Annotated in this window: 55 protein-coding genes and 3 tRNA genes (1 of these 58 only partly in view); 25 read left to right on the top strand and 33 right to left on the bottom strand. The window is 62.5% G+C overall.

The genetic code is table 11. The features are described from left to right. Positions 1-965, top strand: partial view of a sensor domain-containing diguanylate cyclase gene (locus ACF8SD_RS06625; protein ID WP_173888498.1) — the 3' portion only. The gene continues 607 nt to the left of window position 1, outside the view; only the last 965 of its 1,572 coding nucleotides appear in the window; its start codon lies beyond the left edge, outside the window; the stop codon is at positions 963-965. A gap of 185 nt (positions 966-1,150) precedes the next feature. Further along, positions 1,151-2,488: an MFS transporter gene (locus ACF8SD_RS06620; protein WP_173888496.1), complete on the top strand. Its 1,338-nt coding sequence runs from the start codon at positions 1,151-1,153 to the stop codon at positions 2,486-2,488. A 474-nt stretch (positions 2,489-2,962) separates the two neighbouring features. Here the strand turns inward: ACF8SD_RS06620 and ACF8SD_RS06615 are convergent, their stop codons facing one another. Genes ACF8SD_RS06615 through ACF8SD_RS06605 form a run of 3 tightly spaced genes read right to left on the bottom strand, consistent with a single transcriptional unit; the run spans position 2,963 to position 8,571 of the window. Then, entirely contained in the window at positions 2,963-6,109 is a 3,147-nt protein-coding gene (locus ACF8SD_RS06615) for an efflux RND transporter permease subunit (RefSeq protein ID WP_392484120.1), read from the bottom strand. A gap of 16 nt (positions 6,110-6,125) precedes the next feature. Further along, positions 6,126-7,325: an efflux RND transporter periplasmic adaptor subunit gene (locus ACF8SD_RS06610; protein WP_173888492.1), complete on the bottom strand. Its 1,200-nt coding sequence runs from the start codon at positions 7,323-7,325 to the stop codon at positions 6,126-6,128. Next, positions 7,318-8,571 carry a TolC family protein gene (locus ACF8SD_RS06605; RefSeq protein WP_392484119.1) on the bottom strand — a complete coding sequence of 418 codons (1,254 nt, stop codon included), beginning with the start codon at positions 8,569-8,571 and terminating at the stop codon, positions 7,318-7,320. The genes ACF8SD_RS06610 and ACF8SD_RS06605 overlap by 8 nt, the downstream gene beginning before the upstream one ends. A 237-nt stretch (positions 8,572-8,808) precedes the next feature. On the opposite strand from ACF8SD_RS06605, the gene aroQ reads away from it, so the two are divergent. After that, positions 8,809-9,258, top strand: coding sequence for a type II 3-dehydroquinate dehydratase (gene aroQ, locus ACF8SD_RS06600; RefSeq protein WP_173888488.1), 450 nt, complete (start codon positions 8,809-8,811; stop codon positions 9,256-9,258). Beyond that, on the top strand, positions 9,255-10,103 hold the full coding sequence (locus ACF8SD_RS06595; protein WP_392484118.1) for a shikimate dehydrogenase: 849 nt from the start codon (positions 9,255-9,257) through the stop codon (positions 10,101-10,103). Before aroQ ends, ACF8SD_RS06595 begins: the two co-directional genes overlap by 4 nt. Positions 10,104-10,157: 54 nt before the next feature. Here the strand turns inward: ACF8SD_RS06595 and ACF8SD_RS06590 are convergent, their stop codons facing one another. The 4 genes from ACF8SD_RS06590 to ACF8SD_RS06575 form a co-directional block, all read right to left on the bottom strand. Then, on the bottom strand, positions 10,158-10,709 hold the full coding sequence (locus ACF8SD_RS06590; protein WP_173888485.1) for a DUF4174 domain-containing protein: 552 nt from the start codon (positions 10,707-10,709) through the stop codon (positions 10,158-10,160). Between the two features lie 206 nt (positions 10,710-10,915). Then, the gene (locus ACF8SD_RS06585) at positions 10,916-15,340 is read right to left on the bottom strand and encodes an NEL-type E3 ubiquitin ligase domain-containing protein (RefSeq protein WP_392484117.1); all 4,425 of its coding nucleotides are present in this window, start codon (positions 15,338-15,340) and stop codon (positions 10,916-10,918) included. 78 nt (positions 15,341-15,418) lie between these two features. Continuing rightward, complete coding sequence (locus tag ACF8SD_RS06580) at positions 15,419-17,779, bottom strand: DNA polymerase II (protein ID WP_392484116.1); 2,361 nt, start codon at positions 17,777-17,779, stop codon at positions 15,419-15,421. A 106-nt stretch (positions 17,780-17,885) separates the two neighbouring features. Further along, on the bottom strand, positions 17,886-19,994 hold the full coding sequence (locus tag ACF8SD_RS06575; protein ID WP_392484115.1) for a TonB-dependent receptor family protein: 2,109 nt from the start codon (positions 19,992-19,994) through the stop codon (positions 17,886-17,888). A 152-nt stretch (positions 19,995-20,146) separates the two neighbouring features. Here ACF8SD_RS06575 and ACF8SD_RS06570 point away from each other — a divergent pair, with 152 nt between their 5' ends. Both ACF8SD_RS06570 and ACF8SD_RS06565 read left to right on the top strand, forming a co-directional pair. Continuing rightward, the gene (locus ACF8SD_RS06570) at positions 20,147-20,389 is read left to right on the top strand and encodes a DUF1654 domain-containing protein (RefSeq protein ID WP_054905228.1); all 243 of its coding nucleotides are present in this window, start codon (positions 20,147-20,149) and stop codon (positions 20,387-20,389) included. Positions 20,390-20,633: 244 nt separating this feature from the next. Then, positions 20,634-21,305 (top strand): OBAP family protein, encoded by a 672-nt coding sequence (locus ACF8SD_RS06565; protein ID WP_392484127.1) that lies wholly within the window; start codon positions 20,634-20,636, stop codon positions 21,303-21,305. A 71-nt stretch (positions 21,306-21,376) separates the two neighbouring features. On the opposite strand, the gene ACF8SD_RS06560 is transcribed toward ACF8SD_RS06565, so the two are convergent. The 7 genes from ACF8SD_RS06560 to ACF8SD_RS06530 all read right to left on the bottom strand — a co-directional run bounded on the left by ACF8SD_RS06560 (position 21,377) and on the right by ACF8SD_RS06530 (position 24,670). Further along, complete coding sequence (locus ACF8SD_RS06560) at positions 21,377-21,667, bottom strand: hypothetical protein (protein ID WP_173888476.1); 291 nt, start codon at positions 21,665-21,667, stop codon at positions 21,377-21,379. Between the two features lie 175 nt (positions 21,668-21,842). Further along, entirely contained in the window at positions 21,843-22,073 is a 231-nt protein-coding gene (locus tag ACF8SD_RS06555) for a hypothetical protein (RefSeq protein ID WP_173888474.1), read from the bottom strand. A 12-nt stretch (positions 22,074-22,085) separates the two neighbouring features. Further along, entirely contained in the window at positions 22,086-22,967 is an 882-nt protein-coding gene (locus ACF8SD_RS06550) for a manganese catalase family protein (protein ID WP_392484114.1), read from the bottom strand. Positions 22,968-23,135: 168 nt separating this feature from the next. Beyond that, positions 23,136-23,561 (bottom strand): GTP pyrophosphokinase, encoded by a 426-nt coding sequence (locus ACF8SD_RS06545; protein ID WP_392484113.1) that lies wholly within the window; start codon positions 23,559-23,561, stop codon positions 23,136-23,138. 98 nt (positions 23,562-23,659) lie between these two features. Beyond that, the gene (locus tag ACF8SD_RS06540) at positions 23,660-24,229 is read right to left on the bottom strand and encodes an SPOR domain-containing protein (RefSeq protein WP_173888468.1); all 570 of its coding nucleotides are present in this window, start codon (positions 24,227-24,229) and stop codon (positions 23,660-23,662) included. A 132-nt stretch (positions 24,230-24,361) separates the two neighbouring features. Then, positions 24,362-24,438 (bottom strand) — tRNA-Val (locus ACF8SD_RS06535). Positions 24,439-24,593: 155 nt separating this feature from the next. After that, positions 24,594-24,670: transfer RNA gene (locus ACF8SD_RS06530), tRNA-Val, on the bottom strand. A 201-nt stretch (positions 24,671-24,871) separates the two neighbouring features. Between ACF8SD_RS06530 and ACF8SD_RS06525 the strand changes: the two genes are divergently transcribed. After that, positions 24,872-26,155 carry an FAD-binding oxidoreductase gene (locus ACF8SD_RS06525; RefSeq protein ID WP_009682777.1) on the top strand — a complete coding sequence of 428 codons (1,284 nt, stop codon included), beginning with the start codon at positions 24,872-24,874 and terminating at the stop codon, positions 26,153-26,155. A 113-nt stretch (positions 26,156-26,268) separates the two neighbouring features. Here ACF8SD_RS06525 and ACF8SD_RS06520 read toward each other — a convergent pair whose 3' ends face one another. After that, positions 26,269-27,003 carry a peptidase C39 family protein gene (locus ACF8SD_RS06520; RefSeq protein ID WP_392484112.1) on the bottom strand — a complete coding sequence of 245 codons (735 nt, stop codon included), beginning with the start codon at positions 27,001-27,003 and terminating at the stop codon, positions 26,269-26,271. A 166-nt stretch (positions 27,004-27,169) separates the two neighbouring features. Here ACF8SD_RS06520 and ACF8SD_RS06515 point away from each other — a divergent pair, with 166 nt between their 5' ends. After that, positions 27,170-27,349 carry a hypothetical protein gene (locus ACF8SD_RS06515; protein ID WP_392484111.1) on the top strand — a complete coding sequence of 60 codons (180 nt, stop codon included), beginning with the start codon at positions 27,170-27,172 and terminating at the stop codon, positions 27,347-27,349. A 51-nt stretch (positions 27,350-27,400) separates the two neighbouring features. Here the strand turns inward: ACF8SD_RS06515 and ACF8SD_RS06510 are convergent, their stop codons facing one another. Both ACF8SD_RS06510 and ACF8SD_RS06505 read right to left on the bottom strand, forming a co-directional pair. Then, a complete protein-coding gene (locus ACF8SD_RS06510) occupies positions 27,401-28,153 on the bottom strand; it encodes a TerC family protein (protein WP_054905234.1) in 753 nt (250 codons plus the stop codon). A gap of 28 nt (positions 28,154-28,181) precedes the next feature. Beyond that, on the bottom strand, positions 28,182-28,421 hold the full coding sequence (locus ACF8SD_RS06505) for a hypothetical protein (RefSeq protein WP_054905235.1): 240 nt from the start codon (positions 28,419-28,421) through the stop codon (positions 28,182-28,184). Positions 28,422-28,554: 133 nt separating this feature from the next. Here ACF8SD_RS06505 and nhaR point away from each other — a divergent pair, with 133 nt between their 5' ends. The 3 genes from nhaR to ACF8SD_RS06490 all read left to right on the top strand — a co-directional run bounded on the left by nhaR (position 28,555) and on the right by ACF8SD_RS06490 (position 31,550). After that, the gene (nhaR, locus tag ACF8SD_RS06500; protein WP_173888463.1) at positions 28,555-29,448 is read left to right on the top strand and encodes a transcriptional activator NhaR; all 894 of its coding nucleotides are present in this window, start codon (positions 28,555-28,557) and stop codon (positions 29,446-29,448) included. Positions 29,449-29,575: 127 nt separating this feature from the next. Continuing rightward, entirely contained in the window at positions 29,576-30,787 is a 1,212-nt protein-coding gene (gene sstT / locus ACF8SD_RS06495) for a serine/threonine transporter SstT (RefSeq protein ID WP_173888461.1), read from the top strand. Positions 30,788-30,902: 115 nt separating this feature from the next. Beyond that, positions 30,903-31,550, top strand: a complete 648-nt coding sequence (locus ACF8SD_RS06490; protein WP_173888459.1) for a YceH family protein — start codon at positions 30,903-30,905, stop codon at positions 31,548-31,550. A gap of 4 nt (positions 31,551-31,554) precedes the next feature. Here ACF8SD_RS06490 and ACF8SD_RS06485 read toward each other — a convergent pair whose 3' ends face one another. The 8 genes from ACF8SD_RS06485 to ACF8SD_RS06450 form a co-directional block, all read right to left on the bottom strand. After that, entirely contained in the window at positions 31,555-31,743 is a 189-nt protein-coding gene (locus tag ACF8SD_RS06485; protein WP_041166543.1) for a hypothetical protein, read from the bottom strand. Between the two features lie 480 nt (positions 31,744-32,223). Next, positions 32,224-33,801 carry an alkyl hydroperoxide reductase subunit F gene (gene ahpF / locus ACF8SD_RS06480; protein WP_173888457.1) on the bottom strand — a complete coding sequence of 526 codons (1,578 nt, stop codon included), beginning with the start codon at positions 33,799-33,801 and terminating at the stop codon, positions 32,224-32,226. A gap of 127 nt (positions 33,802-33,928) precedes the next feature. Then, entirely contained in the window at positions 33,929-34,492 is a 564-nt protein-coding gene (ahpC, locus tag ACF8SD_RS06475; protein ID WP_004375926.1) for an alkyl hydroperoxide reductase subunit C, read from the bottom strand. Positions 34,493-34,672: 180 nt separating this feature from the next. Further along, positions 34,673-36,028 carry a glutathione-disulfide reductase gene (gorA, locus tag ACF8SD_RS06470; protein WP_392484110.1) on the bottom strand — a complete coding sequence of 452 codons (1,356 nt, stop codon included), beginning with the start codon at positions 36,026-36,028 and terminating at the stop codon, positions 34,673-34,675. 188 nt (positions 36,029-36,216) lie between these two features. Then, positions 36,217-37,056, bottom strand: a complete 840-nt coding sequence (galU, locus tag ACF8SD_RS06465) for a UTP--glucose-1-phosphate uridylyltransferase GalU (protein WP_009683182.1) — start codon at positions 37,054-37,056, stop codon at positions 36,217-36,219. A 273-nt stretch (positions 37,057-37,329) separates the two neighbouring features. Continuing rightward, entirely contained in the window at positions 37,330-38,244 is a 915-nt protein-coding gene (locus tag ACF8SD_RS06460; protein WP_173888452.1) for a c-type cytochrome, read from the bottom strand. Then, a complete protein-coding gene (locus ACF8SD_RS06455; protein WP_392484109.1) occupies positions 38,241-38,891 on the bottom strand; it encodes a c-type cytochrome in 651 nt (216 codons plus the stop codon). Before ACF8SD_RS06455 ends, ACF8SD_RS06460 begins: the two co-directional genes overlap by 4 nt. A gap of 145 nt (positions 38,892-39,036) precedes the next feature. Next, positions 39,037-39,396: a hypothetical protein gene (locus ACF8SD_RS06450; protein WP_173888448.1), complete on the bottom strand. Its 360-nt coding sequence runs from the start codon at positions 39,394-39,396 to the stop codon at positions 39,037-39,039. 159 nt (positions 39,397-39,555) lie between these two features. Between ACF8SD_RS06450 and ACF8SD_RS06445 the strand changes: the two genes are divergently transcribed. The 8 genes from ACF8SD_RS06445 to csrA all read left to right on the top strand — a co-directional run bounded on the left by ACF8SD_RS06445 (position 39,556) and on the right by csrA (position 45,354). Continuing rightward, positions 39,556-39,858, top strand: coding sequence for a DUF1883 domain-containing protein (locus ACF8SD_RS06445; RefSeq protein WP_003250918.1), 303 nt, complete (start codon positions 39,556-39,558; stop codon positions 39,856-39,858). Positions 39,859-39,865: 7 nt separating this feature from the next. Continuing rightward, the gene (locus ACF8SD_RS06440) at positions 39,866-40,036 is read left to right on the top strand and encodes a hypothetical protein (RefSeq protein WP_392484108.1); all 171 of its coding nucleotides are present in this window, start codon (positions 39,866-39,868) and stop codon (positions 40,034-40,036) included. A gap of 39 nt (positions 40,037-40,075) precedes the next feature. Next, a complete protein-coding gene (locus ACF8SD_RS06435) occupies positions 40,076-41,152 on the top strand; it encodes a nitronate monooxygenase family protein (protein ID WP_173888444.1) in 1,077 nt (358 codons plus the stop codon). Between the two features lie 176 nt (positions 41,153-41,328). Continuing rightward, on the top strand, positions 41,329-42,051 hold the full coding sequence (gene modA / locus ACF8SD_RS06430; RefSeq protein WP_249414355.1) for a molybdate ABC transporter substrate-binding protein: 723 nt from the start codon (positions 41,329-41,331) through the stop codon (positions 42,049-42,051). Continuing rightward, a complete protein-coding gene (gene modB / locus ACF8SD_RS06425) occupies positions 42,051-42,731 on the top strand; it encodes a molybdate ABC transporter permease subunit (RefSeq protein WP_173888441.1) in 681 nt (226 codons plus the stop codon). The genes modA and modB overlap by 1 nt, the downstream gene beginning before the upstream one ends. A gap of 1 nt (position 42,732) precedes the next feature. After that, positions 42,733-43,824, top strand: coding sequence for a molybdenum ABC transporter ATP-binding protein (modC, locus tag ACF8SD_RS06420; RefSeq protein WP_392484107.1), 1,092 nt, complete (start codon positions 42,733-42,735; stop codon positions 43,822-43,824). A 56-nt stretch (positions 43,825-43,880) separates the two neighbouring features. Continuing rightward, positions 43,881-44,903, top strand: a complete 1,023-nt coding sequence (locus ACF8SD_RS06415; RefSeq protein ID WP_054913452.1) for a DNA topoisomerase IB — start codon at positions 43,881-43,883, stop codon at positions 44,901-44,903. A gap of 253 nt (positions 44,904-45,156) precedes the next feature. Continuing rightward, positions 45,157-45,354, top strand: coding sequence for a carbon storage regulator CsrA (gene csrA, locus ACF8SD_RS06410; protein WP_009683195.1), 198 nt, complete (start codon positions 45,157-45,159; stop codon positions 45,352-45,354). A gap of 42 nt (positions 45,355-45,396) precedes the next feature. Here the strand turns inward: csrA and ACF8SD_RS06405 are convergent, their stop codons facing one another. From ACF8SD_RS06405 to ACF8SD_RS06395, 3 genes are read right to left on the bottom strand one after another with little or no spacing between them, the layout of a single operon-like run. After that, on the bottom strand, positions 45,397-45,750 hold the full coding sequence (locus ACF8SD_RS06405) for a response regulator (protein ID WP_173888437.1): 354 nt from the start codon (positions 45,748-45,750) through the stop codon (positions 45,397-45,399). 11 nt (positions 45,751-45,761) lie between these two features. After that, positions 45,762-47,207 carry an ATPase domain-containing protein gene (locus tag ACF8SD_RS06400; RefSeq protein WP_392484106.1) on the bottom strand — a complete coding sequence of 482 codons (1,446 nt, stop codon included), beginning with the start codon at positions 47,205-47,207 and terminating at the stop codon, positions 45,762-45,764. Positions 47,208-47,212: 5 nt separating this feature from the next. Then, positions 47,213-48,373, bottom strand: a complete 1,161-nt coding sequence (locus ACF8SD_RS06395) for a nitrogen regulation protein NR(II) (RefSeq protein WP_173888433.1) — start codon at positions 48,371-48,373, stop codon at positions 47,213-47,215. Between the two features lie 268 nt (positions 48,374-48,641). Here ACF8SD_RS06395 and ACF8SD_RS06390 point away from each other — a divergent pair. Both ACF8SD_RS06390 and ACF8SD_RS06385 read left to right on the top strand, forming a co-directional pair. Continuing rightward, positions 48,642-48,726: transfer RNA gene (locus tag ACF8SD_RS06390), tRNA-Leu, on the top strand. A gap of 104 nt (positions 48,727-48,830) precedes the next feature. After that, entirely contained in the window at positions 48,831-49,244 is a 414-nt protein-coding gene (locus ACF8SD_RS06385) for a DoxX family protein (protein ID WP_173888431.1), read from the top strand. A 1-nt stretch (position 49,245) separates the two neighbouring features. On the opposite strand, the gene ACF8SD_RS06380 is transcribed toward ACF8SD_RS06385, so the two are convergent. After that, the gene (locus ACF8SD_RS06380; RefSeq protein ID WP_173888429.1) at positions 49,246-49,449 is read right to left on the bottom strand and encodes a hypothetical protein; all 204 of its coding nucleotides are present in this window, start codon (positions 49,447-49,449) and stop codon (positions 49,246-49,248) included. A 398-nt stretch (positions 49,450-49,847) separates the two neighbouring features. On the opposite strand from ACF8SD_RS06380, the gene adhP reads away from it, so the two are divergent. Continuing rightward, entirely contained in the window at positions 49,848-50,858 is a 1,011-nt protein-coding gene (gene adhP, locus ACF8SD_RS06375; RefSeq protein ID WP_173888428.1) for an alcohol dehydrogenase AdhP, read from the top strand. Between the two features lie 73 nt (positions 50,859-50,931). On the opposite strand, the gene ACF8SD_RS06370 is transcribed toward adhP, so the two are convergent. Then, positions 50,932-51,162, bottom strand: coding sequence for a hypothetical protein (locus ACF8SD_RS06370; protein WP_173888426.1), 231 nt, complete (start codon positions 51,160-51,162; stop codon positions 50,932-50,934). Between the two features lie 207 nt (positions 51,163-51,369). Between ACF8SD_RS06370 and ACF8SD_RS06365 the strand changes: the two genes are divergently transcribed. Then, entirely contained in the window at positions 51,370-51,606 is a 237-nt protein-coding gene (locus tag ACF8SD_RS06365) for a hypothetical protein (protein ID WP_173888424.1), read from the top strand. Between the two features lie 108 nt (positions 51,607-51,714). Further along, on the top strand, positions 51,715-52,041 hold the full coding sequence (locus ACF8SD_RS06360) for a hypothetical protein (RefSeq protein WP_392484105.1): 327 nt from the start codon (positions 51,715-51,717) through the stop codon (positions 52,039-52,041). Positions 52,042-52,109: 68 nt separating this feature from the next. Here the strand turns inward: ACF8SD_RS06360 and ACF8SD_RS06355 are convergent, their stop codons facing one another. Together ACF8SD_RS06355 and ACF8SD_RS06350 are read right to left on the bottom strand one after the other, a co-directional pair. Then, positions 52,110-53,384 carry a Y-family DNA polymerase gene (locus ACF8SD_RS06355; RefSeq protein ID WP_392484104.1) on the bottom strand — a complete coding sequence of 425 codons (1,275 nt, stop codon included), beginning with the start codon at positions 53,382-53,384 and terminating at the stop codon, positions 52,110-52,112. Continuing rightward, positions 53,374-53,802 (bottom strand): LexA family transcriptional regulator, encoded by a 429-nt coding sequence (locus ACF8SD_RS06350; RefSeq protein WP_173888418.1) that lies wholly within the window; start codon positions 53,800-53,802, stop codon positions 53,374-53,376. The genes ACF8SD_RS06355 and ACF8SD_RS06350 overlap by 11 nt, the downstream gene beginning before the upstream one ends. Positions 53,803-53,904: 102 nt before the next feature. Between ACF8SD_RS06350 and ACF8SD_RS06345 the strand changes: the two genes are divergently transcribed. Then, positions 53,905-54,624, top strand: a complete 720-nt coding sequence (locus tag ACF8SD_RS06345; RefSeq protein ID WP_392484103.1) for an SOS response-associated peptidase family protein — start codon at positions 53,905-53,907, stop codon at positions 54,622-54,624. A 36-nt stretch (positions 54,625-54,660) separates the two neighbouring features. On the opposite strand, the gene ACF8SD_RS06340 is transcribed toward ACF8SD_RS06345, so the two are convergent. After that, entirely contained in the window at positions 54,661-55,161 is a 501-nt protein-coding gene (locus ACF8SD_RS06340) for a GNAT family N-acetyltransferase (protein ID WP_392484102.1), read from the bottom strand. Between the last annotated feature and the right edge of the window lie 171 nt (positions 55,162-55,332).

The following is a 55,332-nucleotide window of genomic DNA, read 5'->3' as shown; positions in this document are numbered from 1 at the left end:
CGTACCTGTATGTGGTCGACCGCAATCGCCGGCTGCTCTACCACCCCGACAGCCAGCGGGTGGGGACCGTCGTGCAGGGCAATGACCTGATCGACCAACTGACCAACCTGGGCAACGGCACCCGCCAGCTGACCAACAGCCAGGGTGTAGAGATGGTCGCCGGCTTCGCCACCGTGCCCAGCGCCGGCTGGGGCGTGGTGGCACAGCAGCCTCTGGCGCAAACCATGATGCCGCTCAGCCACCTGGTGTTGAACGTGATCGGTACTTCAGCGCCGCTGGCACTGATAGGCTGCGTGCTGCTGTGGTGGCTGGCCCTGACCATCGCCCGCCCACTGTGGCAACTGGCTGCAGGCGCCCGCTCGATGGACCGCCCCGGCACCGCTGAGCGCTTGCATCGCGTGCGGGCCTGGTACTTCGAGGCCGCCGAGCTCAAGCGCGCCTTGCTGTTCGGCTTGAACTTGCTGCAGGCGCGCATCGGCAGGCTCAACCGCGATGCCCAGACCGACCCCCTGACAGGCCTGGGCAACCGCCGCAGCCTGGAGCTCAACCTGTCGCTGCTGGAAGCCGAAGGCCGGGCATTTGCAGCCATCGTGCTGGATATCGACCACTTCAAGCAGGTCAACGACAAGCATGGGCATGTGGTCGGTGACCAGGTGCTGCAGCGGCTGGCCGAGCTGATGCGCCGCTGTTGCCGCGAGGGTGACCTGCTTTGCCGCACCGGCGGTGAAGAGTTCCTCATGCTGCTGCCTGGGGCCAGCCTGGAGGTGGCCGCCGCGGTCGCTGAGCGCCTGCGGGTGACGGTGCAGGAAACGCCGATCCAGCCGGTGGGCGCGGTGACCCTGTCACTGGGGGTGGCCCACTGGAACGGCGAGCCGGGGCGCGAGCCGGAAACCGTGCTGAGCGAGGCTGACCTGGCGCTGTACCGGGCCAAGCAGGAAGGGCGCAATCGCGTCGCTGTCGCCTGATTGCCTGGCGCCCGCGGCGCTGCTGGGTACACGCCGTGTCGATGGCGGTTGATTCAGGTATCCCGAGGTCGTCCTCGACAAAGCGCCTTGCGCTGCCCGGCTATCTACTGGCAGGCATAACAATGATGGGGCGGCCAGACCGCACCACGTTCATCATGCCTGCCAATGGAATCGGAGACCCCCGCATGTCCGCACCTCATGAGGTATCCCCCGCCACCCTGCGCAGGGTGATCGCCGCCTCGGCCATCGGCAACTTCGTCGAATGGTTCGACTTTGCCGTATACGGCTTTCTCGCCACGCTGATCGCCAGCCAGTTCTTTGCCAGCGAAGACCCCAGCGTCGCCTTGCTCAAGACCTTTGCCGTGTTCGCGGTGGCCTTCGCCTTGCGCCCCCTGGGCGGTATCGTGTTCGGCGCCCTCGGCGATCGACTGGGGCGCAAGCGCATCCTCTCGCTGACCATTTTGCTGATGGCCGGCTCCACCACCCTGATCGGCCTGCTGCCGACTTACGCCAGCATCGGCCTGGCCGCGCCGGTATTGCTGACCTTGGCGCGCTGCCTGCAGGGGTTTTCTGCCGGTGGCGAATACGCCGGGGCCTGCGCCTACCTGATGGAGCACGCGCCCAACGACAAGCGAGCCTTCTACGGCAGTTTCGTACCGGTTTCGACCTTTTCCGCATTCGCCTGTGCGGCGGTGATCGCCTATAGCCTGGAAGCCAGCCTGTCCAGCGAAGCCATGGCTGCCTGGGGCTGGCGCATTCCGTTCCTGATCGCCGCGCCACTGGGCCTGGTCGGCTTGTACCTGCGCTGGCGCATGGAGGAAACCCCGGCGTTCCGGGAAGCCGTGGCCCAGGGCAAGGAGCACGAGCATTCGCCACTCAAGGAAACCCTGCGCCACCACGGCCGGGCCATTCGCAACCTGGGGGCGTTCATTTCGCTGACGGCGTTGTCGTTCTACATGTTCACCACCTACTTCGCCACCTACCTGCAACTGGTCGGCAACCTGACCCGGGCGCAGTCGCTGCTGGTCACCACCGTAGCCCTGCTGTTCGCCGCCATCGGCTGCCCGCTGGCGGGGGCGCTGTCGGACCGGTTCGGGCGGCGCAAGACCATCGGCTTCACCTGCCTGTGGGTGATGCTGTGCGTGTTCCCGGCCTACTGGCTGGCCAGCTCCGGCTCGATGCCGGGCGCCCTGCTGGGGGTGATTCTGCTGGCGGTCGGGGCGCTGTGCAGCGGGGTGGTGACAGCGGCATTGCTGTCGGAGAGCTTCCCGACCCGGACCCGCTACACCGCTTCAGCCATTACCTACAACGTGGCGTATACGCTGTTCGGTGGCACCGCGCCGCTGGTCGCGACCTGGCTGATCGGGCAGACCGGCAGCAGCCTGGCGCCGGCGTTCTACCTGGTGGTGATTGCGTTGGTGGCTTTGGTCGGCGGGCTGGCGTTGCCGGAAACTTCCCGGATATCGCTGCATGATGAAGCCAACGCCGTGGGTGTAGGCCAAGGCGTTCACGGCTCGGTTTGAGATCCTGGGCTGCTGTGCAGCCCATCGCGACACAAGGCCGCTTGTGTCTAGAGAGGGGACCAGAAGCTGGAGTGAAAGCGGTGAATGACAAGCTGAATACCGCAGGTGCCTAGAGCACGTGGGAGCGGGCTTGCCCGCGAACACCGGCGCAGCCGATGCCAGACACCGCGTCGCCTGCTTCGCGGGCACGCCCGCTCCCACAATGAATCGCGCAGGCTTTTCAAATTGAGAAAGACAGTTGCTCCTGCAAGTACGGCGGCAACTCCAAGCCAGCGCAGGCCCTGTGGGAGCGGGCGTGCCCGCGAACACCGGCGAAGCCGGTGCCAGACACCGCGTCGCCTGCTTCGCGGGCAAGCCCGCTCCCACTATGAATCGCGCGGGCTTTTCAAAATTTGAGAAAGACAGTTGCTCCCCCGAGGCACACCCTGCAGGGTGGAGGTGCGTCGCGATGGGCCGCCCAGCGGCGCCAGGGCTTTACCCCTCCTGCGCCTCTTCGCGCCGATAAGCCCATTGGTACAAGGCCGGCAATACCAGCAAGGTCAAGGCAGTCGAAGACAGAATTCCGCCAATCACCACGGTCGCCAACGGCCGCTGCACCTCCGCACCGGTGCCCGTCGCCAAGGCCATGGGAATGAACCCCAGTGACGCCACCAGCGCGGTCATCAGCACCGGGCGCAAACGGGTCAGCGCGCCCTCCTCGACCGCCGCACGCAGCGTTCGCCCCTGCTCACGCAAGCCGCGGATGAAGGCAATCATCACCAGGCCATTGAGCACGGCCACCCCCGACAGGGCAATGAAGCCCACGCCAGCGGAAATCGACAAGGGAATGTCGCGCAACCACAGGGCCAGGACGCCCCCTGTGAGGGCGAACGGAATCCCCGTGAACACCAGCAGGCCATCCCTGAGGTTGTTGAACATCATCAACAGCAACGCCATGACCAGCAGCAAGGCCACCGGCACCACCACTTGCAGGCGCTCGGCCGCCGATTGCAGCTGTTCGAACTGGCCGCCCCATCGTGTCCAGTACCCAGGCGGTATCGGCACCTGGCCTCGCAATACCTGCTCGGCCTCCTGCACGAACGAGCTCAGGTCGCGCCCCCGCACGTTGGCGCTGACCACCACCACCCGCTTGCCGTCTTCGCGGCTGACCTGGTTCGGCCCCAGTTGCAGGTCGAGTGTGGCCACCTGCGACAGGGGGATGAAGCCGATCTGCCCGGTTCCTGCGGCCTCACTGGCAGGCACCGGAATCAGCAGGCTGGCCAGCCCCTCGACGTCGGTACGCAAGCTTTCCGACAGGCGCACCACCATGTCGAACCGCCGGTCACCCTCATACAAGGTGCCCGCCTTGCGGCCGCCCACGGCGGTGGTGATGGCATCCTGCACATCGCCTACGTTCAGGCCATGGCGAGCGGCCTTGTCGCGGTCGATATCGATGGTCAGCACGGGCAGGCCCGTGGTCTGCTCGACCTTCACCTCGGACGCCCCCGGTACGCCCTGCAGGCTGCCAGCGATCTGTGCGGCAGTACGGTTGAGCACCTGCATGTCGTCACCGAACAGCTTCACCGCCACGTCACTGCGCACACCGGAAATCAGCTCGTTGAAACGTAACTGGATCGGCTGCGACAACTCATAATTGCTGCCGGGAACACTGCTGGCGGCGCGTTGCACCTCGGCGATCAGCGCCTCGCGTGACTTACCGGGGTCGACCCATTGCTCACGCGGGCGCAGCATCACGTAGGCATCGGAAATGTTCGGCGGCATCGGGTCGGCAGCGATCTCGGCAGTACCGGTACGGGCGAACACCCGCTCCACCTCGGGCACCTGGGCGATGATGGCCTGCTCCAGGCGCTGCTGCATGTCCACCGATTGCGACAGGCTGGTGCCCGGCACACGCAGGGCCTGCAGGGCAAAGTCACCCTCGCTGAGGCTGGGGATGAATTCACTGCCCATGCGGCTGGCCATTACCCCGGACAACAGCACCAAGGCCGCTGCCCCGGCAAATGCACGCCGGCGCCGGCCCAGCACCCAGGCCAGCACCGGCGCATAACGCTGCCGCGCGGTGCGCATTACCAGGCCCTCTTCTTCCTTGACCTTGCCGGTGACGAACAGGGCGATCGCAGCGGGCACGAAGGTTACCGAAAGGAGCATCGCGCCAAGCAAGGCGATGACCACGGTGAAGGCCATGGGGTGGAACATCTTGCCTTCGACCCCGGTCAGGGCAAAGATTGGCAGGTACACCACCATGATGATCAACTGCCCGTAGATCAGCGGCCGCCGTGCTTCACGGGCGGCGGCGAACACCTCGTGCAAGCGCTCGCTGCGCGTCAGCATGCGGCCATGCCGTTGCTGGGCATGCGCCAGGCGGCGAATGGCGTTTTCCACGATCACCACCGCGCCGTCGACAATGATGCCGAAATCCAGCGCGCCCAAACTCATCAGGTTGGCGCTGACCTTGTTGGCGAACATGCCCGTGAAGGTGAACAGCATCGACAACGGAATGACCATGGCGGTTATCAGTGCCGCGCGAATGTTCCCCAGGAACAGGAACAGCACAGCGATCACCAGAATGGCCCCCTCGATCAGGTTCTTCTTCACCGTGGCGATGGCCTTTTCCACCAGGTTGGTGCGGTCGTACACGGTCACCGCCGACACCCCTTCGGGCAGGCTGCGGTTGATCTCGACCAGCTTGGCAGCGACCGCCTGGGATACCGTGCGGCTGTTTTCGCCGATCAACATGAACACCGTGCCCAGCACCACCTCGCGGCCGTTTTCGGTCGCCGCCCCCGAGCGCAACGCCTCGCCAAGGCCTACGTGGGCAACATGACTGACGCGGATCGGCGTGCCGCCCGCGCTGGAGATGACGATGTTGGCGATATCATCGGCCGAGGCCACCTGGCCAGGCGCGCGGATCAGCAACTGCTCGCCGTTACGTTCGATATATCCCGCGCCGACGTTGGCGTTGTTACGCTCAAGCGCCGCGATCAGGTCGTTGAGGGTAAGCTTGTAAGCCGCCAAGCGCTTGAGATCCGGCGCAATCAGGTACTGCTTCGCGTGCCCGCCAATGCTGTTCACCTCCGCCACCCCAGGCACGTTGCGCAACTGCGGCTTGATGATCCAGTCCTGGACCACGCGCAGGTCGGTTGCGCTGTAGGGGGTGCCGTCTTCCTTCACCGCCCCCTCTTCGGCTTCCACCGTCCACAGAAAAATCTCCCCCAGCCCGGTGGAGATCGGCCCCATGCCAGCCTCGATGCCTTCGGGCAGTTGCTCGCGCGCCACTTGCAGGCGCTCGTTGACCAACTGGCGGGCGAAGAACAGGTCGGTGCCGTCCTCGAAGATCACCGTGACCTGTGACAGCCCCGAGCGCGACAGCGAGCGCGTCTGCTTCAGCCCGGGCAGGCCGGCCATGGCGGTTTCGATGGCGAAGGTGATGCGCTGCTCGGTCTCCAGGGGCGAGTAACCGGGTGCGGCCGTGTTGATTTGCACCTGGACGTTGGTGATATCCGGTACGGCGTCGATCGGCAACTGCCGGTAGCTATGAATGCCCACCGCGGCCATTAGGACCACAGCCAGCATCACCACCAAGCGCTGCTCGATGGCAAATTGGATCAGGCGTTCGAACATGCAGGCATCCCCCTGGTCAATGGCTGTGCTCGGCCGAGCCTTTGCCCAGCTCCGACTTAAGAACGAAGCTGCCGGCGGCAGCCACCTGGGTTCCGGCGGCCAGGCCGCTGGTGATTTCCACCTGCCCGGCATCGCGGCGGCCGGTGGTTACAGGTCGAGCCTCGAAGCCCTGCTCGGTACGGGCAAATACCACGGTCTGCGCGGCCAGGCTTTGCAGGGCGATTTCAGGCACCACTACCGCAGCCTCGAACCGCTCGAGGCTGACCACAACATTGACGAACAAACCGGGGCGCCAGGCGCCGTCAGGGTTCGCCAGGCTGGCACGGACGGTGGCGGCACGGTTCTGCTCGCCGAGCAGGCTGCCAACGTAATTGACCTTGCCTTCGACCTGGGCTCCCAGGTCTGGCGCGCTGACCGTGACCGTACGGCCGGTTCGGACCTTGTCCAGCTCACGCGGTGCCACAGCGAAGGTCGCCCACACCTGGCTCAGGTCAGACAGGGTGAAGGCGTTGCTGGTCTCGTCGACCACCTCCCCCACGCTCAGGTGTTTCTCCACGACCACGGCGTCGAACGGGGCGCGCAGTTCATAGCGGTTGCCGGCACCTGCCGGCCCTACCGCGGCGACCTTCTGCCGGGCATTGGCCAAGGCGATTTCGGCCTCCTGCAGCACCTGGCGCGCCTGCAGGTAATCCTGCTCGGCGCTGATGCGCTCCTGCCACAGCTGTTGTTCGCGCCGCAAGGTCAGGCGCGCCAGCTCAAGGCGGCGTTGGGCAGCCTGTTGCTCGCTGCGCAGGTCAGAGATCTGCTGGCTGGCGATTACCGCCAGCACCTGCCCGCGCTTGACCGCCTGGCCCAATTCGGCCTGGACCGCCTCGACCACACCCGGCACCCGTGGTACCACGTGGGCGGTGCGGTCCTCGTCAAAACGGATTTCACCGGGGAAGCTGATGGCTGTACCCAGCGCACGCGGCCCGGCAGCAACCAACTGCACACCGGCAGCCTCGATCTGGGCAATGGACAGGTGCACCTGCCCTTGGTCAACGTCGTGCTCTGTTTCTGCATGGCCTTCAGCGGCGCTCGCCTCGCCATGTGCATGGCTTTCTTCAGCTGGCTGGGCAGTGGCTGCCTGGCCGAGCGTACTGGTCCAGGCCAGGCCACCGAGGCCAAATGCGGCCAGGGTGGCTGCCAGGAGGGCCAACTTGCGTGGGTTAGTCATTGCTGCTCCTGCTGATCGTTGGGTTGCCCAGGTCATCGAGGTCGCCGTAGATACGCTCGACCCGCGCGCGTGCATCGGCCGCCCAGGCCAGGGCCTCGAGGTACAGGCCACGGGCCTCGATCAACGTGCGCTGGGCATCGAGTACATCGAGAAAAGCGAACTTGCCCATTTCGAAACCACGGGTCGCGGTGTCCACGGCTTGCTGTGCAGCCGGCAGGATGGTGCGGTCGTAGGCCGCCACCTCCTGCATGGCCGTAGCCCATTGGTCGACCGCGCTGCGGGTTTCGCTGCGCAAGCGCAGGGCCACGGCATTACGCAAGTCACGCGCCTGGTCGGCACGGCGCGCAGCCGCCAGCACGTTGCCCTGGTTTCGGTCGAACAACGGCAGCGGCATGGACAGGCCAACCACGTTCACCCGCTCGCGCTCTTCGCGGCTGTACTGGCTGCCAAGGCTGACGGTGAGGTTGGGAATGCGCTGAGCCTTTTCCGTGCCCAACGCCGCATCGCCACGCTCGACCTGGGCGGCGGCCAGGCGCCACTCGACCGTTTGCTCGACGTGGGCGAGCAAAGTGTTAGTACTGGGCGCGGCCCCAGGCGAAAGCTTGGCCGCCTGCAAGGTGTCGAAGCTGGCCAGCGGGCTGCCGGTCAAACGCGCCAGGGCCTGGTAGGCCACGCTACGCTGGGTTTGCGCGCGGCGCAGTAAGGCCTCGGCCTGGGCCAGTTGCACCTGGGCGCGGGTGGCCTCCACGGGCGATGACTGGCCGGCAGTGACCCGCCCCTGCACCACCCGCAACCCGCGGGCGGTCAAGGCCTGGGATTGCTGCGCCAGCTCCAGCGCGGTCTGTGCCCGCAAGGCGGCATGGAACGCCTGGACCACATCGGCACGCAGGCCATTGCGCTGGCGTTCCAGGTCAAGCTGGGCGATCGCCTGACCGACGCCGGCCGCGGCGATGCGTGCAGCGCGCTTGCCGCCCAGTGCCAGCGGCTGGCTGAGGGTGATGGTGGTGGTGCTGGTCTCCCGGCGCGTGTCCTCCACCTCCCACGCCAGCTCGGGGTTGGGCAGTAACCTGGCCTGGCGCCATTCGCCGTCGGCAATGCCGATTTCGCGACGGGTGGCAGCCAGTTCCGGGTTCTGGGCAAAAGCGGCGGCCAACGCCTGGGGTAAGCTCAAGCGCTGGCTGGCGTGGGCGCTCGTAGCGCCAACCAGCAGCAGGCAGAGCAAGGCGAACTTGCGGGGGATAAGCACGGAACAGGTCCTCGTCGACGAAGGGTGGCGAGAGACTGTAGGGAGGGCTGGTTATCGGGGTGGTGGCATGAAAATTACAATTCTGTAAGGCGTGCAGCATGTGCGCCAGTGCGCCTTGGCGGCGAACGCGGTTCGATAATCGCCCACTTTCCCGGCGGAGCGGCTCCCCTCAATTGACGGAACTAACCAGTCAGTACAAAACTAGGCACATCCAACAACAACAAAGCGAAGCCCGTCATGACGCCCCTCATTCTCGTGCTCAACGGCCCCAACCTGAACATGCTGGGCACCCGAGAGCCGGCCCAGTATGGTTACGAAACCCTTGCCGACCTTGGCCAACACTGCGCCGATACTGCCAATGCCCACGGCCTGGAAGTCGAATTCCGGCAAACCAACCACGAAGGTGAACTGATCGACTGGATCCACGCCGCGCGCAATCGCTGCGCCGGTATCGTGATCAATCCAGGTGCCTGGACCCACACCTCGGTAGCCATTCGCGATGCGCTGGTGGCCAGCGAAGTACCCGTCATCGAAGTGCACCTGTCCAACGTGCACAAGCGTGAACCGTTCCGCCACGTGTCGTTCGTTTCGTCGATCGCGGTCGGCGTCATCTGCGGCTTGGGAAGCCACGGCTACCGCATGGCCATCAGCCACTTCGGCGCACTGCTCAAGGAGCGTGCAGCATGAGCCAGCCTGCCATCCTTGCCGGCCTGATCGGCCGGGGTATCCAACTCTCGCGCACCCCGGCCCTGCACGAGCACGAAGGCGATGCCCAAGCCCTGCGCTACCTGTACCGGCTGATCGACGCCGACCAGTTGCAACTGGACGACAGCGCCCTGCCCGGCCTGCTCGACGCTGCGCAGCACACGGGTTTTACCGGCCTGAACATCACCTACCCGTTCAAGCAGGCGATCCTGCCTTTGCTCGACGAGCTGTCGGATGAAGCGCGCGGCATCGGCGCGGTCAACACCGTGGTACTCAAGGACGGCAAGCGGGTTGGCCACAACACCGATTGCCTGGGCTTTGCCGAAGGTTTGCGCCGCGGCCTGCCCGATGTGGCCCGCCGCAAGGTGGTGCAGATGGGAGCTGGCGGCGCGGGCTCGGCGGTGGCGCATGCCTTGCTGGGCGAAGGGGTAGAACAGCTGGTGTTGTTCGAAGTGGATACCGCCCGCGCTCAGGCACTGGTCGACAACCTGAATGCGCATTTCGGTGCGGGACGGGCAGTGCTTGGCGGCGACTTGGCCACGGCATTGGCCGAGGCGGACGGGCTGGTCAACACCACACCGGTCGGGATGGCCAAGCTACCCGGCACGCCGCTGCCAGTGGCGCTGCTGCATGCACGGCTGTGGGTAGCGGAGATCATCTACTTCCCGCTGGAAACCGAACTGCTGCGCGCTGCCCGGGCGCTGGGTTGCCGCACCCTGGACGGTAGCAACATGGCGGTGTTCCAGGCCGTGAAAGCATTCGAACTGTTCAGCGGGCGGCAGGCCGACGCAGCGCGGATGCAGGCACATTTCGCCAGCTTCTGCTGACTGACCCAGGCCTGCGTGGCAACGGCCCTGAGCAAGCTCAGGGCTGACACGCGGTCAGTCTTCCAGCGGCTTGGGCGCAGCGGCAGGCTTGGCGGGTTTGGCAGGCTTAGCGTCCTTGGCCTTGGCTTGCGGTGCGGCCGCCACCGGCTCCGGTGCGGTCACCGCCTTCTCGCTGGCGGGCAGCGCATCGACTGCCTCGAAGATCGCCTGTGGATCAAGGGCGGTGTTGTCTTCATCATCCTTGAGAACATGCCGCCCACCATCCTTGCCAACCAGAATCACTTTGGTGCCTTTGCTCGCCCCCAGCTTCAGTTCGCGGATCAGCGCCATGGTGGTTTGCTGCTCGAGGTTCTTGTCCTCCCGTTTACCCATCATTTGCGCCACGCTGTACAGCACCAGGCTGCGCTCCTTGAATTTTGCCTGGGTAGCCGGGTCTTCGAGCGCTTTATTGAGCCCACGCAGGGTGGGGTCGGCGCTGCTCGGCGCAATGACCACCAATGGCCGCGCCTTGCCCAGTTCCTTGGCCAACGGTGCATCACTGTCGGCGGCATGCAAAGGGCCGGCAAGCGCGAGCAGGGTGGCGAGGGTCAGTGAGCGGACGAGCATGCATATCTCCTTATTCTCTCGATAAACCAAAGACTACAGATCATGGAGAAAGATCCGACGCGGGAGCCTAAACCAACAGCCCATGGCGTGCTTGCCGCAAAGGTAACTTCCGATTTCCGTGACCGGGCGGCGACGCCTGTGCAAACATCCCCGCCTGGTCTGAGCATAGCGCATAGCCGCCAGCCAGCGCCGCAGCGCCGGCCGCTTTACCCCGTCGAGCTGTCGCCAGGCGCGTTTCTGTCCAGGGCTTCGAGTGTCAGTTGCAACAGCACCGCATGCTCACGCTGCTGATTACGAATGTGCAGCCGCTCGATCTGCGCTTCTCGGTTGCCCAGCGCCACCAGCCGCTCCAGTTCATCATGCATGTCCTGCGGCACTTGCAGGCGAGCAGGGAAGCTTTCCCGCAGATAGTCCTGCCAGAAGCGTTGCCTGGAAAGGTATTCAGCCACGCCGTCGCGGGTCTGCGCTGCCAGCACGAAGGCACGCGCCGAGCGAATATCAGTGTCCTGCAACCGGGCAATACCGGTATACAACATCGCCCCGGGCTGGGCGGGCAAATCCAGGGCCGTCCGCAAGGCAACACGGTAAGCCAGGGCGAATTCGAGCGACTCACTGCCAGCCCCCAACCGGCGGGCATGTTCTGCAGCGAACTGGTCGAGCAATGCCAAACGCCACAACCGCCCGCCGAGCCACAACAAGCCCTGCTCCGGCGGGCGCCCACCCTGCTGGCGGCGCGTACGCCAGATCATCAAGCGCACTTCCAGGTCAGCGAAGCGCGCAGTGGCGTTGTCCTGGCAATCTGTGGACGCGGCATGCCCGAACAGCTCCAGCCGCAGGGCATCGTCTTCATTCATTGCTTCGAACATTTCCAGCACCCGGGCAGCCAGCGCACAGGCGGTAGAGGCATACTTGAACGCGCCGGAGGTGGTCAGCACGGACAGCGTCTTGAAAAAGTCGTCCGATACTTCTTCGGCCTCCAGATGAACCCACAACGCGGCCATTTCATCGCGATGCTCCGCCGCCACCAGGTCCAGATAACGGAACCGGTACGGCACGCGACTCGCCTCTAGCCAATGCCAGCTGGAAGACGCCTGCGATGCAGCCGCCAGCAGGTTACCGGACAGTTCAACCCGGCCAGCACGCCACAGTCGCGACTGATGCAGCTGGGCAGGCAGCGCTGAAATACTGTTATCACTGAGGTCCAGCGTGTGCAGTTGCGGTGCGTCCAGCGTGCCGTAGGGAAACTCCGGCAATTGCGTGCGTGACAAGTGCAAGGCGTTGAGCTCGGTCATGGCGAACACGGAAAATGCCCTGCGCAACGGGTTGTCCGACAGGTTCAGGTAGACCAGGGACCGGCAACCGGCCAGGATCAGCGCCTGGCTTTCGTCGAGCGCGATTCGGTTGCCGGACAGGTCGAGCACCTCCAGCCTTTGTACCAGCATCTGGGGCAGCGGTAAGCGCCTGAGCCGACAGTTGGTGATTTCCAGGTTGCGCAAGTTGGGAAACGCCTGCAGGAAATCGTCGGGCACTTGCTCCAGACGCATGGCGCGTAGGGCCAGTATGGACACGTGCGCGAAACTCACTTGCGCTGGCAAGCGGGGCAGTTGACGCAAACGGCTGCGCGTCTGGGTCAGCATGAAGCGCCCCTGCACAGCCCCCTGTTCCTGCAACTCGGGAACGAGCAAGCGCCAGCAGTCGAGCAAGCCCTTTCTGAACTCGCGTCTGGCCGTCAGTTCAGGGGTGGCAAAGGCATTGAAAACCCATCTGTCCAGGTGCGTGTTGAGCTGTCGATATTGCGCCTCCAGGTCGTTCAACCTGGCCTGTGCATCGGCTGACGCCAACCATTGGCCGACCTGTTCATCGCTGAAAGCCGGGTACAGGTCGCGCAGGCGCGCTTGCAGCGCCCGTGGCCTGAGCCGCCCGAGCCCAGCCCAGAACCTGCCGCCGGCCATGGGGTAGCCAATGCGGCCGTCAGCGAGCCGCAGGGGTGCCAGAAAGGCCCCGCGTCGCTGGCCCATGCCAAGGGCGGCCACCACGGCTGGCCGTTGGCTGAACGCAACCTCTGCCAACGCCTCACGCAGGGCGGGTGCGAACACAGCAGGCTGCCTGTTGGCCGCTCGTGCTTCGGCGTCATAAGCCGCCGCCAGTGTTTCGAACAGCTCCCCGGCAGCACCGGCATTGGGCTGGGCACGGTCGTGCAAGCGAAACACACCATGCTGGTGCAGCAGATCGAAGGTTGGCCCCACGCCTTCGATCGTCAGCAGCGGCTCGCTGGCCTCACCGTCGAACAAGCGCCAGCCAGGCCCACCGGCCCCCGGCACACGCCCCAGCAGGTTCAGCACAACCCGCGCCAGGTCGAGATTCTGCGGGGTATCGATGCGCAGCGCCTCAAAGACCCGCGCGGTTCGAATCCGCGTAACCTGCAGCCTTGCCGCCTCGGCCATGAACAGCGGCACGCGCCCGGTCTCTTGCAGGCACTGCAGGTCGTCCTCGCTGGCATTGCGCATCACTTCCCTGGCCGCCAGGCGGTGCAGGCTGGCGAAGGCCCGTTGCAACGGGCAAGGGGTTGGCGTGCCGGTGTTGTGCTCCTCGTACATGGCTTGCAGCAGCTCGCGGCGCCCGGCCCAGGCCACTTCAGCCAGCGCGCGCGCGTGCCTGCCTGCAGCCTGGGGAAGGCTCAGCACCCGCGCCAGCAATTGCTGATCGGCGGTGGCGACACCTTCGCGCAGTTGACTGACCAACGTGTGGATCCGCCCGGCGAACAACAGCCGCTGCACCGTGTCAGCCAGCGCTGCCTCAGGTGCTCGGCCATACACATGCCATGCCCGCAAGTGCTGGTCGTCCAGCCCGTGAATCGCCAGCGCCTGGTCGATCTGCTGGTCATCGAGGTCGCTGTAGGGCTTGCCCAGGCGGCGGAACAGCTGGCGCGCGTCTTCCCATTCGGCGGGCTGCTCGCACCACAGCCGCCACGCACCGGCGCCATTGTGGCGGAGCAATGGGGCATAGCCCTGGTAAGGGAGCAACTGCCATTGTTCATCGTCCGTGCGCCACGCCACTTCATACCAGTGATCGTCCATGCTGATCCAGCAGCGATCGGCCAGGCGATACACCCCCTGCTCGTCCGGCACTGCGGTAGCCGGCGGGGTGCCACAACGGTAGGGTGCAAGGTCGGTGTTCCACAGTTTTTCCTCGCCACCTGGCAGCTGCGCCGGCACCAGTGGGTCCACCATGCTCCAGGCACGTCGCGCCGCCGCGACAACAGCAACGGTTGCACCGACTGCCAACAACCCTTTGCCCACATTCAGCAGGTGGGCCAGCGCAGCATTGCGTTCGTTCTGTTGCCAGTCACTGACCGCCTGGAAGCTTTGCTCAAGCAGTTCCCAGGCCATCACACCCAGCATCACCGCGCCAATTGCAGGCACGAAAAGCCCTGCGATGCCGAGCAGGGTTCGCCCTTCAGCCTGTAAACGGCGAGCATGCTCGGCCTGAGCCTCGCGATCGAGCATCGCCACTGGCGGGGCGATGATTGCCGCGTCATCCTTGACCTGCGCTACCCAGTCATCGGCCAGGCTTTCGAACAGCGGTAAACCATAGGCATGCGTCTGTTCATCAAGGCTGCGGGTCGCCCAGTGGGTGACATCGTCGAGCCGCTCACCCACAGCAGAGAAAAACCGCTGGCTGTCGCGACGGCGCACGAAGCGGCTGAAGAAACGCCGGTAGTCGTTCTTGCGCAAACGCTTGCCAAGCACCCGGCGGGCGTAGTGTTCCAGGTCGTTGCACACGCTCCAGGGGCCTGAGGGGTCGCCAGGCACATACACCAGGACGTACTTGCTGGTGTTGTAGAGCGTCCCCTCGGCAATGACATCCAGCACCACAATCTGCTGCATGCGGCAACCAAACAGCTCCAGCCGGCGGACGCTGACCGGCGACCCCGCGAGGGTGCCAAGCGTGTCATGCATGCACAGTTGCACCACCCAGTGCAGCTGGGCCGCGCTCAACACGCCCTGTGCGCTGGCTGCAAGCGCATCGGCCAGCATGCCATAGCGTTGGCGGCGAACCAGCAGCTCGCGCACGCTTGGTTGAAAAACACCCGCCAGGTGCGCCTGGTACTGCTGGCCAAGGTCCAGCGTGCGGCACAGCCTGACGAAAGCCGTTGCCGATAGCTCAGTACGCGTGGCGCCCAGCGTATCGACCAGGCAATTTTTGCGGGGCTGATCATGCTGCTCGGCCTCGGTGAAGTTGCCCAGCGCTGCCTCCAGCAGCGGCGTATCGTAGTAATCGCTGTCGGCGACCGGAAGCCGACCGGTCACATAACTGATGGTCGGCGACGTGAAGTAATACCATTGCCGCAGGCACACGCGGTCGACATCCAGGGTGCCAAACCGGGCCAGCGCCTGCTGCAGCAAAGGCCGGCTGAAGTCATCCAGGTTGCGCACCTGTGCCAGGGCTTGCGCCAGCCCTTCCCGGCACGCCAGCAACTGCGACAGTGCCTGGCTCAGCAGCCGGTAGTCGGCCACCGTCAGCTTCGCCATCCAGGCCGGCAGCCGCTGTGCAATGTAATGGTCCTGGCATGCTTGCGCGATGGCAAGCGCGTCGACCGCATTCGAAGGTGAAGTGGATTTGCCCTGCATCTGTGCCTCCGCGATGGCGTTGAGGCTAGAGTTTGGGCAGGTTCAGGGCACGCCGACGGCTAGCTATCTACTACCCGTTCAGAACAGCAGCAGTTGATGGTCGATCAGCCGCGCGAAGTCGTCGCCGACAAAAGGCAGGATGGCATCAGCCACCGGCTGCAACTGCCGGCTGATGTAATGATCATGGTCGATGGGGGCTTGCAGGTTTTCCAGCGGCTCTGGGCCTGCGGTGGTGATCACATAGCTGATCCAGCCGCCGCGCTGGTACTGCAGCGGGCGGCCCAGGCGCTTGTTGTAGTCGTCGGCCAGGCGTGCGGCGCGCACATGGGGCGGCACGTTGCGCTGATAGTCGGCCAGTGGCCGCCGCAAGCGCTTGCGATAGACCAGCAGCTCGTCGTTTTCACCCGCCAGCGTGCGCTGTACATAGTCACACAGGTAATCACGGTACGGCTCACCACGAAACACGCGTGCGTAGAGTTCCTGCTGAAACTGCCGAGCCAGCGGTGACCAGTCGGTGCGCACCGATTCCAGGCCCTTGAACACCATTTCTTCAGTGCCATCAGGCCGCTGCCTGAGCCCGGCATAACGTTTCTTGCTGCCCTCGTCGGTACCACGGATGGTGGGCATCAGGAAACGCCGGTAATGCACCTCGAACTGAAGTTCGAGGGCGCAGTCCAGGTTCATGCTTTCGCGCAGGTGTGTTTGCCACCATTGGTTGACCCCGGCCACCAGCTCGCGACCGATGCGCACCGCGTCTTCCTCGACATGGGCGCCCTTGAGCCAGACGAAGGTGGAGTCGGTATCGCCATAGATCACGTCGAACCCCCGGGCCTCGATCAGCGCCCGGGTCTGGTGCATGATCTGGTGCCCACGCAAAGTGATGGACGAGGCCAGCCGGGGGTCGAAGAAGCGGCAACCGCTGGAACCCAGCACACCGTAGAACGCGTTCATGATGATCTTCAGTGCCTGGGACAACGGCGAGTTACCCTCGCGTTTGGCCGCCTCCCTGCCCTGCCACACACGCTCGACGATGGCTGGCAGGCAATGCTGGCTGCGGGAAAACCGCCCGCCACGAAAACCCTCCACCGAGTGGTCATCGTCAGGACGGTGCAAGCCTTCCACCAGGCCCACCGGGTCGATCAGGAAGGTACGAATGATTGAGGGGTACAGGCTTTTGTAATCCAGGACCAGCACCGAGTCGTACAAACCAGGGCGCGAGTCCATCACGAAGCCGCCGGGGCTGGCTTCGTCCGGGCGGCTGCCCAGGTTGGGCGCCACGTACCCCAGGCGGTGCATATGCGGTATGTACAAATGGCAAAACGCGGCGACCGACCCGCCGCTGCGGTCCACCGCCAGGCCGGTAACCGATGAGCGCTCCAGCAGGAACTCAAGCAGGCGGGTGTGGGCGAAGATCCGCGTCACCAGTTCACAGTCCTTCAGGTTGTATCGCGCCAGGGCCGGTTTGTCTTCGGCGAAGCGCCGGTTGATTTCGTCCATGCGCTGGTAGGGTGTGTCGATGGCTTTGCCTTCGCCGAGCAGCGTCTGGGCGACGTTTTCGAGGCTGAACGACGGGAAACTCCAGGTAGCCGAGCGCAGCGCCTCGATGCCATCGATCAACAACCGCCCCGGGGCGTCGGCGAATACGTGGCCACCGCCGCCCTGGCTTCGCAAGGTCATGGCTGCGCCTCTACGCCCCAAGGCAAGCGCTACCTGCAACGCCTTGGCGTGCTCATGCAGCACGCGCAGGTCGAACTGGATCAGGTTCCAGCCAATGATCGCGTCGGGGTCGTGCCGCGCCATCCACCGGTTCAGGCACACCAGCAGCTCGGCGCGGTCGGCGCAGTAGTGCAGATCGAAGTCCACCCCCGCTGGATCGCCGTTGGGTTTGCCTAGCATGTACACCTGACGCTGGCCACAGCCCTCCAGGGCGATGCTGTACAACTCCCCACGTTCGCTGGTTTCGATGTCCAGCGACACCAGGCGCAGCGGTGGGCGGTAACCTGCCAGCGGCCTGAGCTGAGCTTCGCAGAGCACGCCCTGTGCATCAGGCTTGCCGGTGAACTGCACGGGGGCGGTGATGAAGCGCTCCATCAGGTAGCGTTCGGGCGGGCGGATGTCGGCTTCGAAAATGTCGATGCCGGCGTTGCGCAGGCGTTGCTCCAGTTGCATCAGCTGCCGGTGCTGGCGGCAATACAGCCCCATGACCGGGCGCTGCTCGAAGTCCTTCAACTGCAAGGGCTTGAGCTGTACACCTGGCTCTTTGGCCAACAACACCCGGGCATGTTCAGCCTGCGCCAGCGGGATGAAAGCCACCGAGTCCTGAGGGGCAAGCCGCAATTGCCGGGGCCCCTGATCGGTAGCCAGCCAGAATTCCACGCAGGTCCCTTCGGGCGTGTCATGCCAATGCCGGGTCAGGACGAAGCCCTGCTGCAATTCCACCGCATCTACCTCTGAAGCGTATGATAAGGCGCCGATTCTACCGCTACCGGCACTGCCAGCGGTGGCTGGGCTGCCCCTGCAGGCGCAACCCAGCCCATGCAGCCCGTCACTGGAACCGGTACGCCAAGCCCGCCCCCGCATACCATGAGCGCCCAGGCGCGGCCTCGTAGTAGCGCCCGTTGCTGTCGCCGACGATCACCGACCCCACATATTGCCGGTCGAACAGGTTGTCCAGGCGCACCAGCTGGTGGAATGTCCACGGGCCGACATGCTGCTCGAAGCGCGTACGCCAGTTGAACACGGCATAGGCCGGCGCCGCCTTGGCAGTGTTGCTGTCGTCGACATACACCTTGCTGCGGTACTGCCCTTCCAGGCCCATGCTGACCGCCGCCACCGGCTTCCATAGCAGCTCGCCATACAGGTTGTCCTGGGGCACACCTGGCAGGCGGTTGCCACGTGCAATGGTCTGGCTGACGTTTGCGGCATAGCGCGCATCGGTGCGGGTATACACCACACTGGCCTGCCACTGGTCGCTCCAATCCTGCTGCAGGCGGGCCTCGAAGCCACGCCGGAGGGTACGCCCAGCATTGCGATAGCTGGTTCGGCCGTCCGTCGCACGGTCCACGACAATTTCGTCGTCGGTATGGATCTCATAAACGGCGGCATCCAGCCGCGTGCGCTCGCTCAGCCGGTACTTAAGGCCCGTTTCATACTGCATGCTGGTGGCAGGCTTGAGCCCGAAGTTGAAGCCTTCGTCCGCGCCCGGTGCATAGGCCATCTCGGCCTGCGTGGGGGTTTCGAAGCCTTTGCCGACACTCACGTAACCACGCAGATCAGGGGTGAAGGCGTACATCACAGACAGTGAAGGGGTAGCTTGCTGATACCGTTTGGAGCCGCTGGCGTCACCGTTGGCCAGGTAATGGTCATCGACACGCATGTTCATGCTGCTGTAGCGCAGCCCCAGCTCGCTGGTCCAGTTACCGATTTCCCAGTGCGCCTGCAGGTAAGGGTCCAGGCTGGTGGCGGTGTCCTGCTCGTCACGTCGCAACTCGCCTTTCACACCCAGCTGGTCAGCGCTGAAGTTCTGGTAGCCACGGCGGTCATCCTTGCTCTGGTCGTAATCGGCGCCAAGGGTCAGGGTAAGATTGCCGGGCACCTGGGCAACCGGCTGGATCCAGCGCAGCGTACCGCCCTGGAACTGCCGATCGAAGTCGACCACACCACCCCCGCGCTGGCTGTTCGAGACCACCGTCTTGGGGATGGACAGGTACTGCACCACCCGGCGCTGCCCGGCGTACAGGTTCAGCTGCAACGTGGCGTCACCCACGTAGCGCTCATAGTTCATGCCCAACTGCTGGTGGTCGATGCTCTTGCGCGTGTCATAGGTTTGCGCCACTGCCGCGCTGGAGCGCGGGTCGTGCTTGTAGGCTTCCCAGGTCTGCCCTAGTGGGTCCTGGGTGCCGTTCTGTTCCAGGCTGCTGTAGATCAGCGCCAGGCGCGATTCGCTATCCGGCTTGAAATGGACCTTGGCGAAGGTCTGGTCACGGCGCGCCGCGCTGTGGTCACGGTAGCCGTCGGTGTCCATGCGCGACGCATCCAGCAGGAAACCGGCCGTGTCGTTACCGCCCTCGGCGGACAGGTGGTTCTTGTTGAAACCGTCGCTGCCGAAGGTGGTTTCGGCACCTACCTGGGCAGGGCCCTGGCCGTCACGGCTGAACATCTGGATAACCCCACCGGCGTTGCTGCCGTACAGGGTAGCGGCCGGGCCGCGCAACACCTCGATGCGCTCGGCCACATCCAGGTTGAGCGTGGCCGCTTGCCCTTGACCGTCGGGAGTACTGGCCGGGATCCCATCGCTGATCAGCTTGATGCCCCGCACCCCGAAGGCCGAGCGGGCGCCGTAGCCTCGCGAAGAAACCTGCAGATCCTGGGCGTAGTTTTGGCGGTTCTGCACCACCAGCCCTGGCACCTTGCTCAGCACTTCCGACAGGTTGACGCCCAACTGGCCGTCAGTGCCACGGGACAAGTCGATGGTATCGACCGAGAACGGCAGGTCGAACGTACGGGTGGGCAGGTAGGCACCGCTCACCACCAGCGGCTCGATCACCACGGCAGTGGGTGCATCGGCCCAGGCATCGTCAAGCGCACTAAAGTCGCCTGCAATCAGCAGGACCAGGCCTGTAGAGGTAGGAAAACGAGAAAGAAATCGATACATGCGCAGCTTCCGAAAATGGCCGCCATTACACCAGACCCGCACCGACAGTGCGAACCCTCTGGCCAGCCTCGCCGGATTTTCCCTGACAAGCTGTTGCGAAATTGCTTACGCTGAAATACTGTACGCACATACAGCAAAACAAGGATATTCCTGTGTCCAGCACCGCCTCCGCTACCCCAAGCAGCTACGTTCAGCTGGGTGTTCGCATCCAGAAGATCATCAACAGCCCCACCGCCCAACGCAGCCGCGCGGCGCTGATCTTCCGCCTGGAACAGGAGAGCCCGGACGACTGGGAAACCTTGCTCGAGGAAATCGCCGAGAACGACAACGTCACCCTCGCCCACCGTGATGATGGCGGCGTGCAGATTTTCTGGACGGTGCCGAAGGAAGACTGACCACGCGTGGGCGTTGCCACTTCAGGTACGTTTCAGGAGGCGTAGGGCCATTCGTCCGTTGAACTGTACGCATCCCGGAGCATGGCGGTCTTTCAAGAACACCAGCCAGGGCAATCCTCTTATGCAACAGCAACTTTCAATTTTCTCCATGGCCGTGAGCTGCAGCCTCTTGTGGGCCTGCTCTACCCCCGAAACCAGATCGCCAGTGGAAACACCCGGCAGACCCGAATCAGCAATGACTCAACTGCTGGAAGCCGGCGCAGCAACGCTGCAATCCAAGCCGCCGATCGAGGCGATCAACGCCTACCTGGATGGCTTTCACTTCTACAACGGCCACCCCGATGTCCAGATGGAGGCACATCATTACTGCAGTATCCTCAACGAAGATGTCATCCAGTGCGTCATTTTCGATGGTAATGGCAAGGCAGCGAAGATCATGGGCGTCGAGTACATCATCGATGAGGCGCTGTTTGCGGGGCTGCCGGCCAAGGAAAAGGCCATGTGGCACAGCCACGGGTATGAGGTCTCGTCTGGCCAGTTGATCGCTCCCGGCATCCCTGCAGCCGCGGAGCACGCCCTGATGAAACGACTGGCCCATACCTATGGGAAAACATGGCACACCTGGCATACCGATCAAGACAAAGCCCTACCGGTGGGCGTCCCGCAACTGATGATGGGTTTCACTGCCGACGGCCAGGCGAACGCGACGATGGTCCGACAGCGAAATGGGCGTTTGGGGGTGGATACGGCAACGACCAAAGCTCAGCGCGCCGATATCCGCATCCCCAAAGCGGATCCCCAAGCGGATGGCTGGCAACACGGCAACGTCATCCAACTCACCGACCCCACAGGTGCTCATCTGCATCGATCTGCAACACCGACGCCAGCAGGCAGCAACAGCCGCTCGAGCAAATAACTGTTTGCGTGGTTTGGACGCAGCGTTGATTGGGCGACCGAACTGGCGGGTGGTCAACCGTTGCCTTTGCGCTAAGCCACCCGTTTGACGCCATGGCCCTTATCCGTGGCCAATCCCCTTGCCCGACTGATGCCCCAGGCCAACGCTCGGGTCATTGATTCACCGGGGCGAGCTTCGAAAGCTTCTTCATGCAGCGCCATTCCCGATGCTGCGTACACCCCGATGAACAGCTGCGTCTGGCCTGTGCGCGAGAGCCTGACCTGAATATCTAGGCTGGTGCCGTTGTCGAGCTGCTCGTCATGGGTGCGATGATGAAGCACTGGATCGGCCCAATTCCAAAAAACATCACCACGAATACGCATGCCGCCCTCCTACGACTTTAGTCTTATATGGGACTTTAACCATAGCAAAGCGGGACGGCAGTTCAATGTCAGAGGTATGACTAATGAAGGGTATCGGACAACTGGCCCATGGTCCGATACCCTTTTTTCCTCGACAAGTTCCCTGACATATTGTCCTGACGCTTGAAAGCACGAATCACTGCAGGATGTTGCCGACCAAACCCGCACGCACTGACCCGGGCGGTAACGCCATGGGTAGGTCATTAGGCAGCACCGCCCCCACGCCGAACACACTTATGGCCATTTTTACTCGAAGGGCGCGCCGCGCGAGGCGCGAGTCGGCCTCAAAGCCGGCCAACGCAATTTTCATCGAACGTTCGAATCCTGATTCGGCTGGGATCTTGTCCTCTCTTCGTAACGCGTTCATGGAACACTCCCTTTATTCGCCTTTGCCGTTGACCAGACCCGATCCGAGGTCTGCACCTGTGACTGGGTCGCTGGCGGGATCGGACGCCGTTCGCAGTTTCATGGCCTCCAGTGCCGCAAGGTCGGAAGCGGACAGGTCCACCGAGGCGCTGCCATCGCCACCATCCACGGCAGCCGAAGGATTCTCGACATACTCCCATTCTTCCCCTTCATTCCAGGGGCCCCTCACGTTCGGCTCGCCGGACATGTTGAAATAGGTGTTAGTGAACTCCGGCATTCCCGGAAGCTTGCCCTGAGGGAAGTTGGGCTGAATGGCGTGCAACGCTTTCTCGAAAGAAAGCTGGTGAGCGATTTCGCGAGTCATCAAGAACCCAAGCGCCTCTTTCACACCAGGATCATCCGTCACGTTCATCAGGCGCTCGTATACAATCTTGGCCCGTGCTTCAGCGGCGATATTGGAGCGGAAGTCCGCAGTAGGTTCGCCGATGGTGTCCACATAAGCGGCACTCCATGGGACCCCCGCCGAATTGGTGAGCGGAGCGCCGGCACCGTATAGGATGCAGGTGATATGTGAATCATTACCCGCGCCATTAATCGCTCTGTACAGCGCCCCTTCTTCTTCGACGCCTTCAGCAAGCCGGCCTTTGGCACCTTTGTTGAGCATCACGATGATGGAACCGACAATCTCCAGGTGGCTTAATTCTTCGGTCGCGATATCCATGAGCAGGTCTTTGCGGCCTGGATCCTCTTCAGCCAGCGCCTGGGTGAAGTAGCGGCTAGCTGCGGCCAGTTCGCCCTGGGCGCCGCCGAATTGCTCCAGTAGCAAATTTGCCAAGCCTGGATTGGGCTGTGCAACACGCACCGTGTATTGAAGTCGTTTGTTATGGATAAACATAGGAAATCTCCAACGGTTAACCAGGACGCAAAGACGTCCTGTGTCAATCGTGTGAGTTGCAATGCTTGGCGCCGGTGCGACCTCGCGTACCCTTGGCAAGACGAATGGCGCTATTGGCAAAGTTCAGAAATTCAGTTTGAACCCTGGTAGGCAAATTATCAGTGCCCTTCAATTGAGTGCCTGCAGATAAGCGCTGGCTTCCTGATAGCGGGCGAGCCGCGCCCTATCAGCGGGGCCTGGGCAGGGGATACGCGAAAGATCGCTATTGTCGGCCAGGTCAGCCAGTTTGACCGTGCGCGCCAGCGGGTCGTCGCCCAGGCGAACGACAAAGTCCTGATAAGCTTCACCCTCACGCCGGCTGAGCGCCAGCAGGGCTGCCAGAATCTTCAGCGCGAAGCCCTCCTTCGCCAGGTCGGAGAGGGTCAGCGGGGTATCCTCGATCACATCGTGAAGCACCGCAACAATGCGCTGTTCCGGTGTGGCAACCCGCAGCATCACGCGTAGCGGGTGAAGGATATACGCCGCCCCACCCTTGTCGTATTGCCCTTCATGCGCCCTGGCGGCCACGGCTATGGCCCGCTCCAGTGTCGACATCCGGCGCCCCCCATTTCAGCCTCTCCCTACCCAAGCATAGCCAATGCTGCGCGGAAGGTGCCTATCATGCGCCATGGGGAGCGTTAGCCGCGCAGGGGTCAGCGCGCTGCGCCGTGCTGGATGACCACCGAGTCGGTGCCCAGTTTGGCCATGACTTCGTCGCGGCGGGCCTGCGCCTCTTCGCGAGTAGGGAACGGCCCCATCAGCACCACCGGCTTGCCATTGCGGTATTCCACCGACGACGGGATGCCCTTTTCGATCAAGCGGGCCGTCATGTCGCTGAGCGCGCCCATGTTGGCGCCCTGCACCACCTCGACATCCCAGCCTTCGGGTGCCGGCTGGTCGGCCAGCGCTTCGGCACGACGCTGCAGGTCGGCACCGCCGCACAGTTCGCGGATACGCAGGTTGTTGCCGGTCTCGTCCACGATAATGTCGTACTGGCCATCGCGCTTGAACGCCACGTAGCTGCGGTAGGCCTCGTACTGCCCGGCATCGTCCTTGCCACGGACCTGGCCGCAGATGGTGCCTTGGGTGTCGATCCGCACGTTGCCGAACTTGGCCGTCTTGGGGTTGTGCAAGTGTTCAGCCACCTGCTTGTGCACGCCCTCGACCTCGTTCTCACAGCCCGCCAGGGCGAGCACTGCCATTACCACAGCCAGTTTACGCACGCGTGTACCTCCAGTTTCGAAGGGGCGGATTCTAGCATGCTGCGCGCTGGCCGAAGCGTGACCAAAGGTTACAGGCTGCTTCACGCGCACATGCAAAAAGGGCGATCATTGCTGATCGCCCTTTCTGGAGTTTGGTAGGCACAATTGGACTCGAACCAACGACCCCCACCATGTCAAGGTGGTGCTCTAACCAACTGAGCTATGTGCCTGTCGTGTGGTGCGCATCTTAGTGATCAAGTGCGCACCTGTAAAGCGTTTTTTTCAGAAAAATCAAAAACTTTCGCAGTTTCCCGGTGTTGCAGCCAACCGCCGGAAAAACCAATGAAAAAAGGGGTGACCCTTGCGGATCACCCCTTCTTCGATTTGGTAGGCACAATTGGACTCGAACCAACGACCCCCACCATGTCAAGGTGGTGCTCTAACCAACTGAGCTATGTGCCTGTCGTGTGGTGCGCATTCTACGCAATTGGAAAAGCCTGTCAACACTTTTTTTCGCGCTAAGCTACTGAATCTAAACCTCTTTATAGAGAAGGGTCGCTTGCGACTGTGTGAGGGATTTTCAACAGACGACTAGCGGGTGTTTATTATTATTGATAGCATCGCTACATTCGTTAAAAATATAAAACACGAGGTTCCTGCAGCATGGCTAACACCCCCTACCCCCAGTCCTACTACGCCGCCTCGGCCAACCCGGTGCCGCCACGTCCGGCGCTGCAGGGTGAGGTGGAAACCGATGTATGCATCATCGGCGCCGGCTACACCGGCCTGTCCAGCGCCCTGTTCCTGCTGGAGAACGGGTTCAAGGTGAGCATCGTCGAAGCCGCCAAGGTCGGCTTCGGTGCCTCGGGCCGCAACGGTGGCCAGATCGTCAACAGCTACAGCCGCGACATCGACGTGATCGAACGCACCGTGGGCCCTAAACAGGCCCAGCTGCTGGGCCACATGGCCTTCGAAGGTGGGCGTATCATTCGTGAGCGCGTGGCCAAGTACAACATCCAGTGCGACCTGAAGGACGGCGGCGTTTTCGCCGCGCTCACCAGCAAGCAGATGGGCCACCTGGAATCGCAAAAGCGCCTTTGGGAGCGTTTCGGCCACAACCAACTGGAGCTGATGGACCAGAAGCGCATCCGCGAGGTGGTGGCGTGCGACAGCTACGTCGGCGGCATGCTCGACATGAGCGGCGGTCACATCCACCCGCTGAACCTGGCGCTGGGCGAAGCTGCAGCGGTCGAGTCGCTGGGCGGCATTATCTATGAGCAAACCCCGGCCGTGCGCATCGAGCGCGGCGCCAACCCCGTGGTGCATACCCCACAGGGCAAGGTCCGCGCCAAGTTCATCATCGTCGCTGGCAACGCCTACCTGGGCAACCTGGTGCCCGAGCTGGCCGCCAAATCCATGCCATGCGGCACCCAGGTGATCACCACCGAACCCCTGGGCGAAGAGCTGGCGCGCACCCTGCTGCCGCAGGACTACTGCGTCGAGGATTGCAACTACCTGCTCGACTATTACCGCCTGACCAGCGACAAACGCCTGATCTTCGGCGGTGGCGTGGTGTACGGCGCACGTGACCCGGCCAACATCGAAGCGATCATCCGCCCGAAGATGCTCAAGGCCTTCCCGCAACTGAAGAACGTAAAAATCGACTACGCCTGGACCGGCAACTTCCTGCTGACCCTGTCGCGCCTGCCACAGGTAGGTCGCATCGGCGACAACATCTATTACTCCCAGGGGTGCTCGGGCCACGGCGTGACCTATACCCACCTGGCGGGCAAGGTGCTGGCCGAAGCCCTGCGCGGCCAGGCCGAGCGTTTCGACGCTTTTGCCGGCCTGCCGCACTACCCGTTCCCAGGCGGCCAGATGCTGCGCGTGCCGTTCAGCGCTATCGGTGCTTGGTACTACAGCCTGCGCGATCGCCTGGGCTTCTGATGTAAACAGGCCTGGCCTCCTCGCGGCTGAACCCGCTCCTCCATGGCGCAGTGCGGTGCGCACACGCTCTGTGGAGGGCCGGGTCTACCCGCGAAACGCCATGCTGGGAACGATCATTTGTTCAGGCTGTTCACCGCCTGCTTCGCCGCGATTTCCTGCCCCGCCCGCGACAACTCTTCGGCCGCCTGCAACCAGCGTTGCCTATCCACTTCAGCCGGCAATTGCCGTGGCGGTTGCACCAGCACTGCCCAACTGCCCTGCTCGGCCCACGCCGAAGCAAACGCGTCGAATGCCATCATGTGCCGGCGGTGCATGCCCGAGCGCAGCAGTACCCGCTGCTTGTAGCGGTCATACCCGATCAGCACCGCATAACGCGGCTCGCCCCACCAGGGCGAACCGTCTTCGTAGCGCAAAAGGACCGGGTTGCCCGCCGCCACTTGGGTCAACAGCGCATCCAGTTGCTTGTCCAGGCGGTACACCACCATGCCGTAGTCCCGCGCCACGCGAGGGATGGTGGTGTCCAAAGCATCAGCACCCTGTGGCAGGTTCAAGGGCTTGTCCAGCAGCCCCGGGGTAATCGGCGCCCCCTGTTGCGACAACACTGCCGCCAGGGCCATGGCACCGCTATGGTTGGCGTTGCCCCGGTAGAACGGCACGCTGCTAATTTCGACCCGTTGCGGCAGGCCTTTTAGATTGGCGGGCGGCGCGCTGGCACAGCCCGCCAGGCTGGCTGCCACGATGAAAGCCGCCAGCAGCCTACGCCGGGCGCTCTTGAAGGAAGATTGCTGCATGGACACTCGCTTGTTCCAACGCCGGGCAGGCAGCGCCCAGCTCTGGCCACTGATCATAGGTCCGACGACGGCGCGGGTATAGTCCGACAGCGGCTTGGAGCGAATCGGACTCAGAGATAGACCTTTGTTCGATGGAACGTCCCAGGCAAAAGGCTAGACTAAAACAGTGTCTGGAACGCAAACGCCGGTCAATCTGGCGTTTGCCGCAGCGATGGAGGCACAGATGAGCCTGACCCTGGCAATCCTCATGCTGGTCGGCATGTGGCTGAGCGTCGCAGCCGCCATGCTATGGGGTGTACTACGTATCGTGCGGCGTCATGCACAGCACAATCAACAACCGCCGCAGGCGCTGGCCAAAACTCGGCACGTACCGCGAGCACGGCGGCCTGCGGGCGTGCACTGATCGCGAAGCATTCAGCAGCCAAACGGGGCGCAACGCGCCCCGCTGCCCCCCTCAATGCTCAGCCGCCTCACGCTTGAGCCGCGCCCTGCGTGCGAGAATGTTGAGGACCTCGATCGCGGTGGAAAACGCCATCGCCGCGTACACGTAGCCTTTGGGCACATGGGCACCGAACCCTTCGGCAATCAACGTCATACCGATCATGATCAGGAAGCCCAGGGCCAGCATCACGACGGTCGGGTTGTCGTTGATGAAATTGGCCAGCGGGTCGGCAGCGACCATCATCACGATCACGGCAGTGATCACGGCGATGATCATGATCGGCAGGTGCTCGGTCATGCCCACGGCGGTGATGATGCTGTCTACCGAGAACACGATATCCAGCAGCAGGATCTGGAAGATCGCCGCGGCGAAGCCCAGGGTCACCGTGGAACCCACCTTGGCTTCTTCCTTGGCACCGTGCGGGTCGACGTTTTCGTGAATTTCCTTGGTCGCCTTCCACAACAGGAACAGGCCACCCGCAATCAGGATCATGTCTTTCCACGAGAACGCGTTGCCGAACACTTCGAACACCGGGTCGGTCAGCTGGACGATCCAGGCCACCGTGCTGAGCAACGCCAGGCGCATGATCAGGGCCATGCTGATGCCAATGCGCCGCGCCTTGGAACGGTACGCCACCGGCAACTTGTTGGTCAGGATCGAGATGAAGATCAGGTTGTCGATGCCCAGTACGATTTCCATGGCCACCAGCGTAGCCAGGGCAATCCAGGCGGTAGGGCTAGCGGCGAGTTCCAGCAGATATTCCATTGTTCACATCCTGCAACGGCGGTTGGGGTCAGATTTCCTGGCTTTTTTCGTTCTTTTCAGCTTGCACGGGCTTCTGCCCTTCACTGCCAATGGCTTCGCTCAGCGCCTGCTGGGCCGCCTTGTTGGTGTCGTCGATGGCCTGCTTGGCCGATTGAGCAGCTTGGTCGAGCATCTGCTGGGCGGACTTCTCGGCCTGGTCGCAACCAGCCAGGGCAAATAGTGCCAGGGCCAGTACCAGCGGCGTGCCGATGGATTTCAAGTGCAGCATGGGTTCCTCGCTTGTGGTGACTTCGACGGCGCACGAGGCGCCTGATAGCGAAGGAGTCTAGACAAGCCAATACATCAGGAAAATTCGTATTTTCACCGGTTATACTTCGGGTTTTACGAATCAGGAAAACAGCGTGCTCAACTATCGCCAGTTGCACTACTTCTGGGCAGTGGCCAAGACCGGCAGCATCGCCCGCGCCAGCGAACAGCTGAACCTCACCCCGCAAACTATCAGTGGGCAGATCAGCCTGTTCGAACACACCTACGGCCTGGAGTTGTTCCAGCGTGTGGGGCGGCAGTTGGAGCTGACCGAAACCGGCCGCCAGACGCTGACCTATGCCGAACAGATGTTCCAGCTTGGTGGCGAACTGGAGGCCATGCTGCGCGCCGGGCCACAGGAGCAAATCCTGTTCCGCGTGGGCGTAGCCGATGTGGTTCCCAAGTCGATCGTCTATCGCCTGCTGGCACCGACCATGGAGCTGGAGGACGTGCTGCGTATCAATTGCCGCGAAGACAAGCTTGAACGGCTGCTCGGCGACCTGGCCATCCAGCGCCTTGACCTGGTGATTTCAGACAGCCCCATGCCCAACAACTTGGATATCAAGGGCTACAGCCAGAAGCTTGGCGAATGCGGCCTGAGTTTTTTCGCCACCCCTGCATTGGCCAAGCGCTACCCGGGGGCCTTTCCTGCGTGCTTGCAGGATGCCCCTTTGCTCATTCCCGGCCAGGAAACCGTGGTGCGCAGCCGTTTGCTGCGCTGGCTGGGCGAGCAGCAGGTACAGCCCCGCATTGTCGGCGAGTTCGACGACAGTGCGTTGATGCAGGCCTTCGGCCAGTCGGGCAGCGGCATCTTCGTTGCACCCAGTGTGATCGCCGAGGAAGTGTGCCGACAGTACGGCGTGCAACTGGTCGGGCAGACCGAGGCAGTGCATGAGTCGTTCTATGCCATTTCGGTGGAGCGCAAGGTCAAGCACCCGGGGATCGTGGCGATTACCGAGGGGGCACGGCGAGAGCTGTTCCACTGGTGACCGGGCTGGTTCACGGCCTCGCCTGCATTCGCTTGCGGGGCGGCACTGGCCGCGAAACGTGCCGGGCCGCCCGGCAAGGCTCTGTGCTAAAGTCCCGCCCTTTACAGAATCCGAGATAACGCTGCACATGACCTCTGTTTTCCGCCTCCTCAACCGTACCAGCCTGGTGACGCAGATCGTCATCGGCTTGCTCGCCGGTATCGCCCTGGCCCTGCTGGCCCCCAGCGCGGCCGGCGACCTGGCCTTCCTCGGCAAGGTTTTCGTCAGTGCCCTCAAGGCAGTGGCGCCTGTACTGGTGTTCATTCTGGTCATGGCTTCGATCGCCAATCACCGGCATGGCCAGGAAACCCACATTCGCCCGATCCTGTGGCTCTACCTGCTGGGCACCTTCGCCGCGGCATTGGTGGCCGTGATCGCCAGCATGCTGTTCCCTTCGCCATTGGTGCTCGCCACCGGCGAAGCCACGCTCAGCGCACCGGGCGGTATTGCCGAGGTCCTGCAGAACCTGTTGCTCAGCGCGGTCGACAATCCGGTCAACGCGTTGCTCAACGCCAACTTCATCGGCGTGCTGACCTGGGCCGTGGGCCTGGGCGTGGCCTTGCGCAATGCGGGCGACACCACGCGCACCGTGGTCGAGGACCTGTCCAACGGTGTCACCCTGATCGTGCGGGTAGTCATCCGCTTTGCCCCGCTGGGCATCTTCGGCCTGGTCAGCGGGACCTTGGCCCAATCCGGTCTGAACGCCTTGCTCGGCTACCTGCACCTGCTGGCAGTGCTGATCGGCAGCATGCTGTTCGTGGCGCTGGTGATGAACCCGCTGATCGTGTACTGGAAAATCCGCCGCAACCCGTTCCCGCTGACCTTGCTGTGCCTGCGCGAAAGCGGCATCACCGCGTTCTTCACCCGTAGTTCGGCGGCCAATATCCCGGTCAACCTAGCGCTGTCAGAGCGCCTTGGGCTGCATGAGGACACCTATTCGGTGTCGATCCCGCTGGGTGCGACCATCAACATGGCCGGTGCGGCGATCACCATCACCGTGCTGACGCTGGCCGCAGTGCATACATTGGGGATTGCGGTCGACCTGCCGACAGCGTTGTTGCTCAGCGTGGTGGCAGCCGTCTGTGCGTGCGGTGCCTCCGGCGTGGCAGGGGGGTCGCTGCTGCTGATTCCGCTGGCGTGCAGCCTGTTCGGCATCCCCAGCGAAATTGCCATGCAGGTGGTTGCGGTGGGCTTCATCATCGGGGTGCTGCAGGATTCGGCGGAAACCGCGCTGAACTCCTCCACCGATGTGCTGTTCACGGCCGCGGCGTGCCTGGCTGAAGAGCGGCGTAGCGCCTGATCTTCTTCGGGCTGCTGGCCGGAGCGGGTTCACCCGCTCTCACCAGCAGCCGCAATTGCCTTACACGACGGCATTACCTACCCTAGTGGCCTTTCCCCAGTAATGAGACAGGGCCATGTCAGACTACGAAACCGCCGGTGAAGGCCGCTTGAGCAGCACCGAGATCCGTGTCCTCGGCGCGTTGATCGAAAAGCAGGCCACCAGCCCGGAGAGCTACCCGCTGACCCTCAACGCCCTGGTCCTGGCCTGCAACCAGAAGACCAGCCGCGAGCCCGTCATGAACCTTACCCCAGGCCAGGTCGGCCAGGCCCTGCGCAACCTTGAAGCGCAGGGCATGACCCGCCTGCAGATGGGCAGCCGCGCCGATCGCTGGGAGCAGCGGGTGGACAAGGCCCTGGAGCTGGTACCGGCGCAACTGGTGCTGATGGGCCTGATGTTCCTGCGCGGCCCGCAGACCCTCAACGAACTGCTGACCCGCAGCAACCGCCTGCATGACTTCGACGACACCGAGCAGATCCAGCACCAGTTGGAGCGCCTGATCTCGCGCGACCTGGCCTTGCACCTGCCACGCCAGGCGGGCCAGCGCGAAGACCGTTATACCCATGCGTTGGGCGACCCGGCGCAGATCGAGGCGATTCTTGCTGCACGTCAGCAGGAGGGCGGCCAGCGCAGCAGTGGCAGCAGCGTGTCGCAGGAGCGTATCGAAGCGCTTGAAGCCCGCATCGCAGCGCTGGAAGCGCGCCTGGCAGACCTGGAAGGCTAGGCGGTCACGGCTCGGGGTCGGGGAAGTTGCGGCAGCTTTTGCGCTCGGCCAGCTCCCGGTCGCTGGGGCGCTGGTCGACGAATACGGTGCGACCGTCGGCGTAGATTTCCAGGTAACCCCAATGCAGGTCCTGCTCCTTCTGGCCGGGCTTGGGCGGGACTAGCCACCAGGGTTCGCGGCTGATCAGCGTCATGATACGGCTTCCTGAGGGTGGATGCCGTAAGCATAGACAGCCTGGGGTTGATGCCTGCGAGTGCCGGCCCTTTGGCGGCTAAAGCCGCTTGTGACCACCGGCGCAGCCGGTGCCAGACACCGCGTCGCCTGCTTCGCGGGCAAGCCCGCTCCCACAATGAATCGCGCAGGCTTTTCAAAATTTGAGAAAGACAGTTGCTCCGCCTTCGGTGCGACTCAATGCGATGCTCAGGGCTCGCGAGCCTTGGCTGGATCTGGTGTTGCCTCAGCCGAAGAGGGTGTAGATCAACAGCCAAAATGCAGGACTCGAAGATCACACGATTCCTGTGGGAGCGGGCGTGCCCGCGAACACCGGCGCAGCCGGTGCCAGACACCGCGTCGCCTGCTTCGCGGGCAAGCCCGCTCCCACTATGAATCGCGCAGGCTTTTCAAAATTTGAGAAAGACAGCGCTCCGCCTTCGAAGACAGGGCCAGCCCAGGCTTACGCCGGCGCCGACGTCCGGATCAGGTGGTCGAAGGCCGCCAGCGAAGCCTTGGCCCCCTCACCCACCGCAATCACGATCTGCTTATATGGCACGGTGGTCACGTCCCCCGCAGCGAACACCCCTGGAATGCTGGTCTGGCCTTTGGCATCGACAATGATCTCGCCGCGCGGTGACAGTTCGACGGTACCTTTGAGCCAATCGGTGTTCGGCAACAGGCCAATCTGCACGAAAATGCCTTCCAGCGCGACTTCATGCTGCTCGTCCGTGGCGCGATCCTTGTAGCGCAGGCCAGTGACTTTCTCGCCGTTGCCAAGCACCTCGGTAGTCAGTGCGCTGGTGATCACTTTCACGTTAGGCAAACTGTGCAGTTTGCGCTGCAACACCGCGTCGGCGCGCAGTTGGCTGTCGAATTCGATCAGCGTCACCTGGGCAACGATACCGGCCAGGTCAATGGCGGCCTCAACACCCGAGTTGCCACCGCCAATCACCGCCACGCGCTTGCCTTTGAACAATGGGCCGTCGCAGTGCGGGCAGTAGGCCACGCCACGCGCGCGGTACTCCTGTTCACCCGGCACGTTCATTTCACGCCAGCGGGCACCGGTGGCCAGGATCACGGTCTTGGCCTTGAGCGATGCGCCGCCCGCCAGCCGCACTTCATGCAAGCCGCCGTCGGTGGCCGGAATCAGCGCTTCGCCGCGCTGCAGGTTCATGATGTCGACGTCGTACTGCTTGACGTGCTCTTCGAGTGCAGTGGCCAGTTTTGGGCCTTCGGTTTCCTGCACCGAAATGAAGTTCTCGATGGCCAGGGTGTCGAGTACCTGGCCACCGAAGCGCTCGGCAGCCACGCCGGTACGAATGCCCTTGCGCGCTGCGTAGATGGCAGCCGCCGCGCCAGCCGGGCCACCGCCCACAACCAGCACATCGAAAGCGTCCTTGGCGTTGATTTTCTCGGCCTGGCGCGCACCGGCGCTGGTGTCGATCTTGCCGAGGATTTCCTCCAAGCCCATGCGCCCCTGGCCAAACAACTCACCGTTCAGGTAGATGCTGGGTACTGCCATGATCTTGCGCGCTTCCACTTCAGCCTGGAACAGCGCGCCGTCGATGGCAACGTGGCGCACGTTGGGGTTGAGCACGGCCATCAGGTTCAAGGCCTGGACCACGTCCGGGCAGTTCTGGCATGACAGCGAGAAATAGGTCTCGAAGGTGAACTCGCCCTCCAATGCCTGGATCTGCTCGATCACTTCGGCACTGGCCTTGGAAGGGTGGCCGCCGACTTGCAGCAGTGCCAACACCAGCGAGGTGAATTCGTGGCCCATGGGGATGCCGGCAAAGCGCAGGCTGATGCCTTTGCCATCGGCGCCAGCACCCGGGCGGCTCAACGAGAACGATGGGCGACGCGCATCGGTGCCGTCCGCGCTGAGGGTAATGAGTGTGGACAAGCTGGCGATCTCTACCAGCAGGTCATGCAATTCACGGGACTTCGCACCGTCGTCGAGGGAGGCAACGATCTCGATCGGCTGGGTGACCCGCTCCAGGTAGGTTTTCAGTTGCGATTTAAGCGTGGCGTCCAACATACGGGCGATTCCTTTTTCAGTACTCGGATACAAAAACGCCCAGGCGAGGTCGCCCGGGCGTTTGACGGGGCGGTAGCTAGTTCAGCTTTGGCGGCTGCTTACCGCCCGCGTTGTTGCGCGCATGGCCTTAGATCTTGCCGACCAGGTCCAGCGATGGCGCCAGGGTGGCTTCGCCTTCTTTCCACTTGGCCGGGCAAACTTCGCCGGGGTGGGCAGCAACGTACTGGGCAGCTTTCACTTTGCGCAGCAGTTCAGCTGCATCGCGGCCTACACCACCGTCGTTCAGTTCGACGATCTTGATCTGGCCTTCCGGGTTGATCACGAAGGTACCGCGATCGGCCAGGCCAGCTTCTTCGATCAGCACGTCGAAGTTGCGCGAAATGACGTGGGTTGGGTCACCGATCAGCGGGTACTGGATCTTGCCGATGGTGTCCGACGTGTCGTGCCAGGCTTTGTGGGTGAAGTGGGTGTCGGTGGACACGCCGTAGATTTCCACACCCAGCTTCTGGAACTCGGCGTAGTTGTCGGCGAGGTCACCCAGCTCGGTCGGGCAAACGAAGGTGAAGTCGGCCGGGTAGAAGAACACGACGGACCACTTGCCTTTCAGGTCTGCTTCGCTGACCTGCACGAACTCGCCTTTGTGGTAGGCGGTAGCGTTGAACGGTTTGACCTGGCTGTTGATGATTGGCATGAGAGACGCTCCTTCATGGGGTTGGAATCAGTTGATGGATAGAATCCTAACTAATCATCACGCTGAAGGCTCATTGGCAAAAGTCATGCTCGTGATTGGTTTTGGCTATAGCCAGAGGTACTTGATAGAAGACTCAGTTGTAGGAGCGGGTTGCCCCGCCCCTTCAACACAATGCGTGGATCAGCGGGTAGCCGTACGCAGGGTAACGAACTCTTCGGCCGCCGTCGGGTGCACGCCGATGGTTTCGTCGAATTGCTGCTTGGTGGCACCGGCTTTCAGGGCAATGCCCAAGCCCTGGATGATCTCGCCGGCATCAGGGCCGACCATGTGGCAGCCCAGCACCTTGTCGGTGTCGGCATCAACCACCAGCTTCATCAGGGTCTTTTCCTGGATATCGGTCAGGGTCAGTTTCATGGCGCGGAAGCGGCTTTCGAATATCTGCACCTTGTGCCCTGCCGCCAGCGCCTGTTCTTCCGTCAGCCCCACGGTACCGATTGGCGGCTGGCTGAACACGGCTGTGGGGATGTTCTGGTAGTCCACCGGGCGGTACTGCTCGGGCTTGAACAGGCGCCGTGCCACCGCCATGCCTTCGGCCAGCGCCACCGGCGTCAGTTGCACCCGGCCAATCACGTCACCAATGGCCAGGATCGACGGCGCGGTCGTCTGGTATTGTTCGTCGACCCGGATGTAGCCACGCTTGTCCAGCTCGACCCCGGTGTTTTCCAGGCCCAGGTTGTCCAGCATCGGGCGTCGGCCGGTGGCATAGAACACGCAGTCGGCCTGCAACTCGCGACCATCCTTGAGCGTGGCCTTCAGGCTACCGTCTTCAAGCTTGTCGATGCGCTGGATATCGGCATTGAACTGCAGGTCGAGGCCGCGTTTTTCCAGCTCTTCCTTGAGGTGGGCACGTACCGAACCATCGAAACCGCGCAGGAACAGGTCGCCACGGTACAGCAGCGAAGTAGCCGCCCCCAGGCCCTGGAAGATACCGGCGAACTCGACCGCGATGTAGCCACCGCCGACCACCAACACCCGACGTGGCAGGCTCTTGAGGTAGAAGGCTTCGTTGGAGGTGATTGCCAGTTCCTTGCCTGGGATGTCCGGCACCTGCGGCCAGCCGCCGGTGGCGATCAGGATGTGCTTGGCGCTGTAGCGTTGGCCCTCCACCTCCACTTCATTGACCCCGGTCAGACGCGCGTGCCCCTGCACCAAGGTCACACCACTGTTCACCAGCAGGTTACGGTAGATGCCGTTCAGGCGCTCGATCTCACGGTTCTTGTTGGCAATCAGGGTACCCCAGTCGAAGTGCCCTTCTTCCAGGGACCAGCCGTACCCCGCAGCCTGCTCCAGTTCATCGGCCACATGCGCACCGTAGACCAGCAGCTTTTTCGGCACGCAGCCGACGTTGACACAGGTGCCGCCCAGGTAACGGCTTTCAGCCACTGCCACCTTTGCTCCAAAACCAGCGGCGAAGCGCGCAGCGCGCACCCCGCCAGAGCCGGCGCCAATCACGAACAGATCAAAATCGTAGGCCATGTGTTCTCTCTCCTAGCAGGCGCCCAGCATAACGCACTGAGGCCGCTTTGCAGCCCTTCGTGGCAGACCCGCCCCCATCAGGATGGCGCACGCCAAAGGCATGCGCGGTATCTGTAGGAGCGGACCTGCCCGCGAAGGGCCGCGCGGCGGCCCCAGTCATCGCAATGGTGCTACAAGTAGCGGCTGTATCAGTAAGCCTTGCCAGTCTTGTAGTAGTTCTCGAAGCAGAAGTTGGTCGCGTCGATGTAGCCCTCGGCGCCGCCGCAGTCGAAGCGCTTGCCCTTGAACTTGTAGGCGATCACACAGCCGTTCTGCGCCTGTTGCATCAGCGCGTCGGTGATCTGGATTTCGCCGCCCTTGCCTGGCTCGGTGTTCTTGATGATGTCGAAGATATCCGGCGTCAGGATGTAACGGCCAATGATCGCCAGGTTCGACGGTGCATCTTCCGGTGCGGGCTTCTCGACCATGTTGGTAACGCGGAAGATGTCGTCACGGATCATGTCACCGGCGATGACACCGTACTTGTTGGTTTCCTGAGGGTCGACTTCCTGGATGGCGATGATCGAGCAGCGGAACTGGTTGTACAGCTTGACCATCTGGGTCAGCACGCCGTCACCTTCGGGGTTGACGCACAGGTCGTCGGCCAGCACCACTGCAAAGGGCTCGTCGCCGATCAGCGGGCGCCCGGTGAGAATGGCATGGCCCAGGCCTTTCATTTCAGTCTGGCGGGTGTACGAGAACGAGCACTCGTCCAGCAGGCGGCGGATACCGACCAGGTATTTCTCCTTGTCGGTGCCCTTGATCTGGTTTTCCAGCTCGTAGCTGATGTCGAAATGGTCTTCCAGGGCGCGCTTGCCGCGGCCGGTCACGATGGAGATTTCGCTCAGGCCGGCATCCAATGCCTCTTCAACGCCATACTGGATCAGTGGCTTGTTGACCACCGGCAGCATTTCCTTGGGCATGGCTTTGGTAGCAGGCAGGAAGCGGGTACCGTAGCCGGCTGCCGGGAACAAGCATTTCTTGATCATATACGTCCTTACAAAAGGCTAGGCCTGTAGAATTCGGCGCAGTCTAATCAGGCGGCAGAAACCTTACAATGCCTGACCTGCGGCCGACCGATGGGTAGATAGAGATAAGCAAGTGTAGATAGTTCCGAGGGATCGCAAATATCGCCATCAGACATGCAATTGAAATACCACAAATCACGCCTGCCTATGGCGGCCTCCTGGCGAGCAAACCTGCTGCCACAACCACCGTTGCCGGCCAGGCTTACCCGCGCAGCCTTCGCTACAGGCCCCCCGTCAGCTACCGGTCCCCTGCCCGACCAGCACGCCATCCACCTTCTGCCCATACAGGTTCACGCCGTCATTGGCATGGAATTTCACCCGCGTTTTCTCGACAGAGCCTTCTACCAGGCGGGGATCCTGCGGCCGTTCATGCCGGTTGATCCATGCCGCAACATCCCAGGCCTGCTGGTCGCTGAGGCTGCCCGGCTGACCCAGTGGCATGTTGTACTTGATGAACGATGCCGCCGTGTTGATACGGTGCATACCGGCGCCCCAGTTGTAGCTGTCCTTGCCCCACAGCGGCGGCATCACATATTCGCCCGCCACTTGCTGCCCTTCACCGTTGTCACCATGGCAAATCGCGCATTGCTCGCGGTATACCTGCTGGCCACGCGTGAAGTCGTACCCGCCTGCAGGCTGCGCGACTTCCGGGTAACCGCGCCCGGCAATTTCGACGCCGGTCGGCGCCTTGGTCGACAGCCAGTACGCGTACACCGACAGCGCCGTCATCTGCGGGCTGTCCGCGGCCGGCGGCTTGCCATTCATGCTGAACTGGAAGCAGCCCTGGATGCGCTCGGCGAAGGTGTTGACCTTGTCGTTTTTCTTGCGATAGGCGGGGTACATGGGGTACGCGCCCCACAGTGGCGCCGAATGGGCCATACGCCCCTGGTCGAGGTGGCAGTTGCTGCAGTTCATGCCATTGCCCACCGCCTCGGGCATCAGCCGGCGGGTATCGACGAACAAGGCATGGCCTTCACGCACCATCTTGCCGAAGGCATTGTTTGGCAGTTCGCCTTCCGCCGGGGGCGTGAATTGCGGCGCGGTCTGCTTGCCTGGGACCTTCAGCTGCGACTGGTCTTCCATGGCAATAGGCGCGGCTTGGGCACTGCCCAGAGCGAGCAGCAACAGAGCGGGGATCAGCGGCTTCATGGTTTGACCTCCTGGCTGGCGGGGCGGGCGAAGAACTCGGCAACAGCCTTGATCTCGTCATCGGTCATGGCCTTGGCCACGCCGACCATCAGCTGGTTCGGGTCATTGCTGCGGCTGCCGTCGCGCCAGGCATTGAGCTGCGCCACCAGGTAACTGGCAGGCTGCCCGGCCAAAGGCGGGAAGTGCTCGCCAACGCCACCGCCACCCGGACCGTGGCATTGCACGCAACCAGGGATATGCCGGTTCCAGTCGCCGTACAGGGCCAGGCGGGTGGTAGGGTCGCCGGCAATCTGCTGGCGGCGCCCCTCGACGACATCGACTGCCGACAGGCTGGCCAGGTAGCTGCTGACAGCGGTGATTTCCTCTTCGCTCAGGGCCTTGGCCAACGGCTCCATCACCGCCTGCTTGCGGCTGCCGCTGCGCCAATCATGCAATTGCTTGCTGAGGTAAGCAGCCGGCAGGCCGGCCAGCCGCGGAAAGCCCGCGGCAGCGACGCCCTTGGCGTCCGGGCCATGGCAACCTAGGCAGGCCAGGGCGGCAGGGTTGGCCCCGCCCTGGGTGAAAATTTTCTGGCCATCGGCGGCATGCGCCCCGGGCCAGGCCAGGATCAGCAGGCTGCCGATCACGACGCGACTCAACGGTGTCATCACGAATCTCCATTTCTTTTGTTATAAGCTTAGGCCTAAAAAACATAAGCAAATGGATACTAGCCCCGTCGGGGAAATCGCAACAACGTCAAGCCGGCCGATCTGATGGCCATTAGCCCATTAACCGCCCTTTATTTGCCTCAGATCAACTTCCCGAGATGCAGCGGGTAGCTGCCGTGCGCACATCGCCCAGGCGCAGCGGGAAGTTGCTCAGCCGCTCATGCAGCTTGATGCTGCTGCCGCTGCCACGCTCATCGATATCCAGCAGGGCGGCCGGGCCGGTACCTGCCGCCAGCTTCTGCGGCACCGTCAGGCGCAGGCCGTCGCCGCGTTGCTCTTCCACCAGTGGGTCACGGCTGTCGGCAAGCTGGGCCTTGACGCAATCGGCATACTCGCGGGGGGTCTTGCCAGAAATCACATCCAGGGTCGCATGCGATTGCTCCAGCTCGGAAACACTGACACAGCCACCCAGTGCCAGTGTCAACGCGGCCACCATCCACTTCATCTGTCATACCTCAACTTGTACGAACCCGGTTCGACCACCGCCAGGCAGTTTTGCTCCGTGCTTTGGCAGAATTATCTACGCCCGGCGAACAGCGCGGCAGTATAACGGCACATCGTGGTATCTTTTGCCTTTGCTGAACCAAACCTTGCGGAGCATCACATGAAATTCGTACACCAGCGCGAGCACCTCAATGAGGACGACATCGTCGTCATCGAGTGTTCCCAGCGCTGCAATATCCGCCTGATGAACGACGCCAACTTCCGCAGCTTCAAGAACGGCGGCCGTCATACCTACCACGGCGGCCACTTCGAAAAGTTTCCGGCGAAGATCACCGTGCCCAGCACCGGGTTCTGGAATATCACCATCGATACCGTCACCACCCGCCCCATTTCGGTTACCCGCAAACCCACCCTGACCCACAAGATCAAGATCATCCGTCGCTCGTCGTCGAAACTCAGATAAGGCCACCATGACCCAGACCATCAAGTACGTGATCAAATACAAGCTCGACGGCCAGCGTCGCTGGGACTTCGCGCTGATGCCCGACGCCTCGCAAGCGCAAGCCCTCGAAGCCTTGCGCAAAATCCATGGCGATGACGCCGACAAGATCAGTGACATCCAGGTCAGCAAGGCCCTGTAGAGCCGCCGCACCGTTCGCCCAGCGCAAGGAGACCCTCGCATGAGCCATTGGCCCGACCGCCGCATCCTCGACCTGCTGGGCATTGATTTGCCCATCCTGCAGGCCCCCATGGCAGGGGCGACCGGCTCGGCCATGGCCATTGCGGTGGGCTTGGCCGGCGGGTTGGGCGCATTGCCCTGCGCCATGCTCACCAGTGAACAGGTGCGCGCCGAAATTGCTGCATTCCGCGCCGGCTGTCCGGGGCGCCCACTGAACCTGAACTTTTTCTGCCACCCGCCACCCGCGCCCGATGCCGAGCGCGACGCGCGCTGGAAGCAGGCGCTCGCCCCCTACTACAGCGAAGTGGGCGCGGATTTCGCGGCGCCCACCCCGGTCTCGAACCGTGCGCCTTTCGATGAGGCGAGTTGCCAACTGGTCGAACAACTGCGGCCGGAGGTGGTGAGCTTCCATTTCGGCTTGCCCCAGGCTGCCCTGCTGCAACGGGTACAGGCCAGCGGTGCCAAGGTGCTCTGCACCGCCACTACCGTGGAAGAGGCCGTTTGGCTGGAGCACAACGGCTGTGACGCCATCATCGCCATGGGTTATGAAGCCGGCGGCCATCGCGGCATGTTTCTCAGCGACGCCATTACCAGCCAGATCGGCACCTTTGCCCTGGTGCCGCAGGTGGCCGACGCGGTCCGCCTGCCGGTCATTGCCGCCGGCGGCATCGCTGACCATCGCGGCCTGCTGGCGGCCCTGGCCCTGGGCGCATCTGCCGTGCAGATCGGCACGGCGTACCTGTTCTGCCCCGAGGCCAAGGTTTCGCCAGCACATCGCCAGGCGCTGGACAGTGCGCCTGCCAGTGACACGGCGCTGACCAACCTGTTTACCGGCCGCCCGGCCCGCGGCATCAACAACCGCATCATGCGCGAGCTGGGGCCGATGAGCCCGCTGGCACCAGCGTTTCCGCTGGCGGGCGGGGCATTGATGCCGTTAAGGGCAATTACCGAGCCGCAGGGCAACAGCGATTTCAGCAACTTGTGGTCAGGGCAGGCGTTGCGGTTGGGGCGGCGTATGCCTGCCGAGGCGCTGACCCGGGAGATCGCGGCCAAGGCACTGGCCAGGGTTGCCGGGTAGCCCGCGCCTGCGCGGCCTGCGGTAACCTTTCGTTAGCCCGCAATCACACCATCCTTGCGAATGCACCCAGCAGCCCTTCCCGGCCACTGGCCTATCGCTATATAGTTGTGAATATAACGATACCCCAAGGAGCTGCCTGCATGCGTATCCGCCCGTCTCACCTGGCCTTCACTGCCATGGCCAGCCTGTTTGCCTTCAACACCGCCTGGGCCGACGAGGTTCAAGTGGCCGTTGCGGCGAACTTCACGGCGCCGATCCAGGCCATTGCCAAGGACTTCGAACACGACACCGGCCACAAACTGGTCGCGGCTTACGGCGCCACGGGGCAGTTCTACGCCCAGATAAAGAACGGCGCGCCATTCGAAGTGTTCCTTGCCGCCGATGACACAACCCCGAAAAAGCTTGAGGAAGAAAAGCAGATCGTCCCCGGTTCACGCTTCACCTACGCCATCGGCACCCTGGCGCTGTGGTCGGCGAAAGACGGCTACGTCGATGCCAAGGGCCAGGTGCTGAAACACAACGCATTCAGCCACCTGGCCATCGCCAACCCCAAGGCAGCGCCATACGGCTTGGCCGCCACCCAGGTACTGGACAAACTGCAGCTTACCGAGGCCACCAAAGGCAAAATCGTCGAAGGCCAGAACATCACCCAGGCTTTCCAGTTCGTCTCCACCGGCAATGCCGAACTGGGTTTTGTCGCACTATCACAAATTTTCAAGGACGGGAAAGTGACCCAAGGCTCGGCCTGGATCGTACCGGCCAACCTGCATGACCCGATCCGCCAGGATGCCGTGCTACTCGACAAAGGCAAGGACAATGCCGCCGCCAAGGCCCTGATCGAGTACCTGAAGGGGCCAAAGGCCGCCGCCCTGATCAAGTCCTACGGTTATGAAATCTGATGCCGCTGGATGCCAGTGACCTGGGTGCCATCTGGCTGACCGTCAAACTGGCCAGCCTGACCACAGTGATCCTGCTGATCATCGGCACGCCGGTCGCCTGGTGGCTGGCGCGCACGCGCTCCTGGCTACGCGGGCCGGTGGGCGCGGTGGTGGCGCTGCCGCTGGTGCTGCCACCGACCGTCATCGGCTTCTACCTGCTGATCGCCCTGGGCCCCCACGGCTGGCTCGGCCAGGCCACCCAGGCCATGGGCCTGGGCACCGTGGTGTTCAGCTTCACTGGCCTGGTCATTGGCTCGACCGTCTACTCCATGCCCTTCGTGGTCCAGCCGTTGCAGAACGCCTTTGCCGCCATCGGCCAGCGCCCGCTGGAAGTCGCGGCCACCCTGCGCGCCAGCCCGTGGGACTGTTTCCTCCATGTCGTGCTGCCGCTGGCGCGCCCCGGTTTCATCACCGCCAGCATTCTCGGTTTCGCCCACACCGTGGGTGAATTCGGTGTGGTGCTGATGATCGGTGGCAACATCCCCGACAAGACGCGCGTGGTTTCGGTACAAATATTCGATCACGTCGAGGCCATGGAATACTCACAAGCGCACTGGCTGGCCGGCGCCATGCTGGTGTTCTCGTTCCTGGTGCTGCTGTTGCTGTACGCCGGACGCCGCGGCAAAGCAGGCTGGAGCTGAGATGACTGCATCGATAGTGGCGCGCCTGAACCTGGCACGTGACGACTTTACCTTGGACGTAGACCTGCACCTGCCCGGCCGCGGCATCAGCGCCCTGTTCGGCCAGTCCGGCTCTGGCAAGACCACTTGCCTGCGCTGCCTGGCGGGGCTGGAGCAGGCTGCCAACGCCTATATAGAGGTCAACGGCGAGGTTTGGCAGGACAGCAGCCGTGGTTATTTCCGCCCCCCCCACTTGCGCCCGGTGGGCTACGTATTCCAGGAGGCCAGCCTGTTCCCGCACCTGTCGGTGCGCGCCAACCTGGAATTCGGCTGGCGCCGCCTGGCGGCCGCCGAACGCAAAGTCAGCCTGAGCCAGGCCAGCGAGCTGTTGGGTATCGGCCATTTGCTGGATCGCCGCCCCGCGACCCTGTCGGGTGGTGAGGCGCAGCGGGTTGGCATCGCTCGCGCCCTGCTCAGCAGCCCGCAGCTGCTATTGATGGATGAGCCGCTGGCCGCCCTCGACGGCCCACGCAAGCGCGAGATACTGCCCTACCTGGAACGCCTGCACGGTGAGCTGGATATCCCGTTGGTGTATGTCAGCCACGCACAAGACGAGGTGGCACGCCTGGCTGACCACCTGGTGCTGCTGGAACACGGCCGCGCAGTGGCCAGCGGCCCCATTGGCGAAACCCTCGCCCGTCTCGATCTGTCGCTGGCCCAAGACGACGACGCCGGCGTGGTGTTCGAAGGCCGGGTGGTGGGGCACGACCCGCACTACGACCTGCTCGACCTGCGCCTGCCCGGCGAACATGGGCCCTTGCTACGCATCGCCCATGCTGCCCAGGCCATGGGCAACACCTTGCGGGTCAAGGTGCAGGCGCGTGACGTAAGCCTGGCACTGACAGCTGACAGCACCTCGAGCATCCTCAACCGTTTGCCGGTAAAGGTTCGCGAAACCCGCCCCGCGGCCAACCCGGCGCATGTGCTGGTCAGCCTGGACGCTGGCGGCAACCCGCTGCTCGCGCGCATTACCCGGTTTTCGGCAGAGCAGCTCGCCCTGCACGCAGGGCAGGTCGTGTACGCCCAGATCAAATCGGTGGCGCTACTGGGCTGAGCATACCTGACACGCGTGTTGTCCATTGATCAGTGATCTGACCGAGGCCAAACACCATGCTCGACTGCCCTCTGCCGCGCAGTTTGCACTATGTCGAAGACAGCCAGCCAGGCCTGACCCGGCGCCGTTGGCGCGACCGTTTCATCTACCTGGACGCCGATGGCGAACGGGTCCGCGACAAGGACACCCTGGCGCGCATTGCCGCCCTGGTGATCCCCCCGGCCTACACAGACGTGTGGATCTGTGCCGACCCCCAGGGCCACCTGCAGGCCACCGGCCGTGATGCGCGTGGCCGCAAGCAATACCGCTACCATGTGCAATGGCGCGAACTGCGCGACCAGCACAAGTACGGGCGCATGCTGGCCTTCGCCCAGGTTTTGCCGAAACTGCGCGCACAACTGGAAACCTACCTGGCACGCCCAGGGCTGGACCGGGAAAAGGTCATGGCACTGGTGGTGAGCCTGCTGGACCACACGCTGATCCGCATTGGCAACCAGCGTTACTTGCGCGACAACCAGTCTTACGGCCTGACCACCCTGCGCAACCGCCACGTAGAGGTCAAAGGCAGCAGCATTCGCTTCCAGTTCCGCGGCAAGCGCGGTGTCGAGCACAACGTCACCCTCAATGACCGGCGCCTGGCCAACCTGCTCAAGCGCTGCATGGAACTGCCCGGGCAGGCGCTGTTCCAGTACCTGGATGCCGACGGTCAGCGCCATAGCGTCGGCTCGGCCGAGGTCAACCAGTTCCTGCAGCAACTCACAGGTGCCGACTTCACCGCCAAGGACTACCGCACCTGGGCTGGCAGCAGCTTGGCGCTGGACCTGCTCAGGCCATTGGCCTGGGAACCGGAGGCCGAGGCCAAACGCCAGGTGGCCGCCATCGTTCGCCAGGTGGCCACGCGCCTGGGCAATACCCCGGCGGTCTGCCGCCGCTGCTACATCCACCCCGCCGTACTCGAACACTACGCCCTGGGCCGCCTGGCGGACCTGCCAAAACACCGCATACGCAAAGGCCTGGACCCTGAAGAGGTGGCTTTGCTGGTATTTCTTCAAGCCCTAGAGGAACAGGACGGTCATTAAGCCTGTCTATTCAAGCCATGATGCGAAGAAATTTCCCATTGGCCGCCAACGGCCCTATTCTTGCCACCGAGCACCTTGGCCGACAAATCGCTGACGGTTTGCTTTGGCACCTGCAAGTGAAGGTACGCAACAGAATTTTTCTGTCGGGGAATTACTATCCGCCGAAAGCGTCTTTAATGAGAAGGAACAGGGACCCGCTCCCGCCGCCGCGGCAGTTAGCCATGCGGACTTTTATATCACCAAGGAGAATTACATGCTGATACTCACCCGTAAGGTTGGCGAAAGTATCGTCATCAATGATGACATCAAAGTCACCATTCTGGGCGTAAAAGGGATGCAGGTGAGGATCGGTATCGATGCACCGAAAGATGTACAGGTCCATCGTGAAGAGATCTTCAAGCGTATCCAGGCAGGCAGCCCTGCCCCGGAAAAGCACGACGATTCGCAGTGAATCCAGGCTGACCAAGCGCATGGATGCGCTCGGCCGCAGGCCTCACGTTTTCAGTAGCTCACGCACCTTCGCAATCATCTGGTCCATGTCGAATGGCTTGTCGAAAATGGCCTCGACCAGGGTAGGACAGATCTGGCTGCCCTGTGCGCCACTCATGAGAATGACCGGCACCTTCTCCAGAGTGGGCTCTTCACGCATTTTGCGCACCAGCTCCTCGCCATTGAGCGCCGGCATCATGTAGTCGGTGATCACCAACTGCACGCTTGTGACCCTGAGCATTTCCAGCGCCTTGTCGCCGTTGCTGGCTTTCATCACCTGATAACCTTCATCCTCCAGGGCATACCCCAGGATATCGGCGATCAGGTATTCGTCATCGACGATCAGAATGGTATTCATTGCCCCGCCTGTCACCCGCCGTCCTGCGGCACCGGCGTACCCGAAAGCACCCCGCTGTTGCCGGCGAACGCCTTGTGAAGCGTTATGCCCTGGGGCCCGATCAGCAGCTCGTGCAAGGCGGGGTCATGGTGGCTGTCACGCACCTTGATGATCGACAGCATACGCCGCAGCTGCGAGTCCAGCTCCACAAAGCGCATCAGCATCAGGTTGTCGACGATGCTCGACAGGTCCGGCGCCGGTGCACTGATCTCAGCGCCGAAAATATCGCGCATTTCCCAGGTCAGCATCACGCTGACACCGCGCGCGCGCAGCTCACCGGTCAACGCGCGGAAAAACGCATTGAGGCGGACCGTGTCGGTGGCCAGGCGGCTGAATGCCCCCAGGCTGTCGATCACCACGCGCTTGCTGCCCAGTGCGGCAACCCGCTCCAGCAGCCGCGCGCCCACTTGGTCGAGCAACCCCTCGGTGGTCGGCTGCCAACACAATTGCAAGCTGCCGCTTTGCTCCATTGCGGCAAAGTCGTACCCCAGCGATGCGGCCTTGCTGCGCAGGCGCTCGGGCGTTTCATAGAAGCCGAAATGCAAGCCTGGCGCTTGCGCGGTACTGGCCCCAAGAAACGCCAGGCACAACGAGCTCTTGCCAATACCGGAGGGCCCGATCAACAAGCTGACCGAACCGTTCGCCAGGCCGCCACCGAGCATTTCATCGAACGTGGGTACCCCGCTGCTGACGCGCCCCACATTGCCGCTGGCGACCTGGCTGGGGTGACTGAACAGCGCTTCCAGGCGCGGAAACACGTGCATGCCGGCTTCGTCGATCAGGCACTCGTGGCGGCCCGACAAGGCACCACTGCCACGGGTTTTGCGTAATTGGACATGGCGCACGGCACGGCTGCCCAGTAACTGCTCACCCAGCTCGATGACCCCATCGACCATGGTGTGCTCAGGGCTCCCCTCCTCCAACCGGGCGCTGGTCAGCAGCAACACGGTACAACCTGCGAACGCGGCATGGCCTTGCAGTTCGGAGACGAACTTCTTGGTGTCGAGCGTGGTGTGTGCACGGGCGCGGGCATTGAGCACACCGTCGACGATCAGCAGGCTGGCCTTCTGCCGGCCGATTTCCTGGCGCAGCAAGCGCACCACAGCCTCAAGCCCTTCCTGTTCCAGTGTGTCGAACGCGCTGACGAACTGAATCTGGTCACCAATCAACCCCGGGTCGAAGAACGCGAGCGTCGACAGGTACTGGAACAAGCGCTCATGCGACTCGCTGAGCAAAGTGGCCACCAGCACCCGACCCCCGTCACGGACGTGGTTATGGGCCAGCTGGTTGGCAAGAATGGTCTTGCCGGCACCCGGTGGGCCTTGAACGATGTAGGAGGCGCCAGCCACCAGGCCACCCCTGAGCAACGCATCGAGCCCGTCGATGCCCGTTATCAGCCGCCTGAGTGCCTGTGCCATGTTGTCTACCTGTCGAGTGGGCTGCGTGCCTGATTCTGATACATTGGCAAATAAAGTTGCATGCAAGTTCCACGACCCGGCTCGCTATCGACACAAATAGCGCCACCGCTCTGCCTGGCGAAGCCGTACACCTGGCTAAGGCCCAGGCCGGTACCCTTGCCAAAGGGCTTGGTGGTGAAAAATGGCTCGAAGATGCGTGGCAGCACTTCGGGCGCGATACCTTCGCCACTGTCCTCGACCACAAAGCACACAAAGCGGCCGTGCAGCCCTTCCACCTCGCCGGCCAGCTCTACCACCTCGACCTTGAGGTCGATACGGCCATTGCCAGTGATGGCGTCGCGGGCATTGAACAACAGGTTGAGCAAGACCATTTGCAGCTGCCCGGCATCGACTTCGATCAGCGGCAGATCCGGTTGCAGCACCACCGCCAGCGTGATCGCACTGGGTAACGCATGCTCCAGCAGGCCACGGGTGGCGGCAACCAGGGCTGCCGGGGCAACGCAGGCCACATCGAGCTTGCGATGGCGAGCGAAGCTGAGCAGTTGCTGAGTCAGCTCGGTGCCGCGCTGCCCGGCATCGATGATGTGCTGCACCATGCGCTGCGCCCGCACCGGGTCCTGGGTAGTCTGCGCCAGGCGTGCCGAGCTGAGAATGATGGTCAGCATGTTGTTGAAGTCGTGCGCCAGGCCACCGGTCAACTGGCCAAGCGCCTCAAGCTTCTGCGCCTGGAACAGCTGGGCCCGCATGGCATCCAGTTGCATGGCCGACTCACGACGGTCGGTAATGTCACGGGTGACCTTGGCAAGGCCAACGATCTGGCCGTCTTCGTCGCGAATCACATCCAGCGCGGCCAACGCCCAGAACTGCGTGCCATCCTTGCGTACCCGCCAGCCTTCATCCTGCGCCACGCCTTGCTCGAGCGCTTGGCGCAGCAGGCAGTCAGGACGGCCATCCGCGCAGTCCTGCGGGGTGAAAAACAGCGAAAAATGCCGGCCGACCACTTCATCGGCGCGGTAGCCCTTGATCCGTTGCGCACCTGCATTCCACGACACCACATGCCCAGAAGGGTCAAGCATGTAGATGGCGTAGTCCACCACCGACTGAACCAGCTGCTCATAACGATGGGGGGGCATGACGGGGTGGTCGATGCTATCAGCTGAAACCATGCATACTCCACTGGCACAGCAGGAAGGACAAAATGAACGTAACCCGGTGTGCCAGCCTTGAGCTAGCCCTTGACACCCTTGGATCCAATCAATCGGTAACAGTGGCCTAATGACTGCAACGTGTCAATTGCCCATCACCACTGCCCTGTCATCTGTAGATCATAGGTGCTGCGGTTGACTCAACTATAACAATGGGTTATAAAGCGCGCTTGATTGCGAAGCCCTTCTACTTAGAAGCGAGCCGGTCGTTCACGACCCCTTCAAGCGTGCGAGTGTGGTGGAATTGGTATACACAGCAGACTTAAAATCTGTCGGCGTGAGCCTTGCGGGTTCGAGTCCCGCCACTCGCACCAAATTCCCCTGAAAAGGCGCCTGCATGGCGCCTTTTTACCGTCTGGCAGCAATGTTTTGTGCAGCTGCTAAAGTGGAGCATACATTCGTCCACTGGAACGCCGCTATGCGCTACTCCCTGTTCGATGGTCAACGCGACATCATCACCCTGCTTGCCCGCGTGCTGCTGATGATCCTGTTCGTCTTGTCAGGCTGGGCCAAGCTGACCGGTTTCGATGGCACCGTCGCCTACATGACCTCCCTGGGTGCCCCCGCCCCCATGCTGGCGGCCGCAATTGCGGTATTGATGGAGTTCGTGGTCGCCATCCTGCTGATCGTTGGCTTCTATACCCGGCCGCTGGCAGCGCTGTTCGCGTTGTTCGTGCTGGGCACCGCGCTGATCGGGCACCCTTTCTGGCACATGGTCGACCCTGAACGCAGTGCCAACATGACCCAGTTCCTGAAGAACATGGCCATTATGGGTGGCCTGCTGCTATTGGCCGTGAGCGGCCCTGGGCGCTTCTCCGTAGACGGGCGCTGAGTCAGTCGTCGCAGTCATCGAACCACGCTGGGTGCTCGAGCCGCTCTTCATCAAGGTCATCGAAGTCATTCAGCGTTTCGTCTTCCTCCAGCTCGTCCTCGGCGCCGTGGGCGTCCGCCTCGTGCTCCACGTCGTCGCCATAGAGGAATTCGTGGTCGAGCAGATGATCGTGCTCCGGCTCGGGAAGGTCGTCTTGGTCGCGCATGCTGGCTCCTGAAGTGTTGGCAGGCCTGTATAGGCCGATCGAGGTGCCGGGTCAATGGGAGCTATTAATGTACCGTTAATGCCACCGGCCCACTCTGCAGGCTCTCCCTTCAAACGTTATTTGCCCGCCGTTACGGCGGGCTTTTTTTCGTCCCGCCAATGACCCCGCCTCAAATGACAGGCTGATCACCTGCGCTTCACGAAATACCGACATCTGCTTGCGCACACTGACCCCGCTCCGTACGTTCTTGCAGCCCGCCGCACATTTGCCGCGGGCTTTTCTTTGTTCGACAGCCTGTGGCTGCCCTCTCATGACCTGGAGCAGTTTTCCCCTCCCGCGCAAGGTCTATGCTGATCCGGCCATCACTCAAGCTCATTCGGATAGACACGGAGGCTCCTATGAAAGCTGCTGTTGTTGCGCCAGGCCGTCGCGTGGACGTGATCGAGAAAACCTTGCGCCCACTGGAACACGGCGAAGCGCTGCTGAAGATGCAATGCTGCGGGGTATGCCATACCGATCTGCATGTCAAAAATGGCGACTTCGGTGACAAGACCGGTGTCGTGCTGGGCCACGAAGGCATTGGTGTGGTTCAGGAAGTAGGCCCCGGTGTTACTTCGCTCAAGCCCGGCGACCGCGCCAGCGTTGCCTGGTTTTACCAGGGCTGTGGGCACTGCGAATACTGCACCAGCGGCAACGAAACCCTGTGCCGCGAAGTGAAGAATTCCGGCTACACCGTCGACGGCGGCATGGCCGAGGCCTGCATCGTCAAGGCTGATTACTCGGTCAAGGTGCCTGACGGCCTCGACTCTGCAGCGGCCAGCAGCGTCACCTGCGCCGGCGTCACGACCTACAAGGCCGTGAAGAGCTCCAACATTCGCCCCGGCCAGTGGATCGCCATCTATGGCCTCGGTGGCTTGGGCAATCTGGCCCTGCAATATGCGAAGAATGTGTTCAACGCCAAAGTGATTGCCATCGACGTCAACGACGAGCAACTGCGCTTCGCCAGCGAGATGGGCGCCGACATGGTGGTCAACTCTCGTACCGAAGATGCGGCGAAGGTCATTCAGGCCAAGACCGGTGGTGCCCATGCAGCCGTCGTTACGGCGGTAGCCAAGGCCGCATTCGATTCGGCGGTCGACGCACTACGTGCCGGTGGACGCCTGGTTGCGGTCGGCCTGCCCTCCGAAGCGATGAACCTGAACATCCCCCGCCTGGTATTGGACGGCATCGAAGTAGTCGGCTCGTTGGTAGGCACCCGCCAGGACCTGCAGGAGGCCTTCCAGTTTGCCGCTGAGGGCAAAGTCGTGCCCAAGGTGACACTGCGGCCGATCGAAGACATCAACCAGATCTTCGACGAGATGCTGGAAGGCAAGATCAAAGGCCGCATGGTGATCCAGTTCGAAGGTTGACCTGCTGATTAAGCGTCGAACACTACCACTGCACAGCCCGCAGACAATCCGTTGCGGGCTTCGCTTCCACCGGTCAGTTTCTGCCCATTGGGGCAACGCTCAAGTTCAACCGCGCGTTCATGCCCTGTAGCAAAGGGGGCACACCGTCCACAAGCGGCGACGTTGCGCACGAATGGCTACGGATACATTGATGATTGCCAGCACCGGTAAACACTTGGCTGGCTGGCTCACCCTCATGCGGGCAATCGGCAGCCGCCTCTTTGAGCATCTTGTCCAACGATTCAACCATGCTGGAATAATCCATTCCCTGACTCCGTCGTTGGTGAACATCGCTTACGTTCAACCATAGCTGAGAAACATTTCAAAAGTACGCAAGGAAATGCGTGATACAAACCACTCCCTTCAGTGATGCTGACCGATCACCGGCATGCCGGGTTCAACGAAAAAACTCGCACTGTTCGGCATAAGGGTTTTGAATGGCTTACACGGCGTGTACTTGCAGGAGAAAGAAATGACCATTCGCAGCCTGGCCAGGATCCTTCCCCAAGACCCCGAAAATCCAGGCTGGGTGCTTGGATGGGGCGTACTGAGAGACCGCCATCCGTGGCACTTTGTCGATGTCTATGCCGACCAGCAAACAGCGCAGGCAGAGGCGCGGCGGCGCGGCGCGGGCTATGTGGTCGAGTACGGGTCGCACCGGCTGGGGTCGAAGGAGTTCATCTGTGGAACGAGCCTGCCGGAGGGCTAGCGCAACGCGACTCACTGCTGTGCACAAAAAATCCGACAGAGTGACCAGGGGATGAACGCCGGGTGAGCTAAAGTTTTTGATGAATACACGCAACGTGAGGCACCCATCATGATAAAAAGTGAAGCAGAGGCCGTTATCGAGCGTATCAGAGATGACCTTGAGAGGCATGGCGTGGTTATCGGCTATGCACAAGAAGCCCCGCCGCATTTCGGTTGTGATCTGGACTACCACGTTGCGCGGGTCAGCGAGGCGACGAGGAACTTGGTCGAGCGCATCCTGATACACGATGAAGGCTTGTGGAAGTTGTTCAGGCAAGGTGATCTGCATCGCTGTAAGATCAATGAAAGGCAATGCGATGGCGAGCTGTTCGGCATGCCCATTTCCATAGAACCTACAAGCGACGCCTCTTTCACCATTTTATACAACGTTAAATAGGGCCTTGAGCTAACCGACGTACCCTCCGCAGGCTTTTAGCCTGCGGAGAACTCAAGCCGAGACGCGACTCAGCATCTTACCTTCCACAACTGGTCAATTCGCGTCGTGTAAGATTGGCTCATCATGTCCCTCCTCATACCCCAGTCTGGCACCGCGGGCACGCTGGCGGTGCGCATAGTACCCCTCCCCCAGCGCCCGTTGATGTCGTCCATGACCGCCATCAGCCTATCGCACGCCACCGACTGCCTCAGGGCAAAAAGATCTTCTGAAAATTCGCCCGGTTGTCGAAGGTCCATCAACAGCACCTCGGCCTTGCTGTAGCGAAACCCGGGGCGGAAGATTTGTTCGACCGCTGCCGTAGCCAGCCCGGTCATGAGCAGTGTGTCGCAGGTCGGATAGGGCAGCTCCACCAAGGCTCCCTGGGCGTGGTGCGGCTCCTGCGGGTTGAACATGCCGGTGCGGATGCTAACGCGCATGCGCTTGCACAGCGAACCCTGGGCACGCAACTTTTCCGCCGCGCGGCCAACGTAGGTGGCTACTGCCTGCTTGATCGGCGCCAATTCAGCAAGCCGCCTGCCAAACATGCGGCTGCAGCATATTTCCTGCTTCGGCGGCTCTACCTCGTCCAGCTCAAGACAGGGCGTACCGGCCAGCTCCCGGGCCGTTTTCTCCACGACCACGCTGAACTTGCGTCGCAGCGTCCAGGCATCAGCCCTGGCCAGGTCCATCGCCGTATGGATGCCCATCGCCTCGAAGTGGGCGGCCATGCGCCGGCCAACACCCCACACCTCCTTCACCTCGGTATTGCGGAGCACCCAATCGCGCTTGAACGCATCGGTAATGTCCACAACCCCGCCGGTTTGGGCCTGCAAGCGTTTAGCGGTGTGGTTGGCCAGCTTGGCGAGCGTCTTCGTACCGGCGATGCCAACGCCAACTGGGATGCCCGTGCACTGAAAGACTCTTGAACGCACATTTCGCCCAAACTGGGTCAGATCTCCCTGAATTCCGGACAGGTCAGCGAAGCACTCGTCGATACTGTAAACCTCGGCGGCAGGCACCATCGACTCGATCAGCGACATGACGCGCTCGCTCATGTCGCCATACAGCGCGTAATTGCTGCTGAAGGCCTTGATGCCGTAGCGGCGTAATTTGTCCTTGGCCTGGAAATACGGTTCGCCCATCTTCACGAAGGGTTTTGCGTCGTATGACCTGGCGATCACGCAGCCGTCATTGTTGCTCAGCACCACGATCGGGGTCTTGGCCAGGTCGGGCCTGAACACACGCTCGCAGCTCGCGTAAAACGCGTTGCAGTCGATGAGCGCGAAAACCGGGTCACTGGGCATGGTCACGAACGCTGTAACGCACAACGCCCCATACTACAAAGTCATCCCCTTCCATGATGTACCGCGCCGGGTAAGCGGGGTTTTCAGACTTGAGGATCACCACCCCGTCGCGGCGGTGCAGGCGCTTGCACACCGGCTCGCAGTTGACCGCGGCAATGACGATGTCGCCGTGCTCCGCCTCACGGCCACGGTCTACGATGACCAGATCACCTGAGTAGATGCCGGCGCCTTGCATGCTGTCGCCTTCAACTTTCACCAGATACACATGGGGTGCGCGGATGTCGAACAGCTCATCCAGGGAAATATGGCCTTCCAGGTGGTCTGCGGCAGGCGAAGGGAAACCGGCCGGAACGTGGAACGAGTACTGCGGGAAGGTTTCGGTGCCGCCAGTCGGCGGACCGAGATAGGTGATGGTCATGACGGAAGGTCCAATGCAAACTGTATGCATATACAGTAAATCCGGCATTGGGCATGCGGTCAATCATACACGGCGAAAATTCTGACGGACGAGAGGTGGATTATGTGCGGGCGCTACTCGATCTACGAGTCGATGGATCACTACCTGCGCCAGCTCGCGCTGGACCTGGTGGTGATCAATGGCTACGACCACGAGCCGATCAACCGCTACAACGTTGCGCCGTCCACGCGCGTGGAACTCGTACGCCAGCGTGGTGATGGTTTGTACGTGGATCGGGTCAAGTGGGGCTGGTCGCCTGCCTGGGCCAAGGGCAAGCGCCCGGATCCGATCAATGCTCGAGCCGAGACGGTAGTGACAGGTAAGTTCTTCAAGGCGCTTTGGCCAAACGGCAGAGCCCTGGCGCCTGCCAATGGTTGGTTTGAGTGGCTTGCGGATCCAGCGGACCCAAAGCGCAAGCAGCCCTGCTACATCACCAGTGCCGACGGCGGCCCGCTTTTCTTTGCGGCGTTGGCAGACGTGCACCACGGCGTGGCGCCGGATGAGCGCGATGGCTTCGTGATCATCACCGCAGCCGCAGACCAGGGGCTTATCGACATCCACGATCGAAAGCCGCTGGTGCTGACGCCGCAACGGGCAAGGGAATGGCTGGACCCCGCCACATCGGCGGAACGTGCGGCGACGATCATCGAAAAGGGCTGCCGCCCCGCACAGGATTTCCGTTGGTTTCCGGTTGGAGAAGCAGTGGGCAATGTTCGCAACGAGGGGGCGGAGTTGATAGAGCCTGCCAATGTTCGGGACCGTCAGGGGGACCTGGGGTTTTGAAGCGGGGAGCCGGGCTTCCCGCCTCGCAGGCGCTCATTAGCCTGCTTCCTCCACCTGCTTGTAAATGCGGAATCCCCGTGCTTGATAGTTTTGAAGGGCTGCAGGATGGTCAAGTGTGCATGTGTGCACCCATACCCGCTCTGTGCCAGGCCACTCCCATGCTGATAGGGCGGCGTGGCTCAACAGCGCCCCGCCGAACCCGCACCCTATGAACTGCGGCGCCAGCCCAAAATATCGAATCTCACTGTTACGACCATCGGGGCGATAAAGCTCGTAGTAGCCGGCGATTGCACCTCGGTGATAGGCAACCCACGTTCGATGGCAGTCCTGCTCAACAAGTGCCTGCCAATCGGAGTCACGCCAGGTATCAAGATCGCCCCATTCCCAGGACGCGCCTACAAGCTGGTAGAGGAATTTGTTGAAGAGCGCCTGTGGCACTTCGCACTCGATAATCTGTAGGTCATGCCGCTGGGGCTTAGCCTTCAGGTCTGAAGCCGAAGTCATTTCCAAGTAATAGGTAGTGCAAGAACAATTCATTACGGGCACCCTTTGCTCCCTTTCGTGCGCAAACAAGAATGCCAGCAACCGCTTGATTTCGGCCAGCCCGCGCTGGCGCTTAATAAGGGGCGCAAGACAGCGTTTTGGCCGTGACTCAGCAGGCGTTCTCCCATCCAGGCGTCAATGTCGAAATACGCAATTAGGCGTAGG

It is taken from the genome of Pseudomonas sp. CJQ_9 (genome assembly GCF_043106615.1).
Taxonomy (GTDB): Bacteria; Pseudomonadota; Gammaproteobacteria; order Pseudomonadales; family Pseudomonadaceae; genus Aquipseudomonas; species Aquipseudomonas juntendi.
The sequence above is the reverse complement of the archived record's forward strand: the minus strand, read 5'-3'. Positions and strand labels throughout refer to the sequence as shown.

Excerpts from the sequence above, each read along its gene's own strand:
- ACF8SD_RS06515 (WP_392484111.1), top strand. The coding sequence starts at position 27,170 with ATGAGCCTGACCCTGGCAATCCTCATGCTGGTCGGCATGTGGCTGAGC.
- ACF8SD_RS06485 (WP_041166543.1), bottom strand. The coding sequence starts at position 31,743 with ATGACGCTGATCAGCCGCGAACCCTGGTGGCTAGTCCCGCCCAAGCCC.
- adhP (WP_173888428.1), top strand. The coding sequence starts at position 49,848 with ATGAAAGCTGCTGTTGTTGCGCCAGGCCGTCGCGTGGACGTGATCGAG.
- ACF8SD_RS06585 (WP_392484117.1), bottom strand. The coding sequence starts at position 15,340 with ATGCAGGGCAAATCCACTTCACCTTCGAATGCGGTCGACGCGCTTGCC.
- ACF8SD_RS06590 (WP_173888485.1), bottom strand. The coding sequence starts at position 10,709 with ATGCTCGTCCGCTCACTGACCCTCGCCACCCTGCTCGCGCTTGCCGGC.
- aroQ (WP_173888488.1), top strand. The coding sequence starts at position 8,809 with ATGACGCCCCTCATTCTCGTGCTCAACGGCCCCAACCTGAACATGCTG.
- ACF8SD_RS06415 (WP_054913452.1), top strand. The coding sequence starts at position 43,881 with ATGCTCGACTGCCCTCTGCCGCGCAGTTTGCACTATGTCGAAGACAGC.
- ACF8SD_RS06505 (WP_054905235.1), bottom strand. The coding sequence starts at position 28,421 with ATGCTGCACTTGAAATCCATCGGCACGCCGCTGGTACTGGCCCTGGCA.
- sstT (WP_173888461.1), top strand. The coding sequence starts at position 29,576 with ATGACCTCTGTTTTCCGCCTCCTCAACCGTACCAGCCTGGTGACGCAG.
- csrA (WP_009683195.1), top strand. The coding sequence starts at position 45,157 with ATGCTGATACTCACCCGTAAGGTTGGCGAAAGTATCGTCATCAATGAT.
- ACF8SD_RS06355 (WP_392484104.1), bottom strand. The coding sequence starts at position 53,384 with ATGCCCAGTGACCCGGTTTTCGCGCTCATCGACTGCAACGCGTTTTAC.
- ACF8SD_RS06595 (WP_392484118.1), top strand. The coding sequence starts at position 9,255 with ATGAGCCAGCCTGCCATCCTTGCCGGCCTGATCGGCCGGGGTATCCAA.
- ACF8SD_RS06460 (WP_173888452.1), bottom strand. The coding sequence starts at position 38,244 with ATGAAGCCGCTGATCCCCGCTCTGTTGCTGCTCGCTCTGGGCAGTGCC.
- modB (WP_173888441.1), top strand. The coding sequence starts at position 42,051 with ATGCCGCTGGATGCCAGTGACCTGGGTGCCATCTGGCTGACCGTCAAA.
- ACF8SD_RS06450 (WP_173888448.1), bottom strand. The coding sequence starts at position 39,396 with ATGAAGTGGATGGTGGCCGCGTTGACACTGGCACTGGGTGGCTGTGTC.
- ACF8SD_RS06555 (WP_173888474.1), bottom strand. The coding sequence starts at position 22,073 with ATGAACGCGTTACGAAGAGAGGACAAGATCCCAGCCGAATCAGGATTC.
- ACF8SD_RS06365 (WP_173888424.1), top strand. The coding sequence starts at position 51,370 with ATGACCATTCGCAGCCTGGCCAGGATCCTTCCCCAAGACCCCGAAAAT.
- ACF8SD_RS06345 (WP_392484103.1), top strand. The coding sequence starts at position 53,905 with ATGTGCGGGCGCTACTCGATCTACGAGTCGATGGATCACTACCTGCGC.
- ACF8SD_RS06340 (WP_392484102.1), bottom strand. The coding sequence starts at position 55,161 with ATGAATTGTTCTTGCACTACCTATTACTTGGAAATGACTTCGGCTTCA.
- ACF8SD_RS06560 (WP_173888476.1), bottom strand. The coding sequence starts at position 21,667 with ATGCGTATTCGTGGTGATGTTTTTTGGAATTGGGCCGATCCAGTGCTT.
- ACF8SD_RS06620 (WP_173888496.1), top strand. The coding sequence starts at position 1,151 with ATGTCCGCACCTCATGAGGTATCCCCCGCCACCCTGCGCAGGGTGATC.
- ACF8SD_RS06490 (WP_173888459.1), top strand. The coding sequence starts at position 30,903 with ATGTCAGACTACGAAACCGCCGGTGAAGGCCGCTTGAGCAGCACCGAG.
- ACF8SD_RS06510 (WP_054905234.1), bottom strand. The coding sequence starts at position 28,153 with ATGGAATATCTGCTGGAACTCGCCGCTAGCCCTACCGCCTGGATTGCC.
- ahpC (WP_004375926.1), bottom strand. The coding sequence starts at position 34,492 with ATGCCAATCATCAACAGCCAGGTCAAACCGTTCAACGCTACCGCCTAC.
- ahpF (WP_173888457.1), bottom strand. The coding sequence starts at position 33,801 with ATGTTGGACGCCACGCTTAAATCGCAACTGAAAACCTACCTGGAGCGG.
- ACF8SD_RS06440 (WP_392484108.1), top strand. The coding sequence starts at position 39,866 with ATGACCCAGACCATCAAGTACGTGATCAAATACAAGCTCGACGGCCAG.
- ACF8SD_RS06350 (WP_173888418.1), bottom strand. The coding sequence starts at position 53,802 with ATGACCATCACCTATCTCGGTCCGCCGACTGGCGGCACCGAAACCTTC.
- ACF8SD_RS06435 (WP_173888444.1), top strand. The coding sequence starts at position 40,076 with ATGAGCCATTGGCCCGACCGCCGCATCCTCGACCTGCTGGGCATTGAT.
- ACF8SD_RS06380 (WP_173888429.1), bottom strand. The coding sequence starts at position 49,449 with ATGCGCGACCAAGACGACCTTCCCGAGCCGGAGCACGATCATCTGCTC.
- modC (WP_392484107.1), top strand. The coding sequence starts at position 42,733 with ATGACTGCATCGATAGTGGCGCGCCTGAACCTGGCACGTGACGACTTT.
- ACF8SD_RS06455 (WP_392484109.1), bottom strand. The coding sequence starts at position 38,891 with ATGACACCGTTGAGTCGCGTCGTGATCGGCAGCCTGCTGATCCTGGCC.
- ACF8SD_RS06525 (WP_009682777.1), top strand. The coding sequence starts at position 24,872 with ATGGCTAACACCCCCTACCCCCAGTCCTACTACGCCGCCTCGGCCAAC.
- ACF8SD_RS06405 (WP_173888437.1), bottom strand. The coding sequence starts at position 45,750 with ATGAATACCATTCTGATCGTCGATGACGAATACCTGATCGCCGATATC.
- ACF8SD_RS06360 (WP_392484105.1), top strand. The coding sequence starts at position 51,715 with ATGATAAAAAGTGAAGCAGAGGCCGTTATCGAGCGTATCAGAGATGAC.
- ACF8SD_RS06575 (WP_392484115.1), bottom strand. The coding sequence starts at position 19,994 with ATGTATCGATTTCTTTCTCGTTTTCCTACCTCTACAGGCCTGGTCCTG.
- ACF8SD_RS06385 (WP_173888431.1), top strand. The coding sequence starts at position 48,831 with ATGCGCTACTCCCTGTTCGATGGTCAACGCGACATCATCACCCTGCTT.
- modA (WP_249414355.1), top strand. The coding sequence starts at position 41,329 with ATGGCCAGCCTGTTTGCCTTCAACACCGCCTGGGCCGACGAGGTTCAA.
- ACF8SD_RS06520 (WP_392484112.1), bottom strand. The coding sequence starts at position 27,003 with ATGATCAGTGGCCAGAGCTGGGCGCTGCCTGCCCGGCGTTGGAACAAG.
- ACF8SD_RS06445 (WP_003250918.1), top strand. The coding sequence starts at position 39,556 with ATGAAATTCGTACACCAGCGCGAGCACCTCAATGAGGACGACATCGTC.
- ACF8SD_RS06615 (WP_392484120.1), bottom strand. The coding sequence starts at position 6,109 with ATGTTCGAACGCCTGATCCAATTTGCCATCGAGCAGCGCTTGGTGGTG.
- ACF8SD_RS06395 (WP_173888433.1), bottom strand. The coding sequence starts at position 48,373 with ATGGTTTCAGCTGATAGCATCGACCACCCCGTCATGCCCCCCCATCGT.
- ACF8SD_RS06400 (WP_392484106.1), bottom strand. The coding sequence starts at position 47,207 with ATGGCACAGGCACTCAGGCGGCTGATAACGGGCATCGACGGGCTCGAT.
- ACF8SD_RS06545 (WP_392484113.1), bottom strand. The coding sequence starts at position 23,561 with ATGTCGACACTGGAGCGGGCCATAGCCGTGGCCGCCAGGGCGCATGAA.
- galU (WP_009683182.1), bottom strand. The coding sequence starts at position 37,056 with ATGATCAAGAAATGCTTGTTCCCGGCAGCCGGCTACGGTACCCGCTTC.
- ACF8SD_RS06550 (WP_392484114.1), bottom strand. The coding sequence starts at position 22,967 with ATGTTTATCCATAACAAACGACTTCAATACACGGTGCGTGTTGCACAG.
- ACF8SD_RS06610 (WP_173888492.1), bottom strand. The coding sequence starts at position 7,325 with ATGACTAACCCACGCAAGTTGGCCCTCCTGGCAGCCACCCTGGCCGCA.
- gorA (WP_392484110.1), bottom strand. The coding sequence starts at position 36,028 with ATGGCCTACGATTTTGATCTGTTCGTGATTGGCGCCGGCTCTGGCGGG.
- ACF8SD_RS06370 (WP_173888426.1), bottom strand. The coding sequence starts at position 51,162 with ATGGATTATTCCAGCATGGTTGAATCGTTGGACAAGATGCTCAAAGAG.